The sequence below is a fragment of the Streptomyces sp. A1136 genome, assembly GCF_004795055.1.
Classification (GTDB): Bacteria; Actinomycetota; Actinomycetes; order Streptomycetales; family Streptomycetaceae; genus Streptomyces.
Genome location: NZ_SSBJ01000024.1, coordinates 54169 through 110424 on the forward strand (window position 1 = coordinate 54169; position 56256 = coordinate 110424).

56 protein-coding genes (2 of these 56 cut by a window edge) are annotated in these 56256 nt (G+C 72.9%); 36 read left to right on the forward strand and 20 right to left on the reverse strand.

The window, feature by feature from the left end:
• Positions 1 to 464, forward strand: partial view of a DinB family protein gene (locus E6R62_RS23155; RefSeq protein WP_136215435.1) — the 3' portion only. 88 nt of this gene lie to the left of the window's left edge; only the last 464 of its 552 coding nucleotides appear in the window; its start codon lies beyond the left edge, outside the window; its stop codon occupies positions 462 to 464.
• Between the two features lie 9 nt (positions 465 to 473).
• Here the strand turns inward: E6R62_RS23155 and E6R62_RS23160 are convergent, their stop codons facing one another.
• Entirely contained in the window at positions 474 to 1046 is a 573-nt protein-coding gene (locus tag E6R62_RS23160) for a TetR/AcrR family transcriptional regulator (RefSeq protein ID WP_136215436.1), read from the reverse strand.
• 142 nt (positions 1047 to 1188) lie between these two features.
• On the opposite strand from E6R62_RS23160, the gene E6R62_RS23165 reads away from it, so the two are divergent.
• Positions 1189 to 1980, forward strand: coding sequence for an SDR family oxidoreductase (locus E6R62_RS23165; RefSeq protein WP_136215437.1), 792 nt, complete (start codon positions 1189 to 1191; stop codon positions 1978 to 1980).
• 330 nt (positions 1981 to 2310) lie between these two features.
• Here E6R62_RS23165 and E6R62_RS23170 read toward each other — a convergent pair whose 3' ends face one another.
• Together E6R62_RS23170 and E6R62_RS23175 are read right to left on the reverse strand one after the other, a co-directional pair.
• Positions 2311 to 2754, reverse strand: coding sequence for an AraC family transcriptional regulator (locus E6R62_RS23170; protein ID WP_306432458.1), 444 nt, complete (start codon positions 2752 to 2754; stop codon positions 2311 to 2313).
• Positions 2755 to 3188: 434 nt separating this feature from the next.
• The gene (locus E6R62_RS23175; RefSeq protein ID WP_136215438.1) at positions 3189 to 3611 is read right to left on the reverse strand and encodes a CBS domain-containing protein; all 423 of its coding nucleotides are present in this window, start codon (positions 3609 to 3611) and stop codon (positions 3189 to 3191) included.
• A 403-nt stretch (positions 3612 to 4014) separates the two neighbouring features.
• On the opposite strand from E6R62_RS23175, the gene E6R62_RS23180 reads away from it, so the two are divergent.
• The 4 genes from E6R62_RS23180 to E6R62_RS23195 are packed head-to-tail and all read left to right on the forward strand — an operon-like array spanning position 4015 to position 8802.
• Entirely contained in the window at positions 4015 to 5229 is a 1215-nt protein-coding gene (locus tag E6R62_RS23180) for a polyprenyl synthetase family protein (RefSeq protein WP_240801830.1), read from the forward strand.
• Positions 5226 to 6755 carry a phytoene desaturase family protein gene (gene crtI, locus E6R62_RS23185; protein WP_136215440.1) on the forward strand — a complete coding sequence of 510 codons (1530 nt, stop codon included), beginning with the start codon at positions 5226 to 5228 and terminating at the stop codon, positions 6753 to 6755. The genes E6R62_RS23180 and crtI overlap by 4 nt, the downstream gene beginning before the upstream one ends.
• On the forward strand, positions 6752 to 7777 hold the full coding sequence (locus E6R62_RS23190) for a phytoene/squalene synthase family protein (RefSeq protein WP_136215441.1): 1026 nt from the start codon (positions 6752 to 6754) through the stop codon (positions 7775 to 7777). The genes crtI and E6R62_RS23190 overlap by 4 nt, the downstream gene beginning before the upstream one ends.
• Positions 7774 to 8802: a DUF5914 domain-containing protein gene (locus E6R62_RS23195; RefSeq protein ID WP_136215442.1), complete on the forward strand. Its 1029-nt coding sequence runs from the start codon at positions 7774 to 7776 to the stop codon at positions 8800 to 8802. The genes E6R62_RS23190 and E6R62_RS23195 overlap by 4 nt, the downstream gene beginning before the upstream one ends.
• Before the next feature lie 2 nt (positions 8803 to 8804).
• Here the strand turns inward: E6R62_RS23195 and E6R62_RS23200 are convergent, their stop codons facing one another.
• The 3 genes from E6R62_RS23200 to E6R62_RS23210 are packed head-to-tail and all read right to left on the reverse strand — an operon-like array spanning position 8805 to position 12375.
• Complete coding sequence (locus tag E6R62_RS23200; protein ID WP_136215443.1) at positions 8805 to 10397, reverse strand: FAD-dependent oxidoreductase; 1593 nt, start codon at positions 10395 to 10397, stop codon at positions 8805 to 8807.
• Positions 10394 to 11134 (reverse strand): class I SAM-dependent methyltransferase, encoded by a 741-nt coding sequence (locus E6R62_RS23205; protein WP_136215444.1) that lies wholly within the window; start codon positions 11132 to 11134, stop codon positions 10394 to 10396. Before E6R62_RS23205 ends, E6R62_RS23200 begins: the two co-directional genes overlap by 4 nt.
• A 50-nt stretch (positions 11135 to 11184) precedes the next feature.
• The gene (locus E6R62_RS23210; protein WP_136215445.1) at positions 11185 to 12375 is read right to left on the reverse strand and encodes a lycopene cyclase family protein; all 1191 of its coding nucleotides are present in this window, start codon (positions 12373 to 12375) and stop codon (positions 11185 to 11187) included.
• A 223-nt stretch (positions 12376 to 12598) separates the two neighbouring features.
• Here E6R62_RS23210 and E6R62_RS23215 point away from each other — a divergent pair, with 223 nt between their 5' ends.
• The gene (locus E6R62_RS23215; RefSeq protein WP_136215446.1) at positions 12599 to 13561 is read left to right on the forward strand and encodes a hypothetical protein; all 963 of its coding nucleotides are present in this window, start codon (positions 12599 to 12601) and stop codon (positions 13559 to 13561) included.
• A gap of 83 nt (positions 13562 to 13644) precedes the next feature.
• Here E6R62_RS23215 and E6R62_RS23220 read toward each other — a convergent pair whose 3' ends face one another.
• Positions 13645 to 14025 carry a YrdB family protein gene (locus tag E6R62_RS23220; protein WP_136215447.1) on the reverse strand — a complete coding sequence of 127 codons (381 nt, stop codon included), beginning with the start codon at positions 14023 to 14025 and terminating at the stop codon, positions 13645 to 13647.
• A gap of 189 nt (positions 14026 to 14214) precedes the next feature.
• Positions 14215 to 14448, reverse strand: a complete 234-nt coding sequence (locus E6R62_RS41030; RefSeq protein ID WP_136215448.1) for a hypothetical protein — start codon at positions 14446 to 14448, stop codon at positions 14215 to 14217.
• 28 nt (positions 14449 to 14476) lie between these two features.
• Between E6R62_RS41030 and E6R62_RS23230 the strand changes: the two genes are divergently transcribed.
• From E6R62_RS23230 to E6R62_RS23285, 12 genes are all read left to right on the forward strand, one after another.
• The gene (locus tag E6R62_RS23230) at positions 14477 to 15025 is read left to right on the forward strand and encodes a carbonic anhydrase (RefSeq protein ID WP_240801831.1); all 549 of its coding nucleotides are present in this window, start codon (positions 14477 to 14479) and stop codon (positions 15023 to 15025) included.
• Between the two features lie 91 nt (positions 15026 to 15116).
• Positions 15117 to 15800: a maleylpyruvate isomerase N-terminal domain-containing protein gene (locus E6R62_RS23235; protein ID WP_136215450.1), complete on the forward strand. Its 684-nt coding sequence runs from the start codon at positions 15117 to 15119 to the stop codon at positions 15798 to 15800.
• Between the two features lie 109 nt (positions 15801 to 15909).
• Positions 15910 to 16209, forward strand: a complete 300-nt coding sequence (locus tag E6R62_RS23240) for a hypothetical protein (RefSeq protein WP_136215451.1) — start codon at positions 15910 to 15912, stop codon at positions 16207 to 16209.
• A 174-nt stretch (positions 16210 to 16383) separates the two neighbouring features.
• Positions 16384 to 17868, forward strand: coding sequence for an aldehyde dehydrogenase family protein (locus E6R62_RS23245; RefSeq protein WP_136215452.1), 1485 nt, complete (start codon positions 16384 to 16386; stop codon positions 17866 to 17868).
• A 16-nt stretch (positions 17869 to 17884) separates the two neighbouring features.
• Entirely contained in the window at positions 17885 to 19489 is a 1605-nt protein-coding gene (locus tag E6R62_RS23250; protein WP_136215453.1) for a GMC family oxidoreductase, read from the forward strand.
• Positions 19486 to 20577, forward strand: a complete 1092-nt coding sequence (locus E6R62_RS23255) for a glycine betaine/L-proline ABC transporter ATP-binding protein (protein WP_136215454.1) — start codon at positions 19486 to 19488, stop codon at positions 20575 to 20577. Before E6R62_RS23250 ends, E6R62_RS23255 begins: the two co-directional genes overlap by 4 nt.
• Before the next feature lie 52 nt (positions 20578 to 20629).
• The gene (locus tag E6R62_RS23260) at positions 20630 to 22699 is read left to right on the forward strand and encodes an ABC transporter permease subunit (RefSeq protein WP_136215455.1); all 2070 of its coding nucleotides are present in this window, start codon (positions 20630 to 20632) and stop codon (positions 22697 to 22699) included.
• A 1-nt stretch (position 22700) separates the two neighbouring features.
• Positions 22701 to 23693, forward strand: a complete 993-nt coding sequence (locus E6R62_RS23265) for an ABC transporter substrate-binding protein (protein ID WP_136215456.1) — start codon at positions 22701 to 22703, stop codon at positions 23691 to 23693.
• A 265-nt stretch (positions 23694 to 23958) separates the two neighbouring features.
• Positions 23959 to 24246, forward strand: a complete 288-nt coding sequence (locus tag E6R62_RS42055; RefSeq protein WP_306432460.1) for a hypothetical protein — start codon at positions 23959 to 23961, stop codon at positions 24244 to 24246.
• Positions 24246 to 25235, forward strand: a complete 990-nt coding sequence (locus tag E6R62_RS23275) for a magnesium and cobalt transport protein CorA (RefSeq protein WP_240801832.1) — start codon at positions 24246 to 24248, stop codon at positions 25233 to 25235. The genes E6R62_RS42055 and E6R62_RS23275 overlap by 1 nt, the downstream gene beginning before the upstream one ends.
• A gap of 86 nt (positions 25236 to 25321) precedes the next feature.
• Positions 25322 to 25723 (forward strand): SgcJ/EcaC family oxidoreductase, encoded by a 402-nt coding sequence (locus E6R62_RS23280; protein ID WP_136215458.1) that lies wholly within the window; start codon positions 25322 to 25324, stop codon positions 25721 to 25723.
• A 158-nt stretch (positions 25724 to 25881) separates the two neighbouring features.
• Positions 25882 to 27207: a hypothetical protein gene (locus tag E6R62_RS23285; protein ID WP_240801833.1), complete on the forward strand. Its 1326-nt coding sequence runs from the start codon at positions 25882 to 25884 to the stop codon at positions 27205 to 27207.
• Positions 27208 to 27261: 54 nt separating this feature from the next.
• Here E6R62_RS23285 and E6R62_RS23290 read toward each other — a convergent pair whose 3' ends face one another.
• Positions 27262 to 29106 (reverse strand): transglycosylase domain-containing protein, encoded by a 1845-nt coding sequence (locus E6R62_RS23290; RefSeq protein WP_240801834.1) that lies wholly within the window; start codon positions 29104 to 29106, stop codon positions 27262 to 27264.
• Between the two features lie 573 nt (positions 29107 to 29679).
• Between E6R62_RS23290 and E6R62_RS23295 the strand changes: the two genes are divergently transcribed.
• From E6R62_RS23295 to E6R62_RS23305, 3 genes are all read left to right on the forward strand, one after another.
• Positions 29680 to 30819, forward strand: a complete 1140-nt coding sequence (locus E6R62_RS23295; RefSeq protein WP_136215460.1) for an amidase domain-containing protein — start codon at positions 29680 to 29682, stop codon at positions 30817 to 30819.
• 122 nt (positions 30820 to 30941) lie between these two features.
• On the forward strand, positions 30942 to 31940 hold the full coding sequence (locus tag E6R62_RS23300; RefSeq protein WP_206308818.1) for a glutathione S-transferase family protein: 999 nt from the start codon (positions 30942 to 30944) through the stop codon (positions 31938 to 31940).
• Between the two features lie 80 nt (positions 31941 to 32020).
• Complete coding sequence (locus E6R62_RS23305) at positions 32021 to 33274, forward strand: MFS transporter (protein WP_136215498.1); 1254 nt, start codon at positions 32021 to 32023, stop codon at positions 33272 to 33274.
• Positions 33275 to 33340: 66 nt separating this feature from the next.
• Here the strand turns inward: E6R62_RS23305 and E6R62_RS23310 are convergent, their stop codons facing one another.
• A complete protein-coding gene (locus E6R62_RS23310) occupies positions 33341 to 33757 on the reverse strand; it encodes a cytidine deaminase (protein ID WP_136215461.1) in 417 nt (138 codons plus the stop codon).
• Positions 33758 to 34332: 575 nt separating this feature from the next.
• Between E6R62_RS23310 and E6R62_RS23315 the strand changes: the two genes are divergently transcribed.
• Both E6R62_RS23315 and E6R62_RS23320 read left to right on the forward strand, forming a co-directional pair.
• Positions 34333 to 35637 carry a ferric reductase-like transmembrane domain-containing protein gene (locus tag E6R62_RS23315; RefSeq protein WP_136215462.1) on the forward strand — a complete coding sequence of 435 codons (1305 nt, stop codon included), beginning with the start codon at positions 34333 to 34335 and terminating at the stop codon, positions 35635 to 35637.
• Positions 35638 to 35653: 16 nt separating this feature from the next.
• Positions 35654 to 35932, forward strand: coding sequence for a hypothetical protein (locus E6R62_RS23320; RefSeq protein WP_136215463.1), 279 nt, complete (start codon positions 35654 to 35656; stop codon positions 35930 to 35932).
• 114 nt (positions 35933 to 36046) lie between these two features.
• On the opposite strand, the gene E6R62_RS23325 is transcribed toward E6R62_RS23320, so the two are convergent.
• Positions 36047 to 36553 (reverse strand): carboxymuconolactone decarboxylase family protein, encoded by a 507-nt coding sequence (locus tag E6R62_RS23325; RefSeq protein WP_206308819.1) that lies wholly within the window; start codon positions 36551 to 36553, stop codon positions 36047 to 36049.
• A gap of 413 nt (positions 36554 to 36966) precedes the next feature.
• Between E6R62_RS23325 and E6R62_RS23330 the strand changes: the two genes are divergently transcribed.
• From E6R62_RS23330 to E6R62_RS23350, 6 genes are all read left to right on the forward strand, one after another.
• On the forward strand, positions 36967 to 37386 hold the full coding sequence (locus tag E6R62_RS23330; RefSeq protein ID WP_240801835.1) for a subtilase-type protease inhibitor: 420 nt from the start codon (positions 36967 to 36969) through the stop codon (positions 37384 to 37386).
• 154 nt (positions 37387 to 37540) lie between these two features.
• On the forward strand, positions 37541 to 38497 hold the full coding sequence (locus tag E6R62_RS23335; protein ID WP_136215464.1) for a GlxA family transcriptional regulator: 957 nt from the start codon (positions 37541 to 37543) through the stop codon (positions 38495 to 38497).
• Positions 38498 to 38640: 143 nt separating this feature from the next.
• On the forward strand, positions 38641 to 39639 hold the full coding sequence (gene gap, locus E6R62_RS23340; protein ID WP_136215465.1) for a type I glyceraldehyde-3-phosphate dehydrogenase: 999 nt from the start codon (positions 38641 to 38643) through the stop codon (positions 39637 to 39639).
• A 100-nt stretch (positions 39640 to 39739) separates the two neighbouring features.
• On the forward strand, positions 39740 to 40192 hold the full coding sequence (locus E6R62_RS41040) for a hypothetical protein (RefSeq protein ID WP_240801836.1): 453 nt from the start codon (positions 39740 to 39742) through the stop codon (positions 40190 to 40192).
• Positions 40189 to 40389, forward strand: a complete 201-nt coding sequence (locus E6R62_RS42205; RefSeq protein ID WP_368773870.1) for a hypothetical protein — start codon at positions 40189 to 40191, stop codon at positions 40387 to 40389. Before E6R62_RS41040 ends, E6R62_RS42205 begins: the two co-directional genes overlap by 4 nt.
• Positions 40329 to 40643 (forward strand): hypothetical protein, encoded by a 315-nt coding sequence (locus E6R62_RS23350; protein ID WP_206308821.1) that lies wholly within the window; start codon positions 40329 to 40331, stop codon positions 40641 to 40643. Before E6R62_RS42205 ends, E6R62_RS23350 begins: the two co-directional genes overlap by 61 nt.
• Before the next feature lie 97 nt (positions 40644 to 40740).
• On the opposite strand, the gene E6R62_RS23355 is transcribed toward E6R62_RS23350, so the two are convergent.
• From E6R62_RS23355 to E6R62_RS23365, 3 genes are all read right to left on the reverse strand, one after another.
• Positions 40741 to 41193, reverse strand: coding sequence for a hypothetical protein (locus E6R62_RS23355; RefSeq protein WP_136215466.1), 453 nt, complete (start codon positions 41191 to 41193; stop codon positions 40741 to 40743).
• Between the two features lie 142 nt (positions 41194 to 41335).
• Entirely contained in the window at positions 41336 to 41728 is a 393-nt protein-coding gene (locus E6R62_RS23360; RefSeq protein ID WP_136215467.1) for a hypothetical protein, read from the reverse strand.
• A gap of 230 nt (positions 41729 to 41958) precedes the next feature.
• Positions 41959 to 42810, reverse strand: coding sequence for an MOSC domain-containing protein (locus tag E6R62_RS23365; RefSeq protein ID WP_136215468.1), 852 nt, complete (start codon positions 42808 to 42810; stop codon positions 41959 to 41961).
• A gap of 282 nt (positions 42811 to 43092) precedes the next feature.
• On the opposite strand from E6R62_RS23365, the gene katG reads away from it, so the two are divergent.
• Both katG and thpR read left to right on the forward strand, forming a co-directional pair.
• The gene (gene katG, locus E6R62_RS23370; protein WP_136215469.1) at positions 43093 to 45312 is read left to right on the forward strand and encodes a catalase/peroxidase HPI; all 2220 of its coding nucleotides are present in this window, start codon (positions 43093 to 43095) and stop codon (positions 45310 to 45312) included.
• A 110-nt stretch (positions 45313 to 45422) separates the two neighbouring features.
• A complete protein-coding gene (gene thpR, locus E6R62_RS23375; protein WP_136215470.1) occupies positions 45423 to 46007 on the forward strand; it encodes an RNA 2',3'-cyclic phosphodiesterase in 585 nt (194 codons plus the stop codon).
• 58 nt (positions 46008 to 46065) lie between these two features.
• Here the strand turns inward: thpR and E6R62_RS23380 are convergent, their stop codons facing one another.
• Together E6R62_RS23380 and E6R62_RS23385 are read right to left on the reverse strand one after the other, a co-directional pair.
• Complete coding sequence (locus tag E6R62_RS23380; protein WP_136215471.1) at positions 46066 to 46701, reverse strand: hypothetical protein; 636 nt, start codon at positions 46699 to 46701, stop codon at positions 46066 to 46068.
• Between the two features lie 114 nt (positions 46702 to 46815).
• On the reverse strand, positions 46816 to 48018 hold the full coding sequence (locus E6R62_RS23385) for an erythromycin esterase family protein (protein WP_136215472.1): 1203 nt from the start codon (positions 48016 to 48018) through the stop codon (positions 46816 to 46818).
• On the opposite strand from E6R62_RS23385, the gene E6R62_RS23390 reads away from it, so the two are divergent.
• Complete coding sequence (locus E6R62_RS23390) at positions 48017 to 48838, forward strand: TioE family transcriptional regulator (RefSeq protein ID WP_136215473.1); 822 nt, start codon at positions 48017 to 48019, stop codon at positions 48836 to 48838. The genes E6R62_RS23385 and E6R62_RS23390 overlap by 2 nt on opposite strands.
• A gap of 67 nt (positions 48839 to 48905) precedes the next feature.
• Here the strand turns inward: E6R62_RS23390 and E6R62_RS23395 are convergent, their stop codons facing one another.
• Positions 48906 to 49946, reverse strand: coding sequence for a hypothetical protein (locus E6R62_RS23395; protein ID WP_136215474.1), 1041 nt, complete (start codon positions 49944 to 49946; stop codon positions 48906 to 48908).
• Positions 49947 to 50124: 178 nt separating this feature from the next.
• Here E6R62_RS23395 and E6R62_RS23400 point away from each other — a divergent pair, with 178 nt between their 5' ends.
• Positions 50125 to 50913, forward strand: a complete 789-nt coding sequence (locus tag E6R62_RS23400; protein ID WP_136215475.1) for an ATP nucleotide 3'-pyrophosphokinase — start codon at positions 50125 to 50127, stop codon at positions 50911 to 50913.
• A 36-nt stretch (positions 50914 to 50949) separates the two neighbouring features.
• On the opposite strand, the gene E6R62_RS23405 is transcribed toward E6R62_RS23400, so the two are convergent.
• Together E6R62_RS23405 and E6R62_RS41045 are read right to left on the reverse strand one after the other, a co-directional pair.
• Complete coding sequence (locus E6R62_RS23405; protein ID WP_240801837.1) at positions 50950 to 51798, reverse strand: aminoglycoside phosphotransferase family protein; 849 nt, start codon at positions 51796 to 51798, stop codon at positions 50950 to 50952.
• The gene (locus E6R62_RS41045) at positions 51695 to 52189 is read right to left on the reverse strand and encodes a ricin-type beta-trefoil lectin domain protein (RefSeq protein WP_136215477.1); all 495 of its coding nucleotides are present in this window, start codon (positions 52187 to 52189) and stop codon (positions 51695 to 51697) included. The genes E6R62_RS23405 and E6R62_RS41045 overlap by 104 nt, the downstream gene beginning before the upstream one ends.
• 582 nt (positions 52190 to 52771) lie before the next feature.
• Here E6R62_RS41045 and E6R62_RS23415 point away from each other — a divergent pair.
• Together E6R62_RS23415 and E6R62_RS23420 are read left to right on the forward strand one after the other, a co-directional pair.
• Positions 52772 to 53440, forward strand: coding sequence for a DUF4142 domain-containing protein (locus E6R62_RS23415; protein ID WP_136215478.1), 669 nt, complete (start codon positions 52772 to 52774; stop codon positions 53438 to 53440).
• A gap of 225 nt (positions 53441 to 53665) precedes the next feature.
• Positions 53666 to 54055, forward strand: coding sequence for a class F sortase (locus E6R62_RS23420; RefSeq protein WP_136215479.1), 390 nt, complete (start codon positions 53666 to 53668; stop codon positions 54053 to 54055).
• On the opposite strand, the gene E6R62_RS23425 is transcribed toward E6R62_RS23420, so the two are convergent.
• Positions 54050 to 56256 carry the 3' portion of a prolyl oligopeptidase family serine peptidase gene (locus tag E6R62_RS23425; protein ID WP_136215480.1) on the reverse strand. 127 nt of this gene lie beyond the right edge of the window, so 2207 of the gene's 2334 nt are visible here — the last part of the coding sequence; its start codon lies beyond the right edge, outside the window — the gene reads right to left on this strand; its stop codon occupies positions 54050 to 54052. The genes E6R62_RS23420 and E6R62_RS23425 overlap by 6 nt on opposite strands.

Genomic DNA, 56256 nt, shown 5'->3' on the forward strand with positions numbered 1-56256 from the left:
GCATGCTGCTGGGCTTCCTCGCGGACCAGCGCGCGACGTTGCAGTTGAAGTGTGCGGGCCTCGGTGCGGAGGTATCCCGATGCTCCGTCGAACCGTCCACGCTCTCCCTGCTCGGCCTCGTCCGGCACCTCGCCGATGTGGAGCGCCGATGGTTTCGTCGGGTACTGGCCGAACAGGACGCCCCCGCGCTGTTCTCCTCCCCCCACCAGCCCGACGGGGACTTCGACCACGCGTCGTCGACTCCCGCCGACATCGCGACGGCTTGGCAGGCGTGGCGGGACGAGGTGGCCTTCGCCGACGACTACGTCCGCCACGCGCCGCACCTGGACGTCCAGGGTCAGGACACCTGGCGCGGAACGGTGTCCCTGCGTTGGGTGCTCATCCACATGGTCGAGGAGTACGCCCGGCACAACGGACATGCCGACCTGCTCCGCGAGCGGATCGACGGAGCACGCGGGATGTAGGGGGCGTGTTCACGGGGCCTGCGTCGGGGTGAACTTCGTGAGGATCAGCAGGGTGTCGACGAGGTCCTCGGCCGGGGCGCCGGTGGCCAGGCGGCGCAGTTGCTGTCCGAAGACCAGGGCGACGGCCACGCCGGCCAGACGCTCGGGGTCGGGCACTCCGAGTCGGCCGAGGATGCGGGCGGCCAGCAGGTCGTACGCGGCGAAACACTCGGCGGCGGCGGCGCGCAGCCGTGCGTCCCTACCGGCCTGGACGTACAACTCGAAGGGCGCGATGTGCCGGCTGTCGAAGGCGTTGCCGCCCGCGACCTGCGCCACCACCTCGGCCGCCTGCCCGATGTCGAAGCTTTCGTCGGTGCAGGCGTCGGCGAGCGTCGTGAAGTGCCGGGTCTCCTCGGCCACGAAGTGCAGCAGGCTCTCGCGGAGCAGCTCGTGCTGGGTGGTGAAGTGGTAGGTGACGGAGCCGAGGGAGACCCCGGCCTGCTTCGCGATCCGACGGTTGGTGACGGCGGCGATGCCGTCCTGCCCGATGATCCGCAATACGGCGTCGATGATGCTCTGGCGGGTGTCGGAAGCATGGGGCATGTCGGCATTCTGCCCCACCGGCCGATGTGAGTGCCCTTGCGGGGGCGGCCGGTTGGGGCGCCCGGGGTGTGGACAGTGGGCGGGGCGATCCCTACTGTTCGTTCGAACGAACAGTAGAGGGTCGCCGCACGGGAGAGTCGTCGTGGACATATCCGGATCGAACGTTCTGCTCACCGGGGCCACCGGGGGGATAGGTTCCGCCCTGGTCGGACGTCTGACGGCGGAGGGGGCCCGGCTGACCGTCACCGGGCGGCGGGAGGAAGCCCTCAAGGCCGCCGCGGACGCCTGGGGCGCGCGTACCGTGGTCGCCGATCTGGCCGTCCGGTCCGATGTCGTGCGGCTCTCCGAGAGTTGCTCCGACGCGGACGTCCTCGTCGCCAACGCCGCCCTCCCCGCCAGCGGCGACCTCCTGGACTACACCGAGGAGCAGCTCGACCGCGCCCTGGACGTCAACCTCCGTGCTCCCATGCAGTTGTCCAGGCTGCTCGCGGCGCCGATGGTGGCCCGCGGTCGGGGCCACATCGTGCTGGTCGGTTCCATCTCCGGGAAGGCGGCGACCAAGTCGACCTCCCTGTACAACGCGACGAAGTTCGGCCTGCGTGGCTTCGCCCTCGCCCTGCGTCAAGAGCTCCGGGGTACGGGAGTGGGGGTGTCGCTGGTCCAGCCCGGCTTCGTCCGCGACGCGGGGATGTTCGCGGCCACCGGTGCCGACACGCCGAACGGCATCAGGACCGTGACACCCGGCCAGGTCGCCGACGGCGTCGTACGGGCGGTCCGCGGCGACCGCTGCGAGGTCAACGTGGCGCCCCTCGAACTGCGGTTGCTGAGCGCGATCGCCGGGCAGTTCCCCGGCTTCGCCGAACGGGTCCAGGCCCGGGCGGACGTCGACGGCTCCGTGCGACAGATCGTCGACGCGCAGCGCTCACAGCGGTAGTCGCCGCCGGTCCCGCGCCGTCGTGCGGGACCGGATCACGGCCCTGCGTGACGACGCCCCGCACGTGACGGCGGTCAGCGCCGGCCAGGTCGGCGAACCCGTGCGTCGAAGCGGCTGCCCGGGTCGGTCGTCGGGTCCGGCCCGGGCAGGTCCGCCGCGGCGGACCTGCCGCCGGCGCGGTCCTCGGTCTCCGCGCGGGTCACCGCCTTCCCGACGCCTGCGGTTGCGCCGGCTGAGCGCCCCCACCGCGCCCATCAAGGCGCCCGGGAGCGCGCCGGCCACGAGGACCCGCAGCAGGTCTTCCCTCGAAGACTCCCCTCCGCGTCAGGTTCACCGTCGCCCGGGCCACCCGCGAGGCGTCGCACGAACCCAGGTGCCTGATCCACCATGAGCGGGGAGACCATCGACGCGCGGACCGACCGACTTTGGACGAATCCGACCCGGACGCTCACGGGGCGACGGCTCGCCCACGACCCGGGCCGCGACCATCCGGCCGGGGGTGGAGCCGGCCGGGGCGCGGAACTCGCGGTTGAGATGGGCCTGGTCGTAGAAGCCGCAGACGGCGGTTGCCTCCGTGGGCTGCGCGCGCTCGCGGGTGGGCAGTCCCACGGCCCGGTGGAAGCGCAGTACGCGGGCGGTCGTCTTGGGCGCCAGACCTGTCTGTTCGGTGAATCGGCGGACCAAGCAGCCCTGGCCCCGACCCACTTCGCTCGCGATCCGGCTCACCGGGAGCGCCCCGCCGGCGTGGGACGGCAGCCGCCGGGCGTGGGCCACCTCGGGCGCCGGACGGGGCCGCGCCGGAGTCGGGCCGACAGGGCGAGGTCAAGCAGGTCGAACCGGGTGCCCCCGGCCGCGGTGTCGGTCGGTTGCCCCACCAGCGCTTCGGCCTGCGGCCCGAGGAACGACCAACCGGCCGTCCTCCAGTCCGGCGGCCGGCGAACCGGTCACCTGGTGGTCCGTGGTCTGCTCACCCCGCCGGCCGGACGTGGGCGAAGGGGCCGCCCAGGCTGTCGCGACGACGACGCGCCCGGTGGGGACCACCCGCACCCGGCAGGGCCAGGCCGCCGCCTCCCGGCAGCCACCGTAGTGACCCTCGGCATGCCGTTCCCCCCTCCCGCGCCGACGCACCGGCATCCTGGAGAAGGCCCGGGCGGACCGAGGGGCTCGGGCTCCCGGCGCCAGGGCTCGGGTGCGGGGGCTAGGGACCCTCAGGTGTCCGGATCGGCGGCGGCGATGGCCGCGAGGGCCGATCCCGGGTCGCGTTCCACCGCGAGGTCACCCAGGGTGACGACCCCGACGAGTTCCCCGTCCCCGGTCTGCACGGGCAGGCGCCGCAAGGCGTGGCGACGCATGAGGTCATTGGCCTCGTCGACGCCGTCGTCGGGCTTGATGGTGATCGGTTCGGTGCTACAGATGTCCCGCACCGTCGTCCGGGCGGGGTCCCGGTTCTCGGCCATGGCGCGTATGACGAGGTCCCGGTCGGTCAGGATGCCGCGCAACCGACCCTCGTCGACGACCAGGACATCCCCGATGTCGGCGTCCCGCATCACGCGCGCGGCCTCCGCCAGTGAGGTCAGCTTGTCGACGGTCACCGGCTTTCCCGTCATCACCTCGTGGACTCGTCGGGTCATGGCTCCTCCCGCTGCTGCAAGCGGTTCCTGCCGGGCGCCTACCCTCGCCGGTCGGGCGCTACGCCCCCGACCCCTCCCCCACCCCGTCGGCCCCCGGCGGCCCCTCCGACCTGCTCCGGTCCTGCCGGCGGCGGAGTCCCGGCCCGGTCCGGGCCTGCCCGCGTGGGGCGGGGCGGCGGTGTACGCGTGCCCGTGGTCGCCGGACGTACGGCGAGGGACTACGGGCTGTCTCCTGTTGGGCCGTCCGGGCGGAAGCGCCGTCCGGCGACCGTCCGGCGGGGAAGGACACAGGTGGATCACGGCCGCACGGACGAACAGGAATCCGGGCGGCCACGTGCATCCGACGGCGTATCGGCCGCCGAACCAACGAGAGCGCAGCCGCCCACCCGACGGAGGACCGCAATTGATTCCGAAGGCCGTTCTCGAACACGCACCCGCCTCGGCGCGCGCCGGGTCGGCGGGCCCTGCCCGCGACCGGGTGGACGCGGACGTGCCCGCAGCGGTGCGAAGGGAACTCGAAACCGTCCTGGACGCCCTGCTGGCCCGGGCCCGGTCGCTCGATCCGGTCTTCGCCTCCGACGTGGCCGAGCGTCTCGCCGCCTTCACCCTGCGCGGCGGGCGCCGCAACCGGTCGAGGTTCCTGTGGTGGGCCGCCCGTGCCTGTGGGGCCGGCGAGGACCTGACCCCCGCGCTGCTGCGGGTCGCCGCGGCCCTCGAACTCATACAGGCGTGCGCCCTCGTCCACGACGACGTGATGGACCGCTCCGCGCTCCGCCGGGGCGGCCCGTCCTTCCACACGCAGCTCGAAGCGCGGTACGCGGACAGGTGCGAGACTCCCGGCGCCTTCGGTGCGTCCGCCGCCGTCCTCGCCGGTGATCTGGCCCTCGCGTGGGCCGACGACCTCGTGGCCGCCGCCGACCTGCCCCGTGGGACACGGGACTCCGTGCTGGAGATATGGCGGCTCATGCGGACCGAGATGGTGGCCGGGCAGTACCTGGACCTGTACACACAGGCCACGGGTACCCGTTCCGCCACGCTGGCCCTGCGCACCGCCTGCCTCAAGACGGCCCGCTACACGGTGGAGCGGCCGATGGCCCTGGGTGCCGCGATGGCCGGGGCGGAGGCCGCCACCGCGGCGGCGCTGGGCGCGGCGGGGCGCTGCGCCGGGGTCGCCTTCCAACTCCGCGACGACCTGCTCGGTGTGTTCGGCGATCCGGAGGTCACGGGGAAACCGGCGGGCGACGACATCCGGGCCGGGAAGAACACCTATCTGGCGGCGCTGGCGCTCTCCCTGGCCGCCGCCGGGCCGGACGCGCGCACGGCGCGCCTCCTCGACCGGTCCCTTGGTGACCGTTTCCTCACCGAGGACGGGCTGGCCGAGGTCAGGGAGGTCCTTCGGGCCACCGGTGCGGTCGCCCGCGTGGAACGGCGCGTCCGGAGACTGGCCGCGACCGCCGAGCGCCACCTGTCCCGGGCGGAGCTGCGCGGCCCGGGACAGGTGGCGCTGGTACGGCTCCTGCGCGAGGTGGCTTCCCCGCTTCCCGCCCGGGAGGAGGGCCACCACCTCCTCGCGTCGCCCCCGACGGCGGCGGTTCGGCGCGCGGGAGGCGGCCGATGAGGACCGTCACGGGACGCACGGACCACGTGGTCGTCGTCGGGGCCGGTCTGGCGGGCCTCGCCGCCGCCCTGCACCTGCTGGGCGCGGGGCGTCGGGTCACCCTGGTGGAACGCGCCGCGGTGCCGGGGGGCAGGGCGGGACGCCTGGAGAAGGGCGGCTTCCGCTTCGATACGGGACCGACCGTGCTGACCATGCCCCACCTGCTGGAAGAGGCCTTCGCGGCCGTCGGCGACAGCGTGGCCGAACGGCTGGAACTCACGCCCCTGCACCCCGCCTACCGGGCTTCCTTCGCGGACGGCAGCACGCTGGACGTCCACACCGGCGCGGAGGCGATGGAAGCGGAGATCGAACGGTTCGCCGGGAGCCGCGAGGCGTTGGGGTACCGGCGGCTGCGCCGCTGGCTCCAGGACCTCTACCGCGCCCAGATGCGGCGGTTCATCGACACGAACTTCGATTCGCCCCGGCAACTGCTCCACCCCGACCTGGCCCGGCTGGCGGCGCTCGGCGGCTTCGGCCGCCTCGATCCCGCCATCGGACGCTTCGTCAAGGACGAGCGACTGCGCCGGGTCTTCTCCTTCCAGGCCCTGTACGCGGGCGTCCCGCCTGCCCGCGCCCTGGCCGCCTACGCGGTCATCGCCTACATGGACACCATCGCCGGTGTCTACTTCCCCACGGGGGGCATGCACGCCCTGCCACGGGCCATGGCCGAGTCCGCCGCCGACGCGGGCGCCACCCTGTTGTACGGGCAGGACGTGACACGGCTGGAGCGACGCGGCGAGAGGATCACCGCGGTCGTCACCGACCGGCAGCGCATCGCCTGCGACGCGGTCGTCCTCACCCCCGACCTGCCGGTGGTCTACGGGCTCCTCGGCGGGGCCCCGCGACGCCCTCTGCGGTTGCGGCACTCCCCCTCGGCCGTGGTCCTGCACCTGGGCACCGACCGCACCTGGTCCCGGCTCGCCCATCATTCGATCTTCTTCGGGTCGAAGTGGAAGGAAACCTTCCACGAGGTGACACGGTCGGGACGACTCATGAGCGACCCCTCCCTCCTGATCACCCGGCCCACCGTCACCGACCCGTCCCTGGCGCCGGCCGGGCGGCACAGCCACTACGTCCTGGCGCCGTGCCCGAACACCGACATCGGCCCCTCGGCCGAAAGGTGGGCCGTGCTCGGACCGCACTACCGGCGGGAACTCCTCGACGTACTCGAACGCCGCGGCCTCACCGGTCTGGAGGCCTCCGTCGAAGAGGAAGCCCTGGTCACGCCGGCCGACTGGACGGCGCAAGGCCACGCCGCGGGCACTCCCTTCTCCGCGGCGCACACCTTCGCCCAGACCGGTCCCTTCCGCCCGCGCAACCTCGTGCGGGGCACGTCGAACGCCGTCCTCGCCGGCTGCGGTACGACACCGGGCGTCGGCGTGCCCACGGTCCTGATCTCGGGCAAGCTCGCCGCCGCGCGCATCACGGGCACGGGGGCGCGCCCACTCCCGCGGGCCCGATCCACCGAGAACGGAGCACCGGCGTGACGCGACGCGAACTCGACGCGGCCGGCATCACCGAACCGGCCCTGCGCGCCGCGTACACCGCCTGCCGCCGCCTCAACGCCCGGCACGGCAAGACGTACTTCCTCGCCACGCGCCTGCTGCCCGCCGACCGGCGCCCGGCCGTCCACGCCCTCTACGGCTTCGCACGCTGGGCGGACGACATCGTCGACGACCTCGGCGACGCCACGGAGGAGCAGCGCTCGCGGCTCCTGGGCGACCTCACCGCCTCCCTCGCGACGGCCTTGACCGGCGGCCGTACCGAGGACCCCGTCGTGCGGGCCTTGGCGGACACGGCCGTGCGCTACCGCATCCCGACCGTCCACTTCACCGACTTCCTGGCCTCCATGCGCAGCGACCTCAGCGTCACCGACTATCCGACGATGCGGCACCTGCGCGAGTACATGCACGGCTCGGCCGCCGTGATCGGCCTGCAGATGCTGCCCGTCCTCGGCGCGGTCGGTCCCCCGGAGGAGGCCGCGCCGTACGCCGCCGCTCTCGGCGAGGCCTTCCAGTTGACCAACTTCATCCGGGACGTGGGCGAGGACCTCGACCGCGGGCGCGTCTACCTGCCGTCGGACCTCCTCGGCGCGCACGGCGTGGACCGCGACCTGCTGCTGTGGAGCCGCGGGACGGGGCGCGGCGATCCGCGCATCACCAAGGCGCTCAAGGCCGCCGCCGCGCACACCAGGGGCGTGTACGCGCGGGCGGAGCCCGGCATCGGACTGCTGCAGCCCGCGAGCCGACCCTGCGTCCGTACCGCGTTCGTGTTGTACGGGGACATCCTCGACGCCGTCGCCCGCGACGGGTACACCTCGGTCCACCGGCGCTCGACGGTGCCCCGGCGCCGGCGCGCGGTGATCGCCGGACAGGGCCTGGTACGCGCCGCCGCCGCCCGCCGACGCCTCTCCGGCGCGCCACCGCGGCGGACGCCGGCCCGACCCGCGCCGACGCCCCCGCCGGCGCCGGGGGGCGCGGCGCGGAACGTGACGGAGGGGGCACGGTGACCACGAGACGCACCCGCCGCGGCCGTTACCCCCTCAGCCTCCGCCGGGCGCCCGTCCCCTGGGAGCGGCAGGAACCCACCTGGCGCGCCGCCGCTCCCCGGGCCATCGGCGCGTCGCTGGAGCGTGCGCTCGCCCGGCCGTCGGGCAACTGGTACGTGCTGGGCGCCTCCTGTGACATCGGGCCCGAGGAGCCGCACGGATTCACCGTGGCCGGCGAGGAGATCGTCGCGTGGCGCGACGGGCGCGGCCGCCTGGTGGCCGGCTCCGGGATCTGCCCCCACCTGGGGGCCCCGCTGGCGCAGGCCCGGGTCCACTGCGGAACGCTCGTGTGCCACTGGCACGGAATGGCCCTGGACGGCGGCCCCTCGGCGGGCTGGACCGCCTACCCGGCCCACGACGACGGCGTCCTGTGCTGGGTCCGGCTCGACGCCCACGGGCGGGAGGAGCCGTTGCCGCTGCCCGTCGTGGCCCGGCGCCCCGACCTCGGCCACGCGGTGGCCTGCGTCTACGAGGCCACCGGGATCTGCGAGCCCGAGGACATCGTCGCCAACCGCCTCGATCCCTGGCACGGCGCCTGGTTCCACCCCTATTCCTTCGTCGACCTGCGCGTCCTGGAAACCCGGGGCCCGTCTTCGACGTCGTCATCGTCGTCGTCAGGGGACGAAGCCCTGGTCGTCCGGGTGTCCTTCCGCCTGACCGACCGGATCGTCATTCCCGTCACCGCCGAGTTCACCGCCCCCGAGCCCCGGACCGTCGTCATGCACATCACCGAGGGCGAAGGCCGGGGCTCCGTGGTGGAGACCCACGCGACGCCCCTGGGGGCGGGCCGGGACGGCCGGCCCCGGACCAGGGTGACGGAGGCCGTTGTCGCCGCCTCCGAGCGTCCCGGCTTCGCCGTCGCCCGGGCCGGCGCGGCCCTGCTGCGGCCGCTCATGCGCCGGACGGCGGCTCGGCTGTGGAAGGACGACCTGGCCTACGCCGAACGCCGGTGGCACCTGCGCAGCTCCGGCCGGTTCCCCGGCTGACGTCAGGCGGGGGAGCGCGCGCCGACCCGCTCGTCCTGTCCCGGGGTGCGGCCCAGCCGCGCCAGCGTCCGCAGCGGCGCGGACCGCCCCCGTCGCGGCACCGTCCACAGCGTCTCGCCCCGTACCCCCCACTGCTCCAGCAGCGCGTTGGCGGCGAGGAACCCGCTGGTGGCCGCCCGCTCCATCAGCGCGACGGGCAGCCCCGTACGGACCATGTCGCCGGCCACCAACAACCGCGGATCGGGAGTGCGCACCCCGGGACGGGAGGCGTAGCCGCCGATCTCGAACAGCGGGCAGTCGTCGCGCCATTCGTGCCGTACGTCGACCGTCCCGGCCTCCCGGGTCTCGCCGTACACCGAGTGCAGCTGCTCCACCAGCCGTGCCTCGACCGCCGAACGCTCCCGGGCCGGGTCCACGGCGTAGGCGTGCAGCTCCACCACCGAGCCGCCGGTCCGCAGCGTCCACCGGTGGGCCTCCCCCTCCCAGCGGTCGAGGACGCTGACGTTGTCCAGGTCCCCGTATCCGCTCGTCCCGAGGAAGCCCGGCCGCTCGGGCCGGACCGGACGGTCAAGCCACAGCCGTGAGACGAGGAACGGCGCGGCGGTGCGGAGCCCGGCGATGTCCTCGCGCCACCTCGCGTCGCCCAGGTCCTCCGAGGCCGCCACGACCCGACGCAGGCCCTGGACGTCCATGGCGAGGACCACGGCGTCGAAGCGTTCGTCCCGGCCGGCCACCCGTACCTCGAAGCCGGCGGCCCCCGCCGGGCGGACCTCCTCCACGGCCGTCGCCGTACGCACCTCGGCCCCCAGCGCGGTGAGGTGACGGCCCAGCGGCTCCCACAGGGCCTGCGGAAACGGCTCGCGCGGCACGTCGAAGAGCAGGCCCTCGGCGGACCCGAGGAAGTAGATGTGGAACATCAACACCAGCTCGGCGGCCGACAGTCGGTGCGGGTCGGCGAAGAAACTCCGGGAGAACACCTCGAACGCGAGGTGGTGCGCGGCGTCCGGGAACCGGATGGCGGCCAGGAACTCCGCGGCGCTGACCCCGTCGAGCCCGCGGTAGACCTCGGGCACCGCCACGTCCAGCAGCGGCAGCGCGGCCCGCGCGTCCATCCTCGTCAGATCCCGCCAGCCGAAGGACGGGCTGCGGGCGACGAACCCCAGCGCGCTGAGCGGAGGGGTGCGGGGTACGCGGGCGAAGCCGTCCTCGCCACCGCCGCTGTGACGCAGGGGGTAGTCGGGCAGTCCCACGAGACCGTGCAGGCCCGGATCGGTCCGCCTCAGCAGCGCGCGCAGGTTGTAGTACTGGCGGAAGAAGGCGTGGAACCCACGGCTCATCGTGGCGGGCGAACCGTCGCGAAGACGGACCGGCCACCCGGCCAGTCGCCCTCCGAGTCCCGGCTCCCGCTCGAACACGGTCACCGCCACCCCGCGTTCCGCCAACGGCACCGCCGTGGCCAACCCCGCGATGCCGCCGCCGACCACCGCGACGCGGGGCACGTGCCCGTCGATCCGCTCCCGGCCCGGGCGTCCGGGCATTTCGTGGGCCCGCCGGTCCTTTCCGGGGAAGCGGGACTCCCGGCCCTTGGACGTCATGCCACCGGCCCTTCGCGCCTCGGGGCCCGCGCCACGAACGTGTGGGTGATGCCCGCCTGCCATCCGGCGAGCGGCAGGGCCCGAACGTCGACGAAGCCCGCCCGGCGCATCCGGTCCGCGAACCGCGGGGCCGTGTCGAAGTCGATGACGCTGCGCCACAAGTGGGCGTACAGCGCCGCGTTTCCCGTCGCCCGGCCGAGCGGCATCACCACGCCCCGACACACGGCGCTCCAGACGGCCCGGTGCACCGCCCGGCCGCTCAGCGCGTACTCGTGCACGGCGATGCGCCCGCCCGGCGCCATGGCGGCGAGGACTTCCGCCAGCGCACCGTCGGTGTCGGTGACGTTGCGGAAGAGGTAGGCGGCGAAGACGGCGTCGAAAGGGCCGTCCGCCGCGGCGTCGCCCAAACGGTCCGCCGGCGCCTGGATGAAGGAGACGTTGGCAGGCCACCGCTTCGTCGCGGCCCGCTCCAGCATTCCCGCCGACGCGTCGACGGCCGTGATCCCGCACCGCCGGGCGCCGGCGGCGAGCAGCGCGGCGGTCGAGGCGCCCGTTCCGCAACCCAGATCGAGCAACCGGCTGCCGGGTGGCAGCGACCGGACGCCGAGGCGGCGGGCCGAGCGGCGCAGTTGGCTGTGGTAGCCGGGATGGGCACCGACCAGGAGGTCGTAGGTCGACGCGGCGTGGTCGAAGGCCGCGGACAGGTCGTCGTCGCGCAGGACGGGGAGGGTGTGCATGGCGTGCGGGGTTCCTTCCATGGGACGGCCGCGCAAGCGTCCTCGGCGGTTCACGGGCGCGTCCGTCGTCGCAGCAGGGGCAGTTCCAGCAGGGTCAGGAGCATGGGTGTGATCGGGGTGCGCAGGCCGAGCAGGAAGTCCTCCCGCCAACTCGTCGTTCCGTCCAGGAACCTCAGCAGACGGTCGGCCGGCACGGTCCGGAAAAGGTCGGTGAAGAAGCGGGCCCCGTCCATCCGTCCCGTCGTGAGGGCCCGCAGCAGCACCGCGTCCATGGCCAGCGGACGGGCGCCGTAGGGAGCGGGGGCGATCGGGTCGTGACCGCGGCGCAGCGCCGAGTCGATGGCGCGGGTCTGGCGTTGGATCGCGGCGAAGGTGTAGCCCGTCGAGGGCCGGGTCGCACCGCCGGCCGCACCGATGGGCACGACCGAGCGGCCCCGCCTGCGCGGGAAGCGGGAGTCGGTCATGGGGATGACGCCCGATTCGGTGCCGGTGACCGTGAAGGCGCCGAGGCCCAGGACATCGCGGCAGTAGTCCCGCAGTTCCCTGTCGTAGGCCGCTTCGGGCAGCACGCTCGGCGAGAACCGGGTGTACTCCACGAGGGCTTCGCACCGGCTGAACGGCAGCACGTAGGCGAAGGCGAGGCCCGACGGGGGTTGCGCGGTCCGGAAGTCCATCAGATGGGCGTAGGACGGATCGAAGGCCGGGGTCGGGGTCCGCACGAACCACCCCTTGAAGTGCTGGAGCAGCGCGGTGCGGGACGGGGGCAGGGGTCGCGTGGGGCGCGAGTCGAACACCCACCGCGCGCGAATCGTGCGCGGACGCCCGTCCGCGTCGTGCCCGAGCGCCTCCGCCCCGCCCGGGCGGTCGCGCACCGACGCGACATCGACCTGGAGGCGCTCGCAGCCCCGCTCTTCCAGCGTCCGGCGGGCGGCCTCCTCGAACCGGGCGGAGCGCAGCATCTTGTACCGCCACGCCCCGAGTCGCGAGTCGGCGGGGCGGCCGTCGGCGCCGGTCACCCTGAGCCGGTCCCAGCGGCCGGTGAGCAGCGGGTCGTGCTCGCCCGGCCCCTCCTCCCAGAAGCACCAGGTCCGGTCCGGTACGCGCAGGGGACCGGGGCAGGCCTCCAGGACGACCACCGAGGGTGGTGGCGTGGCCCACGCTCCGGGGGCGCTCAGCCGCATGGCGAGGCTCAACCCGGCGGCGCCCGCCCCGATGATCACCACATCCGGGTCCTCGTCCACGCGTCCCGACCCTCTCGCTCCGCCCACACCGACCGCTGCCCCCGCTTCCCTTCCCCCCGTCCGGCCGTCGTGGATGCACCGGCTCGCCCATGTGGCCGCGTCGTCGCCCGTGCTGCCCGTGGCTCGGGTATCACCGTGAAGGGTGGACCACGGGAGGACGGATGCGCCGGTGCGCCACGAACATGACGTGCGGGCGGCGTGAACTGGAAGGCGGCTGGTGTACGTGGGACGACGGGATCGCCGGGATCACCATCCCGGACTGGAGACGGCGAGGGCGGCGATCGGTGCGCTGCCCCCTCGGTGGACGGCGGCGTCGGAGCGGGCGGCGGGCGGCCTGTGGAGGCTGCCGAGGGCGGCCGATGCCGTGGAGCACGCCCTGGGACAGGGAGGGGAGGCACTGCGCGAGCGCGGCTGGGTGATGGTGCGCGCCCGGGTGGCGGAGGAGATCGACTCGGGGCGTGACTGGACTCGGGAGGCCGCCGTGTGGCTCGCGCGGGGCGAGGCGTCATGGCGGGAGTCGGCCCGGGTGACGGGTGACCTCGCCTGGCGGGCGCGGGCGGAGGGATTCAGCGCCCTGCTGTTCCTGGACGCGGCCTACGTGAGGTCCCTGGATCCGGGCACCGCGTTCGGGCGCGCCCTGTGGCACGCGTACCTGACGACACTGCGGTACGACTTCCGCTGCGTCGCCATCGAGGAGTTCTTCGCCGGGCTGCCCTCCGACCGAGGCTCGCAGGACCCGTACACCGACGCCCTGCGCGCCTTCGCCCTGCTCGGGCGCTCACGGACGGAGGGGCTGGAGCTGATGGAGGCGGTGGTGGCCCGGGCGGGCGGCGAGGACAAGGTGGTGCACGCGTTGCTGCACGGCCTGTGGCTCGGGGAGAACCTCCCCCGACAGGCGTCGCTGATGCTGGGGCTGTTGGAGACCTCCGCCTTCTCGGACGGCCTGCTGGGGCCGGAGGCACTGTTCCGCAAGGCGGGGGCGCTGCGCAGGCTGAAGCAATACGAGCCCGCCCTCGCCGCCGTGCAGAGCGCGATCGACTGTCTCGATCCCGGCGAGGTCGTCGTGCACGCCGACTGCGTCCGCGAACGGTCCTTGATCCTGGCGGAACGGAGCCTGCACGCCGTCGCGGGCGTCCCGGCCGAGCCCGACGGCGGTGAGCGGCTCGCTCCCCGACCGCGTCCCTGAACCGACCGCTCGAAGAGGAGGACAGCTCACCGGCCGTGGGACTGGCGCAGGGTGCGTACGGCGAGGACGGCCGCGCCGCGGGGTCAGCCGCGCCGGCGCAGGGTTTCGGCGACCGCGGTGTTGGCGACGACCACGACGGCCCACACGAGCGCGAGGGTGTGGTGGTCGAGGGCGTACAGGGCGACGGCGCTCCCGCCCAGTACCAGTGCCTTGACCGTCAGGACTCCGGCCAGGGGCACGGCGAAGCGGGCCTTCGGCGCGGCGAACAGCCCCCAGAGCACGACGGCCACGGCCACGGTCCCGGCCGCGAGCAGCACTCCGGTCAGACCTCCACCGCCGAACCGGTAACCCCACCAGGCGAGGATCGCCAGGGCGACCAACTCCACGAGGAAGGCGAGCCCTTCGTTGGCCGTGAACCAAGGCCGGCCGCCGTACGCGGGCAGGGCCGGTTTCCGCTCGGGCATGATCGCTCCCCCGGTGACTCTCGGATCGGCAGGATAGGTGACGCGAGGTCGTCCCGGTACGACACGGACGTGCCCGATCCGACCGGCCCCTGCTTCCGGTCGACGTGCCGGCTCCGGCTCCCGGGTGGGTCGACGCGTGTGGGCCGTCGGGGGCGAAGTCGCCCGCGCCCGCGTGCGCCTACCGCCGGGTCACCGGCCGGGCGCTGAACAATCGCCGTGGTCGACACACGGCTGTGCCGCGGCACCGAGGGGAACGGAACGATCGATGGACACTTCGGGACGGCCGGATCGCAGGACCGTGCTGGCCGGCGCGTTCGCGAGCGTCACGGTCGGGCTTGCCGGGTGCACGACGAAGAGCGTCGCCACGCCGGCGACCGGCCCTTCGTCGACGCCGCGGCCGACCACGCCCGCCGCGGCGTTCACCCGGCTGATGGAAGGAAACGAGCGCTGGGTGAGCGGAGACTTGCAGCACCCCGACCGCGATCCGGACCGGCGTCAGCTCGTGGCGCAGTCACAGGAGCCCTTCGCGTCGGTCCTCGCCTGCATCGACTCCCGCGTGCCGCCCGAACTCCTCTTCGACACCGGGCTGGGCGACCTGTACGTGATGCGCACCGGCGGGGAGGCGATCGGCCCGGTGGTCACCGGTTCCGTCGAGTACGGGCCGATGACCAGCGGCACTCCGCTGATCGTGGTCCTGGGACATCAACGGTGCGGGGCGGTGGAGGCGGCGTACAAGTCGCTGCGGGACGGCAAGCCGCTGCCCGGCAACCTACAGGCGATCGTCAAGGCCCTGCAACCGGCGTACGAGCAGGCGGTGAGGCAAGGCGGCGCGGACCCGGTCGAGACCATGGCCCGGGACCAGGTCACGCTGACCGCGTCCGCCCTGCGCTCCAACCGAGACCTCGCGCCGCTGGTGGCCAAGGGCGCCCTCGCCGTGGTGGGCGCCTACTACTCGCTCGACACGGGAAAGGTGGAGGTCCTGTCCGGCGAGCCCCGGTAGGGCGCCTGACGGCTCTCCCCGGGCGTACGGCGGCCGACAGGTGTGGGGGCCCTCTTGCCCGGGCACGGGCGACCGACCTACGCTCGCCGACATGCCGCAGGAGAGGGAAGTCACCGAGCCGGCCGAGGTGTTGCGCGCGTCGTACGGAGCCTTCGCGGCCGTCGTCCGGTCGATCACGGACGAGCGGTCGTGGCTGCCGACCGGCTGTGTCGGCTGGTCGGTACGCGACCTCGTCTTCCACTGCCTGAGCGACGCGCAGCGTGGTCTGGTGGCGCTGCACACGCCCGCCGAGGGGATGCCGGACCGGGACGCCGTCACCTACTGGGCGGACTGGCGCCCGGGGACCGTGGGCGCGGCGAACGGCCGGCGGTACAACCGCGTCGTCGCCAGCATGTTCCTGCACGTCGAGCAATTGTGCGAGTTGTACGCGGAGACCGCGGCCGCGGTGGTGTACGCCGCGGCCGGCGCCGCGATCGACCGGCCGGTCGCGACCCAGGGCCACGTCCTGCGCGCCGGGGACCTGATCCGCACGCTGGCCGTCGAGGCGACGATCCACCATCTCGATCTCGTCGTGTCCCTCCCCGACGCACCAGGGCCCTCGACCGGAGGGCTCGGTGAGGTGCGCCGCACCCTGGACGGGCTGCTCGGCCGCCCCGTGCCGGTGGCCTGGGACGACACGCGATACGCGCGTGCGGCGACCGGGCGCGCGCCGCTGACCGACGCGGACCGGGACCGTTTGGGTCCGGACGCCGCCCGGTTCCCCTTGTTCGGATAGAGCGGCCACTCGGCCGTATACGGGCGAACCGCCGCGCGTGGTAGGCGAATCGGGCGACCGTCGGGATAGTGGACAGCGGCCGAGGACCCTTCCCTCAACGGAGGCGTGGATGAAGCGCGTTGTGTCCCTGATCGTATCGACGGCTCTCGGGGCGGCTTTGACGATCGCCGGCGCCGGCCCGGCGTCCGCGGACCCCTATGACTGCCGCACCTGGTACAGCTCCGGCACCACCGCGGCCGGTACCTGCACCAACGGCACCGGCGAATTCCGTGTATACACCAAATGCGTCAGGACCCTGGCGAAGGACTACTACGTATACGACCCGACGTGGAACCGCGTGGGTACCACCAGTACGGCCACCTGCTACAGCGGGGGACGGGCGACCGGCGCGGGCATCCAGGTCCACTGACCCGACGGCCGGGCCGTCCGGAGCGCATGGAGCGGACGGGCCCCCGCGTCACGGAGGGTGACTCCCGTCACTTGAGGGACGGATGGGACATGTCTTCCGGGGCACCGGGCACGCGCGGTGGTTCCAGTTCACCGCGGGCCCGCCGCGGTGCCGGAACCGGAGGTACAGCGCGCCGTGTCGGAGCAACAGACCATTCACACAGCCGGGACGTGGCGGTCCGCGGTCGCAGGAGCCACCAGGGAGGTCCTGGATCCGGCGGACGCCACCGTACTCGCCGTGGTCGCCGAGGGTGACACCGCCGACACGGACGCGGCCGTCGGCGCCGCCCGGGCCGCCTTCGACGACGGACCGTGGCCGGGTACCCCGGTCGCCGAGCGCGCGGCGCTGTTGCGCCGCACCGCCGACCTGCTCCGGCGCGACCGTGAACGGATCGCCCTCCTGGAGAGCCGGGACGCGGGCAAGACCCTCGAAGAGGGCCGCGTGGACGTGGACTGTGTCACCGACGCGTTCCGCTACTTCGCGGACCTCGTGATCGGGGAGGGCGCCGGCCGGGTCGTGGACGCCGGATCGTCCGACATCCACAGCGTCGTCGTCCACGAACCGGTCGGGGTGTGCGCCCTGATCACGCCGTGGAACTACCCCCTGCTCCAGGCGAGCTGGAAGATCGCACCGGCCCTGGCCGCCGGCAACACCTTCGTCGTCAAGCCGAGCGAGCTGACCCCGCTGACCACGGTGGCCCTGATCGAGCTGCTGGTCGAGGCGGGCCTGCCCGCCGGGGTCGCCAACCTGGTCACCGGAGCGGGCGATCCGGTGGGCGCGCGCCTCGCCGCCCACCCCGACGTCGACCTGATCTCCTTCACCGGCGGTCTCACCAGCGGCACGAAGGTCATGCGGGCCGCGGCCGACACCGTCAAGAAGGTCGCGCTCGAACTGGGCGGCAAGAACCCCAACGTGGTGTTCGCCGACGCCTGCGCCACGGACGAAGGCTTCGACACCGCCGTCGACCAGGCCCTCAACGCCGCCTTCATCCACAGCGGCCAGGTCTGCTCGGCCGGCTCCCGGCTGATCGTCGAGGAGTCGCTGCGCGAGCGGTTCGTCACCGAACTCGCCCGCCGGGCGGAGAAGATCCGCCTCGGCCGCGGCACGGACCCCGGGGTCGAGTGCGGCCCGCTGGTCTCGGCCGCCCAGCTCGAACGGACACAGTCGTACGTCGCCTCCGCGCTCGCCGAGGGCGCGGTGCTGCGCGCCGGCGGCGAACGACCCGAGGGCCCGGGGTACTTCTACCGCCCGACCGTCCTGGACCGCTGCGACCGGCGCATGCGCGTCGTGCGCGAAGAGGTCTTCGGGCCGGTCCTGACCGTGGAGACGTTCCGTACCGAGGACGAGGCGGTCGCCCTCGCCAACGACACCGAGTACGGCCTCGCCGGTGGCGTCTGGACGGCGGACCAGGGCCGCGCCCGCAGGGTGGCCGGGCGGTTGCGCCACGGCACCGTGTGGATCAACGACTTCCACCCCTATCTGCCGCAGGCGGAGTGGGGCGGCTTCGGCAAGTCCGGCATCGGGCGCGAGCTCGGCCCGTCGGGACTGGCCGAGTACCGCGAGACCAAGCACGTGTACCAGAACCTCGCCCCGCGCCCCGTGCGCTGGTTCGCGGGCTGACGGGGGCAGGAGAGACATGACCGGCACCACGCACCACCATGACCGTCACGAGCACCGGAACGAACACGCGGGCGATCTCGCGAACCGGCACGTGGACGAGCACGAGTACGACTACGTCATTGTCGGCGGGGGCACCGCCGGCTCCGTGATCGCCTCCCGGCTCACGGAGGACCCTAGCGTCACCGTCGCCGTCATCGAGGGCGGTCCGAGCGACGTCGACCGCCCCGACGTCCTCACCCTGCGCCGCTGGATGGGCCTGCTCGGCGGGGAACTCGACTACGACTACCCCACCACCGAGCAGCCGCGCGGCAACTCGCACATCAGGCACAGTCGGGCCCGCGTGCTGGGCGGCTGTTCCTCGCACAACACCCTCATCGCCTTCAAGCCGCTGCCGTCCGACTGGGACGAGTGGGCCGAAGCCGGCGCCGACGGGTGGCACGCGGCCGCCATGGACCCGTACTTCGACCGGCTCCTCAACAACATCGTGCCGGTCGGCGAGGCGGACCGAAACGCCATCGCCCGCGATTTCGTGGACGCCGCACAGGACGCGCTGGGCGTGCCGCGGATCGAGGGCTTCAACCGTAAGCCGTTCCACGAGGGCGTGGGTTTCTTCGACCTCGCCTACCACCCCGAGGACAACAAGCGCTCGTCGGCGTCGGTGGCCTACCTGCACCCCGTCATGGGCGACCGGCCGAACCTGCGGCTGCTGCTGGAGACCTGGGCGTACCGGTTGGAGTTGGACGGGACCAGGGCGCGCGGCGTCCACGTCCGCGCCAAGGACGGCGGCCGGTCGCTGATCACCGCCCGGCGTGAGGTGCTGGTGTGCGCGGGCGCGGTCGACACCCCCCGGCTGCTGTTGCACTCCGGCATCGGTCCGCGCCGTGACCTGGAGGCGCTCGGCATTCCCGTCGTCCACGACCTGCCGGGTGTCGGCGAGAACCTGCTCGACCACCCCGAATCGGTGATCGTCTGGGAGACCGACGGCCCCATCCCCGAGAACTCGGCGATGGACAGCGACGCGGGGCTGTTCCTCCGGCGGGACCCGGACTCCCCCGGGCCCGACCTGATGTTCCACTTCTACCAGATCCCCTTCACCGACAACCCGGAGCGGCTCGGGTACGAACGCCCGGCGCACGGCGTGTCGTTGACCCCCAACATCCCCAAGCCGCGCAGCCGGGGCCGGCTCTACCTCACCAGCGCGGACCCCGAGGTGAAACCCGCCCTGGACTTCCGTTACTTCACGGACGACGAGGACTACGACGCCCGCACCCTGGTGGACGGGATCAAGGTGGCGCGCGAGATAGCCGCGACCGAGCCGCTCGCGGGCTGGCTGCGCCGTGAGGTCTGCCCGGGACCCGAGATCACCGAGGACGAGGCCCTGAGCGAGTACGCCCGTTCGGTGGCGCACACCGTCTACCACCCCGCCGGCACCTGCAAGATGGGCGCCGCCGACGACGAACAGGCTGTTGTGGAACCCGACTTGAAGGTGCGCGGCCTCGACGGCCTGCGCATCGCGGACGCCTCCGTCTTCCCGACGATGCCGGCCGTCAACCCGATGATCGGAGTACTCATGGTGGGCGAGAAGGCCGCCGATCTGCTGCGGGGCGGTGAGGTCCGATGAGCGCTCCCTCGACCGTCGCCGCCGTGCCCGGCGCCGACTCCCCCGTCTTCTCGGTCGACGGGCTGTGGAAGGTCTTCGGGCCCCGGCGCAAGGCCGTCCGGGTCCCGGGCTCGGAGTACGCCGCGCTGCCGGCGGCCGAGCTCCGCGAGCGGACAGGCTGCACCGCCGCCGTCCGCGACGTCACCTTCGACGTCCGCAAGGGCGAGGTGTTCGTCGTCATGGGCCTGTCCGGCTCCGGCAAGTCCACCCTGGTGCGCTGCCTGACCCGGCTGATCGAACCGACCGCGGGGTCGCTCTCCATTGACGGCGAGGACGTCCTCGCCATGGACGCCGGCCGGCTGCGCGAACTGCGCCGGCACCGCGCCGCCATGGTCTTCCAGCACTTCGGCCTGCTGCCGCACCGCACCGTGCTCGACAACGTTGCCTACGGTCTGGAGATCCAGGGCGTGAGCCGCGTCGACCGGCGGGCCAAGGCCGCCGAGATGGTCGCCAAGGTGGGCCTCGAAGGCCTTGAGGAACGCCGGCCCGGTCAACTGTCCGGCGGCCAACAGCAGCGCGTCGGCCTGGCCCGCGCCCTGGCCGCCGACCCGGAGGTCCTCCTGTTCGACGAGCCGTTCAGCGCACTCGACCCGCTGATCCGCCGGGAGATGCAGGACGAGGTGGCGAGGCTCCACCACGACGAGGGCCGCACCATGGTCTTCATCACCCACGACCTGACGGAGGCGCTGCGGCTCGGCGACCGGATCGCGCTGATGCGCGACGGCCGGATCGTGCAGTTGGGCACACCCGAGGAGATCGTGGGCTCGCCCGCCGACGACTACGTACGGGACTTCGTGCGCGACGTACCGCGCGAACAGGTGATCACCGTTCGCAGCGCGATGCGCCCCGCGGTGGCCGACGAGGCCGACCACGGCCCCGCGCTCGCCCCCGCGGCCACCGTCGTGGAGGCCATCGAGGCCGTCGCCCGCAGCGGCGGGCCGGCGAGGGTCGTCGACCGCGGTCGCTGTCTCGGCGTCGTCGACGACGCCGGGCTGCTCGCCGTGGTGGCGGGTCTCCCGACGCCCGACGGCCGGGGGGTGGCCGCATGACGCCCCGTGCCCGTCACGCCGCCCTCGTCCCCGACGACGGGCGGTGGTGCCGATGACCGGGACCACCACACCCGTGCGCGAGCAGGGACCGCCCGGCCCGACCCTCGCACCCGCGGGGCCCACGGGGCCCGGCGGAAACAGACGGCCCGAACGCAGGCCCCCCGCCGTCGCCTCCCCCGGCGCCCGTCTGCGGGCCCTGCTCCAGCGCCACGGCGCCGGCCGCCGGGTCCTGCCCCTCGCCGTCGTCGCCCTGGTCCTGGCGCCCCTGGCGATCCTCCTCCCCGGAGCCGCGGGCTGGCCCGGCTCGCTGGCCGTCGACCTGTCCGGGCCGCTCGGCCGGGCCGGTGACTGGATCATCGACAACCGGGACCACCATCCGCTCTTCCTCTACTTCTTCGGACACGTCAGCAACGCCGTGGTGGTGTCGGTCCGCGCGGTCTACGTCGTGCTGCTCGCCGCCGGCTGGACCGGCGTCACCGCCCTGGCGGGCCTGGTGGCCCTGCGCCTCGCGGGCGTCCGGCTGGCCCTGACCTGCGTCGCCGCCTTCGCCGCGTGCGGGCTGCTCGGCATGTGGGTGCCGACCATGCAGACCCTGGCCCTGATGGTCGTGGCCGTCGCCGCGTCCGTCGTGTTCGGCGCCCTGCTCGGCCTCGCCGCCGGGATGTCGGACCGGGCCGACCGCGCGCTGCGCCCCGTACTCGACACCATGCAGGTACTGCCCGCCTTCGCGTACCTGCTGCCGATGGTGCTGGTCTTCGGCATCGGCGTGCCCGCCGCGGTCCTGGCGACCGTGGTGTACGCGGCCCCGCCGATGGCGCGGCTCACCGCGCTGGGGCTGCGCGAGGCCGACGCAGGAGTGCTGGAAGCCGCCGCCTCGCTCGGCGCCACGGGACGACAGCGCCTCCTCACGGCCCGCGTCCCGCTGGCCCGACGACAGCTCATGCTGGGTGTCAACCAGGCCGTCATGATGGCGCTGTCGATGGCCGTCATCGCGTCAGTGATCGGCGCCGGCGGCCTCGGCGACCGCGTCTACCAGGCACTCGCCTCCGTCGATGTCGGTGCGGCGCTCGCCGCCGGCATCCCCATCGTGCTGCTCGCGGTGGTCCTCGACCGGACCGCGGACGCGGCGGGCGACCGGATGGGCGCGGCCCAGGTCCCGACCGCGGAGCGGCATCCGCTGCGACGCGTGTTCGCGGGTTGGTACGGGTGGTCGCTGACGCTCCTCGCGGCGGTCGCCGTCGCCGTCGTGGGCCGCATGGCGGGCTCCTCCCTGTGGCCCGCGTCCTGGACCGTGCCGATCGCGGAGCCCGTGAACAGCGCGGTCGCCTGGATGACCGACCACCTCTACTCCGGAGTGCCGGTGGTCGGCGGCACCGCCGACTGGGCCGCCCGCTTCACCGGCTGGGTCCTCGACCCCCTGCGCTCGGGCCTGCAGGCCACTCCCTGGTGGCTGCTCCTGGCGCTGGTCGGCGCCCTCGGACTCCTCGTCGGCACCTGGCGTACGGCGCTGACCGCCGTCCTCGCCTTGGCCGCCATCGGGGTCCTCGGTGTGTGGGAGCCGTCCCTGGACACCCTCTCCCAGGTGCTGGCCGCCGTCGCCGTGACCCTCGTACTCGGTTTCGCCGTCGCCGTCGGCGCCGCCCGCAGTGCCCGGGCGGAGCGCCTGCTGCGTCCGGTGCTCGACGTGTGCCAGACGATGCCCCAGTTCGTCTACCTCATCCCGGTGGTCGCGCTGTTCGGGGTCGGGCGCGCGCCGGCCGCGGCCGCCGCAGTCGTCTACGCGCTGCCCGCCGTGGTGCGCATCACCACCGAGGGCCTGCGCGGGGTGGACCCGGCGGCCCTCGAATCGGCCCGCTCGCTCGGCGCGACGGGCACCCAGCAACTGCGCCACGTCCAACTCCCGCTGGCGCGGCCCGCGTTGCTGCTCGCCGTCAACCAGGCGGTGGTACTGGTCCTCGCCGTCGTCATCATCGGCGGCCTGGTCGGCGGTGGCGCGCTGGGTTACGACGTCGTGCTCGGCCTGGCCCAGGGCGACCTGGCCACCGGCCTGGTCGCGGGCGCCGCGATCGTCTGCCTGGGCCTGGTTCTCGACCGCGTCACCCAGCCCGCGAAGGAGGCCTGACATGCGGATCTCCCCCCACCACCGCCGAGGACCGGTCCCCGGCCGGCGCGCGGTCGCCGCGCTCGCGGCCGCCGCGTCCCTCGTCGCGCTCACCGCCTGCGGGGCGGCCGACATGACCCGCCAGACCTCCCCGTACGCCGCCGCGCGGGGCGCGAAGACGGTGACGCTCTCCGTCCAGTCGTGGGTCGGCGCACAGGCGAACACCGCCGTCGCCGCCTATCTGCTCGAACACGAACTGGGCTACCGCGTCGACACCGTCCAGGTGGACGAGGTGCCCGCGTGGGACGCGCTCAGCCAGGGCAGGGTCGACGCCATCCTGGAGGACTGGGGACACCCGGAGCAGGAGAAGCGGTACGTCGAGGGCAAGAAGACCATCACGCCGGGCGGCGATCTGGGCGTGACCGGCCACATCGGCTGGTTCGTCCCGACGTACTTCGCCAAGGAGCACCCGGACGTCACCGACTGGAAGAACCTGGGCAAGTACGCCGACCAGTTGCGCACCGCCGAGAGTCGCGGCAAGGGTCAGCTGATGGACGGCTCGCCCTCGTACGTCACGAACGACAAGGCGCTGGTGAAGAACCTCGGCCTCGACTTCGAGGTCGTCTTCGCCGGGTCCGAGGCGGCGCAGATCACCCAGATCAGGCAGTTCGCCAAGGAGCACAAGCCGTTCCTGACCTACTGGTACGAGCCGCAGTGGCTGTTCGAGCGGGTTCCCATGACCGAGGTGAAGCTGCCCGAGCACCGGGAGGGCTGCGACGCCGATCCCGAGAAGGTGGACTGCGCCTATCCGCGGACACCGCTGCGGAAGTACCTGAACACGCGCTTCGCGGAGAACGGCGGAAAGGCGGCCTCGTTCCTGAAGAGGTTCCACTGGAGCGTCGCGGACCAGAACGAGGTGTCGTTGATGATCGCCGAAGAGAAGCTCACCCCGGAGCAGGCCGCCCGGAAGTGGGTGGAGCGCCACGAGGCGGTGTGGAAGCCGTGGACGCGGTGATCCACCCGCCGCTCTGACACGTGCCGCTCCCCTGGGGACCGAGGCCGTCGCGACCCCCGCGGGTGCGACGGCCTCGGCGCCGTTCCCGCCCGGGGCTGTCGCCTCGCGACGCCTGCCGCGTCGCGCGGGTACATCGGACTCACGCCGGTTCGCGGCGCCCGAGGCCGCCGCCTTTCAAGGTGGGGCGACCGGTGAACGACCGTGGGAAGGCCGCGAGCAGGTCACCGATCGGCTCGCCGCGGCCCTGACCGGCCCCGACGCCCGGCTGCGGGCCGAGCTCGTCGCCGGTCAGCTGTTGGGCCTCGGCGCCACCTTGAGCCTGCACCGACCGGACGGCGCGAGTTCGCACGCGAGCGCCGAACGGCTGGCCGACCTCTACGCCCCCCGGGCTCCAGCGGCTCATCGACGGCGCCTGACGCCGCCCGGCCGGGGCGCCCGTCCGCTCGCCGGCCGCGATCGTCACCGCCGGGAAAACACCTCCCGGCCCACGGCGACCAGCCGAGGGCGCATGAAATCGGCGCGCCGAAGCATGCGGGTGGGATGGAATGCGTGATGTACGAGGAACGCACCGGCCGGTCGGAGACCGTCGAGTGCGGCCTGGAGGAAGAGACCTGCCGGCTGGTCCTGAAGCGGCTGCGCGAGTTGGCTGACGGCGAGTTCGGATGGGTGCGCCTGGTCGATCCGGCCGAGTCCGAGTTGGTGCGCCTGGCAGAGGAGCTGGGCCTGCACCCCCTCGCGGTCGAGGACGCGGTGCAGGCGCGGCAGCGCCCCAAGCGCGAGCGCTTCGGCGATGTGCTGGCCGTCGCGCTGAAGACGCTGTGGTACCTCGACGCGGACGCCGCGGTGGAGACCGGGCAGCTGATGGTCTTCGTCGGCCCTCGGTACGTGCTGACCGTGCGCCACGGTCCGGTCGATCCGGCCGCCGAAGCGGCCCGCCGGCTGGCGGCCGACCCCGGCATGCTGCGTTTCGGCCCGCTGTCCGTCCTGCACGCCGTCCTCGACGTGGTGGTGGATGCCTACGGCGACGCCGCGGACAAGGTGCGGGCCGCGCTCACCGGACTGGAGGACTGCGTCTTCTCCACCTCCCGCGTCGACCACACCGAGGCGATCTACTCCCTCAAGCGGGAGGTGCGGGAGTTCCGCGACGCGGTGGCGCCCCTCGTCCCCGTCCTCCAAGGGCTGCTCGCCGGCCCGGGCGAGGGCGGCCAGGGCCACCCGCCGAAGATGCTGCCCTACTTCCGCGACGTGGCGGACCACCTGGGCCGTACCGACACCGAGGTCCGCTCCCTGGACGAGCTGCTGACCTCGGTCCTGGACGCCCAACAGGCGCGGGTGGGCACCTGGCAGAACGACGACATGCGCCGGATCTCGGCCTGGGCGGCGATCTTCGCGATCCCTACGATGGTCGCCGGTGTCTACGGGATGAATTTCCAGCACATGCCCGAGCTGGGCTGGAGCTACGGCTACCCGCTCGCCCTCGGCCTCATGGCACTGGGGTCCGGACTCCTCTACCGCGCCTTCCGCCGCAACGGCTGGCTCTGATCCCCGCTCGGCGGGCCCGGCGGATCGTGTCCGGGCGATCCTCGGTCCCGCGGGCCCTTGACCTCGACTCGACTTGAGGTCCGAGGATGATCCACATGACCGACGACACCGCGGACATCAAGGCCATCGAAGAGGTCGTGGCCACCGTCGCGCGCACCCAGCGCTCCAAGGACGTGGAGGGTTTCCTCGCGCTCTTCCACCCCGACGCCCTGTGGACGACCGCCCACGGCAGGGTCCTCGTGGGTTTCGACGCGATCGCCGAGTTCACCCGCGCCGTGCTGCCCGCCGCGAGCCGGGACGGCGCGGTCACCTACGAGGCCGTGCACATCCGCTTCCTCCGGCCCGACGTGGCGGCCGTGAAGGTGCGCCAGGTCTACCGGTCGGCGGAAGGCGATACGGAGGGCGCCCCGCTCTACGTCATGACCAAGCAGGGCGACGGGCGGTGGTTGCTGCACGCGTGCCAGAACACCCGGGTGCACGCCGGGTAGCGGGCGGCCGGGCGATCCGCGCGCGGCGGGGAGCTGTGGGTTGGCTGTGAAGCGACGGTCGGGGAGGGACTGGGTGCGGGAGGAGTGCCGACAAGTTCTATATTCGTATGAACCATCCACACGCGGCCCTGCTGCGGTGAGCAGGGGGGACGATAGCGATGGCCGACACCGACACCGACGCCGCTGCCCACAGCCGGACGGAGTCCCGGAACAGCCGCAAAGAGCGCAGGAAGGCACAGACCCGCAAGCGCCTGGGCATAGGTGTGGCCGTGCTCGCCCTGGGCGGGGCCGCGGCCACCGCGTACGCCTTCACCACGGGCTCCCCGGGATCGGCCCGCGGTGACGCCAAGCTCGCGGCGCCGGGCGCCGCGGCCAACGGCGCCGCCGCCGCGAAGGGGTCGGAGCAGGACTGGGACGGCAAGGTCAAGGTCCTCGGAGACGGTTCCACCTCCTACACCGGCCCGCAGCCGGGGCAGCTCAAGCCCGAGCGGCTGGGGCCCGGCGAGAAGCCGCCGCAGTTCGTGGTGTTCTCCTGGGACGGCGCGCTGGAAGGCGACGACCACCTCTTCTCGCACTTCCGCCAGGTGGCCCGCGAGAACAAGGCCCACATGACCTTCTTCCTCACCGGCATCTACCTCCTGCCGGAGAGCAAGAAGTCGCTCTACCACCCGCCCCAGCACAATCCCGGCGCGTCCGCCATCTCGTACCCGACCGTCCCGCACGTGAAGGACACTCTCGGCCAACTGCGCGCCGCCTGGAGCGACGGCGACGAGATCGGGTCGCACTTCAACGGTCACTTCTGCGGGCCCAAGGGCGGTGGGGACTGGAGCCCCGTCGAGTGGAAGAGCGAGATCGACCAGACGTACTCCTTCGTGAAGAACTGGAAGACCAACACGGGCTTCACGAAGGAGGCGCCGCTGCCCTTCGATCCGGACCGGGAGGTGGTCGGCGGGCGCGCGCCCTGCCTGGAGGGCCAGAAGAACCTGCTGACCGCGATCAAGCCGTACGGCTGGCGCTACGACGCGAGTTCCTCGGGGGACTTCCAGCTGTGGCCGTCCAAGCTGGACGGGATATGGAACTTCCCCCTCCAGCTCGTGCCCCTCCAGGGCAAGGAGGTGCAGGTCCTCTCCATGGACTTCAACTTCCTCTACAACCAGTCCGGGGACAGCACCCAGGGCGACCCGACGAAGTTCGCGGCGTGGCAGGCACAGACCCGCAGCTCGTACCTGAACGGCTTCAACCGCGTCTACAACGGCAGCCGGGCGCCGATGTTCATCGGGAACCACTTCGAGGACTGGAACGGCGGCATCTACATGAAGGCCGTCGAGGACGTGATGAGGGACGTCTGCCCGCGCCAGGAGGTGCGCTGCGTCTCGTTCAAGGAGCTGTCGGACTGGCTCGACGTCCAGGACCCCAAGGTCCTGGCCCAGCTGCGGATGCTCGACCCGGCGCAGTCGCCGGACTGGTCCGCGCTGATCAAATAGACCCGGGCCCGCCGCCGGCGGTGCCCGGACCGCCTGGTGGCCTGGGCCCGCCCCCTACTTCACGGCCTTGATGTAGTCGGACCACAGGCGCAGCGCCCGATCGCTGCCGGGCGTGTTCTGCGGATCACCGCCGAGGCCCGTCAGCGGCAGCGGGATCAGGTCGGTCAGCGCCATCCGGTACACCACGACCGCCGTGGACTCGTGCTCGGTGGTGCCGACGAACCAGCCCGCGGTGTTCGCGGCGGTCGTGCCGGTCTTGGCCGCCGCTCCGGGGTGCGCCTTGGCCACCGCCTTCGCCGACCCCTCGGTGACGGCGGAACGCAGGGCGTCCGTCACCGCGCGGGCCGTCTCCGGCTTCACGGCCCGGACCGGCTTCGGCGCGTCCAGCGGCACCGCGGCGCCGTTGCGGCTGACCGAGCGCACCGAGTAGGGGTCGGTGTGCATGCCGCCCGCGGCGAACGTCTCGTAGGCGCCGGCCATGCGGATCGCGCTGGGGGTCGAGTTCTCGCCGAGCGAGAACGTGGGTACCCGCGGTCCGAGGCTCGATCCGAGCAGGCCGACGCGCTCGGCGAACGCGTCCACCCGGTCGAGGCCGACGTCGAGGCCGAGCTGCATCATCGGGGTGTTGACCGAGTTGGCGACGGCCTGGCGCAGGGTCACCTGACCCCAGTTGCGACCCCCGTCGTTGCGCCCCTTCACCACCTTGCCGCTGCGGTCCCAGTACGGGCCCTCGGGCGTCTGGACGGTCACCTGGTCGTTGCCGTCGTAGGGGGTGGAAGGGGAGACGGGCGTGCGGGCCTTGCCGCGCGTGCGCTGCACCCCTTCCTCCAGGGCGGCGGCGTAGACGAACGGTGTGAACGCCGTGCCGACCGGGATCGTCGTCGCGTTCGACTCGTTGAAGCCCTGCTTGAGGTAGTCGGGGCCGCCGTACACGGCGAGCAGCCGCCCGTCCGGGGCGACGCTGGCCGCGCCGATCTTGGCGTGTTTGTCGGTGTCGGGGCGCTTTTCGGCGTCGAATCCCTTCTGCGCCTCCTGGACGGCGGCGGTCAGGGCCGTCATCCGGGCCTTGTCGAAGGTCGTGTAGATCTGATAGCCGCCGAGGTCGAACTCCGCGTCCGGGATGTGGCCGGTCTTGACCGCGTAGGACTTCGCCAGATCGACCAGGTAGCCGGTCTGCGCGCCGGGGGTGCCCGGCTGGGACGCGGCCGTGGGCTCGGGGAACTTCGTGTAGCCAGCGCGCTCGGCGCGCGAGATCTGCCCGGTGTCCACCATGCGGTCCAGGATCCAGGACCACCGCTCGACGGCCCGCGCGTGGTTCTCCTTGCCGAGCGCGGGGTCGTACAGCCCGGCGCCCTTGAGGAGGGAGGCCAGGAAGGCGCCCTCGCTGGCGTTCAGCTGGGAGACGTCCTTCCCGTAGTAGGCCTGGGACGCGCGCTGGATGCCGTACGTGCCCCGCCCGAACCAGCTGGTGTTGAGGTAGTCCTCCAGGATCTGCTTCTTGCCCGTCTGGTTGTCCAGCTTCAGGGCGAGCAGGATCTCGGTGAACTTCCGGGAGAGGGTGCGGTCCTGGCTGAGGTAGGCGTTCTTCACGTACTGCTGCGTGATGGTGGAGCCGCCCTGGGTCTCGCCGCCCGTCACGGCGGCGCGCAGGGCGCGCAGGACTCCGGACGGCGAGACTCCGGGGTCCGAGTAGAAGCTCGCGTTCTCGGCCGCGAGCACGGCGCCCTGCACCTTGGGCGGAACCTTGTCCAGCGGCATCTCCTGCCGGCTGACCCAGCCGGTGCGGGCCATCGTGGAGCCGTCCGCCCAGTAGTAGACGTTGTCCTGTTGCCGGGCGAAGGAATTGAGGTCGTCGGGTATGTCCGTGGTGGCGTAGGCGAGTGCGACGAAGCCCGTCATGGCGATGAACGCGTACAGGCCGGCGCCCAGCCACTGGCGCCACGAGGGCGCCCATCGGCGCCATCCGGTGCGGCCCGGCCTGGGGTAGTCGGGCCGAAGGCGTCGCAGCCCTGTACGCGCGGCGGCGACGGCCGGGGCGAGGGCGCCGAGCCGGCCGGCGCCGGCGCGCGCGAGGACGCCCAGCCTCCCGGCCCGCGCGCGGGGTCGGCGGCGCGTACCGGCCGCGCCCCGGCGGCCGGACGCGGTCCCGCCCGTGCCTTCCGGCGCCGCCCGCCTGCCCCGCGACCGACCACTTGCGGCCGAATCCTGCCTGCCCACTCCGAATGCCCCCTGTGCCGTGCTTTCCCACACACCCTAGATGCCCTTGCTGTGAGACCGGCAGGTGGTGTCCGAATCCGACAACTACTCTCCGCGGGGCTCCGTTCCCGGCGTGAAGCGGAGGCAGGGCCGCCGCCCGGGCGCGGCGACCGCACCCGGGGCCGCCGGCTAAGCGGAACGCGACGAAACCGTCGCCCAGTTGTGCGAAGATGCCGTCCCCCGGTTCGTGCGTACCGGGTGACAAGGGGAAACACAGTGATACCTAAGAGGTTCAGGCCCGCCGCCATCGCGGCCCTGACCGTGGCCCTGGCGTCCGGCAGCATGCTCGCCTACTCGGCGAACGCGGGCACCGGCCCCGAGGCGGCCGACCGAGCCACCGCCGATACCTTCGCCCGCATAGCCGACGATGTGCTGTCCCAGCGCAACCAGGCTCTGGTCGAGGATCAGCCGGGGCACCGCAATACCCGCCAAACCTCCGCGAAAACGCGGTTGTCGGCGCAGGTGAAGAAAGACGAGGACGCGACGATCTCTTCGTTGCGGTCCCGCAAGACACGGCTCGCGGAGCTCGGCGAGGCCTACACGGGCGCCGACAGCAGCGTCCACGTCGACCAGGCCACGGTCACCGGTGGGAAGGCGACCGTCCAGGTCACCGAGCAGACCACGCTCGTCTACAAGAAGCTGCGTGGTGACGAACCCCCCACCACCGACTTCCGGACGCGCTACGAGCTCACCCTCACCAGCAAGCGGGGCGGCGCCTGGGAAGTGACCTCGATCAAGTCCCAGGACAGCGGCCCCGTCGCGATCAACGTGCCCGTGGCGACCGAGGCCAAGATCGTCAAGGACGACGGCAACCAGTACCCGGACGGCACGCCCGCGTCCACCAAGTACCCCGCCCCGGCCAAGCCCAAGGCCAAGACCGGGGGTGCGTACGACTACGCGGCCATGGCCAAGTACGCGGAGAAGTACTGGAGCAACTACAACCCGGCTTACCGGAAGTTCACCGGCGCGGGGGGCGACTGCACCAACTTCATCAGCCAGGCCCTGAAGGCGGGCGGCTGGAAGGCCGTGCCCGGCTCCTCGTCGGACTACCGGAACTGGTGGTACGACGGCGCCCACCAGTCCGACTCCTTCGTCGGGGCCAACGAGTGGGCGTGGTTCACGCTGTCCAACCAGCGGGCCGCCAACCTGGCCGACGTCTACCAGGCGGACGTCGGCGACATCGTGCAGGTGGACTTCAACAGGGACGGGTCCAAGGACCACTCCATGATGGTGACGTACCGCAGCAGCGCGGGAATGCCCTACCTCACCTACCACTCCACCAACACGTACCGGAAGTCCCTCGCGAGCATCATCGCGTCCTACCCGAACGCGATCTACTACGCGTACCGCACCTGACGGGTGCTTCCCGGTCCTCCCGTCGCGCGACCGCGCGGCGGGAGGGCCGGTCCCCAAGAGTCCCGCTTGAGGGACGATCCAGCCGGGGTGTCCGTGATCGCGGTCCCGGGTAGGGCCCCGAAATGAGCTCTGTGAACCCCGCCAAGGGGTACTCCCGCGACAGTCGTTACATCACCACCCGGATCACCGCGGACGGACGCGACGGTTTCCCGGTGGAGCCCGGTCGTTACCGTCTCGTGGTCAGCCGCGCCTGTCCCTGGGCGCACCGCGCGATCATCGTTCGGCGCCTCCTGGGGCTGGAGAAGGCCCTGCCCATGGCCGTCGCCGGGCCGACGCACGACAAGCGCAGTTGGACCTTCGACCTCGACCCGGGGGGCCGCGACCCGGTACTGGGCATCGAGCGGCTCCAGGAGGCGTACTTCGCGCGTGATCCCGACTACGACCGGGGCATCACCGTGCCCGCGATCGTGGACGTGGCGAGCGGCCGGGTGGTCACCAACGACTTCGACCAGATGACCATCGACATGTCGCTGGAGTGGGCGGCCTACCACCGTGCCGGGGCGCCGGCGCTGTACCCGGCCGAGCTGCGGCCGGAGATCGACGCGGTCAACGAAGAGATCTACGCGGACGTGAACAACGGTGTCTACCGGGTCGGCTTCGCCGGGTCGCAGGAGGCGCACGCCACGGCCTACGAGCGTCTCTTCGCCCGCCTCGACCGGCTCTCCGAGCGGCTGGAGCACTCCCGCTACCTGGTCGGCGAGACGATCACCGAAGCGGACGTGCGGCTGTTCACCTCACTCGTGCGCTTCGACGCCGTCTACCACGGCCACTTCAAGTGCAACCGGCAGAAGCTCTCGGAGATGCCGGTGCTGTGGGCGTACGCCCGCGACCTGTTCCAGACCCCAGGCTTCGGGGACACGGTCGACTTCGATCACATCAAGAAGCACTTCTACATCGTCCACAGCCACATCAACCCGTCCGGGATCGTCCCCGTCGGCCCCGACCCGTCGGGTTGGTTCGCCCCGCACGACCGGGCGGAACTGGGCGGCCGCCCGTTCGGTGACGGTACGCCGCCGGAGCCCGTCACCGCCGCGGAGGCCGTCCCGGCCCATCACCCGTGACCGGCGGGTAGGCTGCTCGCTTCGATCGCACCGGTCGACCTCACGGTCGTCCGGTGTGCGGGAGCGGGGGTGTGGCGATCATGTTGGGCAGGAGGTCGTTGGGACGGCGGTTCCGGTGGCTCTGGACGGCGTACGCGGTGAGTACGGTCGGTACGTGGCTGGCGTTCGACGCCTTCCCCTTGATCGCGATCCGGGTACTGCACGCGGGGACGACCGAGGTGTCGGTACTGGCCGCTTCGGGACTGGCCGTGGCCGCGGCCGTCGCGGTACCGCTCGGCCCGTGGGTCGAGTTCCGTCGCAAGCGACCGGTCATGGTGACCATGGACCTGATCCGGTGCGCGGCGTTGCTGAGCGTGCCCGCCGCGTTCGCGCTCGGCCGGCTCGGCTTCGCCCAACTCGTGGTCGTGTCGGTCGTCGTCGGGGCGGCCGACATCGCCTTCACGGCGGCCGGCGGCGCGTGCCTGAAGGCATTGGTGCGACCGGAGGACCGCCTCGTCGCGAACGGGCGGTTCGAGTCCACGACGTGGACGGCGACCGTGCTCGGGCCGCCCCTCGGCGGGGCCGCCATCGGGCTGTTCGGTCCCGTGATGACTGTCACGGCCAACGCGGTGAGCTACCTCCTGTCGGCGGTGGCGATCCGCGCGATCGGCGGACGGGAGCCGCGGCCCGCGCGACCCGAGGCGTCGCCGCGGCTGCGCGCCGGCGACCTGCTCGACGGGTGGCGCCACATCCTGGCCGACGCCGTGCTGCGGCCGCTGTTCTTCAACACGGTGCTGGTCAGCGGCCTGATCATGGCGACCATGCCGCTGCTGGCCGTCCTGATGCTCGGCACCCTCGGATTCACACCCTGGCAGTACGGCCTCGCCTTCGCGGTGCCCTGCGTCGGCGGACTGATCGGCTCGCGCCTGGCGTCCCCGCTCGTCAACCGGTTCGGGCGGCGCGGGGTCTTGCTCACCACCGGGGCACTGCGGGCGTGCTGGTCCCTCGGCCTGGCCTTCATCGGCCCCGGCACGGCCGGGCTGGTGCTCGTCATGGTCGTGGAGTTCGGACTGATCACCTGCATGGGGATCTTCAACCCGGTGTTCGCCACCTACCGGCTCGACCGGACTCCCACGGACCGGGTCGCGCGCACCCTGTCCGCGTGGTCGATCACCAGCAAGGCCTCCATCGCCGCGCTGACCGCCCTGTGGGGCCTGCTGGCCGCCGTCACCGGCCCCCGTACCGCCATCGCGATCGCGGGTCTGCTCATCATGGCGACGCCGTTCCTGCTCCCCCGGCGCGAGGACCGCCCGCCGCGGCTCGCACCGAAACCGTCACACAGCCGTACGTCCTGAGCGGGACCTCTCCCGGGTGGGCCGTGGACCTCTCGCGGGTGCGTCGGCTCAGCCGCGGGCCACGGCTCAGCCGGAGACGTCGAGCTGGTGGTCGGCCCAGACGTAGGTCTCGGGCAGCAGCTCGGTGACGGGGACCGCGCGGAGGCGGTCCCCGTTGCCGACGATCACCTCCAGGGCGGGGAAGTAGTCGAAGAGGACCTGGCGGCACCGGCCGCACGGGGGCACCACCCCCCGGTCGCGGTCGCCCACGGCGACGACGGTGTCCAGCTCGTAGGCGCCCTGGGCGGCTGCCGCGCCGATCAGGACCAGCTCGGCGCACGGGCCGCCCGTGAAGTGGTAGGCGTTCACGGCGGTGATCACGCGGCCGTCACGGGCACGCGCCGCGGCCGCCATCGTGTGCTCGTCGCCCCGGCACCGCGTGCGGGCGACCTCGGCCGCCGCCGCGACGAGTTCATGGTCGACGGGACGGATGGGCGTGGTCATCTTCTCTCCTTCGAAGCCGTGCCGGGGCGCCTGGCGGCCCCCCATGGCGTGGCCCCGGCGCGAGCCGGGCCGAGGACGGGTATATCCCATCGAAGCGGTACCCGCGCACCGAATATCGGGCGCGCCGCCCCGCCCCAGGGCCTCGGCACCGCCGGTCGACGTTAAAGAGTTCGTCAAGCGAGGGGCAGGGCAGCACACTCACGGCGTGTCGAGAGATCCATTGCGCAAACACGCAAAGACGGAAGGGCGATTGCGCCCGGCCGACGGCCCTCGAAGAAGGGAGACGCCCACTCCGCATACCCGGACATTGGGCAGCAAATTTCCCGCGTGATGGAACTCATGTTGTGTGCATCGCCATTGTTCGTCGTGGCCGAATTTGCACATAGTTGCCAGTGCTACGCCTCTGCACGTGGTGTCCGGTGCTGCGCCGGGTCCGCGGGCAGGGACGCGTCGATCACCCACCGACAGCACTGCCACGACTGGAACGGACCTGGCATGACTCGCCGACCCCGCCTGATGCCCGACGCCTGTCGGCAGCCCGAAAGACCGTGTGTCCCCGGCGCGGCGCCTCGCGCATGAGGGCCCCGCACGAGCGGTTGCGCGCCGGCCTGGCGGCCGGGGCGGCCGGGGTCACCCTGTTGTGGGCGGCTCAGGTACGGCCGTCGGCCCGGCCCGACGAGCTGATCGGGGCGGCGGCCCACCTCTCCGGGCTCCTCGCCGGCTACGGAATCCTCGCCATGCTCTTCCTGATGGCGCGCGTACCGGCCGTCGAGCACGGGGTGGGGGCCGACCGCCTCGCCCGCTGGCACGCCTTCGGCGGCCGGTGGGTGCTGCTCCTGTGCGCCGCCCACGGGCTGTTCGCCCTGCTCGTCCACGCCCTGCGCACGGGAACCGACGTACTGACCGCCACCGGAGCCCTGTTCCGCTACCCGGCAGTCGCGGCCGCGTTCGTGGGAGCGGCCCTGTTGGCCGGCGTCGGCCTGTGCTCCGCCCGAGCCGTGCGCCGCAAGGTCTCCCACGAGGCGTGGCGGGGGGTGCACCTGCTCACCTACCTCGCCGCCGCGCTCGGCTTCGTCCACCAGCTCGCCGGCCCCGACGTCGGCGTCACCGCCTTCACCACCTGGTTCTGGGCCCTGCTGCACACCGTCGTCGGCGTGCTGCTCGTCTGGTACCGGGCCGTCGTCCCGGCACGTCAGGCCCTGCGGCACGGATTGCGCGTGGCCACCGTCGAACGGGAGGGCCCCGGCGTGGTCTCCGTGACCATCCGAGGGGGCGAGCTCCGCGAACTCCGGGCGGAGTCGGGCCAGTTCTTCCGGTGGCGCTTCCTTCGCAGAGGCCTGTGGCACACCGCCCTGCCGTTCTCCCTCTCCGCGCCCGTACGCGACGACTGCCTGCGCATCACGGTGAAGGCGCTCGGCAGCCACTCCCGGCGGGTCCGCGGGCTGCGCCCCGGCACGCGAGTCCTCGCGACCGGCCCGTTCGGCGCGCTCACCGAACGGCGCCGCACACGCCCCAAGGTCCTGCTCATCGCCGGCGGCATCGGGATCACCCCGATGCGTGCCCTCTTCGAGTCCCTGCCCGCGGGCCCGGGCGACCTCACCCTGCTCTACCGCGCGGGCGACGCCGATCAACTGGTCCTGCGGGACGAGCTGGAGGCCATCGCGGCCGACCGCCAGGCCGCCCTGCACTACCTGGTCGGGCGCTCCGACGCCGCCTACGATCCGCTGGCCCCCCAGGCCCTGCGCGCACTCGTGCCCGACCTGTCCGACCGGGACGTCTACCTCTGCGGGCCGCCCGGCATGGCCGATGCGACGACCGCGGCGCTGCTCAGGGCGGGCGTCCCCGCTGCCCGCATCCACTCCGAGTGCTTCACCTACTGAGGATCGAGGTCGTCCGATGAACCGGTACGCGGCGTCCCAGGAGCCCTTCGACCACGCGGACACCGCCGAGCCGTCCGGGCCCGGGCGTCCGCGCCCACTGTCGGCCGCGTCGACGGCCCCGCACCGCCGGGCCGGCCGTCCCGCCGCGGCCCGGCACCGCAAGAGCCGGCGGTCCCGGTGGCTCGTCGCCGGGCTCGGCCTGGCCAGCGCGCTGACCGCGACGCTCATCACGCTCACCGTCCAGCCGGCCGCCCCGGCGCCGGGCGCCGGGCCGAGCCCGCAAGCCCGGCGCTGAGACCGAGCCGTCTCCCTACGTCAGGGCCGGCGCCGTACCGCGCTGCCCGCCGCCCCGTTCGCCTGGCCCTGCCCCCGCACGGCCGGCCGTGCGGGGGCAGGGGCGGGGGCGCCGTCAGTTCCAGGGGTCGGTGAACGACCGGCCGGGCACCGGCTTGGCGATGAGCGCCACGGCGATGAAGAAGTTGACCTGACCGATCGCGAACATCAAGGTGGCGAGCGCCTTTGCGTCGTAGTGCTCCGCCGCCCGCGCGTACAGCTCGTCGGAGACCCTCTCGCCGTGCGCCGAGGGTTGGAGCACTGCTTCCACGAGTGCCAGAGCGGCCCGCTCGGCACCGGTGAAGTAGGGCGAGTCCTGCCAGGAGACGACCGACGTGATGCGCTCCTGCGACTCCCCGGCCTTTCGCAGGAATCCCGTGTGCAGGACGGTCAAGTAGGTGCTGCCGACGATCTGGCCGGCGCGCAGTTGGACCAGGCTGATCGTGCGGCGCGGCAGCGACCCGTTTCCGGTGGCCTTGAACAGCGCCGCCGATACCGCCGCCAGCTCGGGCACGAGCTGCCCGGGGTCCTCGGTCATCCGCGGAACCATCGGGACCTCGGCCGTTGTCGAACGTGTCTCCATCATCGTCTCCTCATGATTTCCCAGGTGCTCTCACCGCCTTGACGGACCGCGTCGTACGGACGTGACACCGCGGGGGAATCGAGTGCGTCGGACGCCGTATCCCCTGGAGGACCGACATGATCCGGACAGCCTGGATGGACGTTCGATGAACCGGACGCGACCGACAGCAGGTCAGCGGGCCTCGTTCGACCACCGGAGGGCTCGTCACACTGTGTTGACGGCCGATCGCGGAGGGCACACCGACGCTCTGAGCTGCCTGAACGACCGTTCGGTCGCCGATAATCGAACGCGATGTCTGTAAATCGGTCATCGATGTGCATGCGCCCTTCACACAAGACAGACTCTGGAGCGTCCAGCCCGCAGAACGCAGCCAACTGCTGCTTCTGACCTTCGAATTGAAAGAGAGTCACGTCGTGCGTCACCGCATCGCTGCCGTCTCCGCTGCCGCCCTGCTCACCATGGCCGGCGCCACCGGCATCGCGGAGGCCAAGCCCGCCAGCCTGTACGCCCCGTCCGCCGTGGTCCTCACCATCGGCCAGGGGGACAACGGTGCCACCGTCGTCAGGGCGTCCACCCTGAGCTGCGCCCCGACCGCGCAGGGAACGCACCCCGACCCCAAGGCCGCCTGTACCGCCCTCGCCGCCACCGCCGGCGCCTTCGACACTCTCCTTGCCGCCCCGGACTCGAACCGCGTCTGCCCGATGATCTACGACCCGGTCACCGTCACCGCGGACGGGGTCTGGCAGGGTCGCCGGGTTTCCTGGAAGCACACCTTCTCCAACTCGTGCGCGATGTCCGCGACCTTCAACGGGAACGCCCTCTTCTCCTTCTGACCTCCCTTCCGGCCCCGCGCGGTCTCTCGCGCGTCAGCCCCCGCCCCTGCCCGGGACGGAGGCTGACGCACGCGCGGTGTCCACGGCCGCCGCGCCGCCCCGGTGCGCGGTGGCGGGCGGCTCGCACCACCGAGGCCCCGCGTACCCTCTGTGTGTGTCAGCCTCCCGCCTCCACCGCGTCGCCGTCCTCGTCCTCGAAGGGGCGAAACCCCTGGACGTGGGCATTCCCGCGCAGGTCTTCACGACGCGGGCGAGCATGCCGTACGAGGTGCGGGTGTGCGGCGCGGCGCCCGGCCTGGTGACGGGCGGCGACGGCCTGTCGTACTCCGTCTCCCACGGACTGGACGCGCTGGCGTGGGCGGACATCGTCTTCGTCCCCGGCTACCGGTTCCCGGACCGTGACGACCCGCCGCCGGCCGTCATCGAGGCGCTGACCGCCGCCCACGCCCGGGGGGCGCGGCTCGCCGCCATCTCCACGGGCGCGTTCGCGCTCGCCGCCACGGGGCTGCTGGACGGCAAGCGCGCCACGACCCACTGGCACTACGCGCGGGCGCTGGTGGCGAAGCATCCGCTGGTCCGGCTGGACGAGAACGTGTTGTTCGTCGACGAGGGCAGCGTGCTGACCTCCGCCGGCGCCGCCTCGGGGATCGACCTGTGCCTGCACATCCTGCGCCGCGACCTCGGGGTGGCCGCGTCCAACCACGCGGCCCGGCGCCTGGTAGCGGCCCCGTACCGCAGTGGCGGTCAGGCGCAGTACGTGCCGCGCAGCGTGCCAGAGCCGCTCGGCGAGCGGTTCGCCGCCACCCGCGAGTGGGCGCTGCACCGCCTCGGGGAGCCGCTCACCCTGGAGGCGCTCGCCGAGCACGCGGCGGTGTCGCCCCGCACGTTCTCGCGGCGCTTCGCCCAGGACACCGGGTACACGCCGATGCAGTGGGTGATGCGCGCCCGGCTCGACGTGGCACGTGAGCTGCTCGAACGGTCACAGCGGAGCGTCGAGCAGATCGCCGCCGACGTCGGGCTCGGTACCGGGGCGAATCTGCGGTTGCACTTCCAGCGCATCCTCGGCACCACCCCGAGCGAGTACCGGCGCACCTTCACGCGGGGCGCGTAGCCGCCCGGCAGCCGGGGGCCCGGCGAGATCCTTTTCGCTCGGGCGCTTTTGGCGAGATCCTTGCGAACCGTGGCAATCTCGCCGCTGTCATCGGCTGATGCCGGGGGCGAACCTGGAGGCGAACAGAGAAGGGGACACCGCTCATGACTCGAATCGCCATCAACGGTTTCGGCCGCATCGGACGCAATGTGCTGCGCGCGCTGCTCGAACGTGACAGCGACCTCGAGGTCGTCGCCGTCAACGACCTCACGGAACCCGCGGCCCTCGCACGGCTGCTCGCCTACGACACCACGTCCGGCCGGCTCGGCCGCCCCGTGAGCGTGGACGGGAACGTCCTGGTCGTCGACGGCCACCGCATCACGGTGCTCGCCGAGCGGGAACCGAAGCAGTTGCCGTGGGCCGAGCTCGGTGTCGAGATCGTGCTGGAGGCGACCGGCCGCTTCACCTCGGCCGAGGCGGCCCGCGCCCACCTCGCCGCGGGGGCGAAGAAGGTACTGGTCAGCGCGCCGTCGGACGGCGCCGACGTCACGCTCGCGTACGGGGTCAACCACAAGGCCTACGACCCGGCCCTGCACACGATCGTCTCGAACGCCTCGTGCACGACCAACGCCCTCGCGCCGCTCGCCGCCGTGCTGGACGAACTCGCGGGCATCGAGCACGGCTTCATGACGACGGTGCACGCCTACACGCAGGAGCAGAACCTGCTGGACGGACCGCACCGCGACGCCCGGCGGGCCCGCGCGGCCGCCGTCAACATCGTGCCGACCACGACGGGCGCCGCCAAGGCGATCGGCCTGGTGCTGCCCGGCCTCGACGGCAAACTGTCGGGCGACTCGATCCGCGTGCCGGTCCCGGTGGGCTCGATCGTCGAACTCAACACCACCGTCGCCCGCGACGTGACGCGCGACGAGGTGCTGGCCGCCTATCGCGCCGCCGCGGAGGGACCGCTGGCCGGGGTCCTCGAATACTCCGAGGACCCGCTCGTGTCGTCCGACATCACGGGCAATCCCGCCTCCTCGATCTTCGACTCGGCGCTCACGCGCGTCGACGGCCGCCACGTCAAGGTGGTCGCCTGGTACGACAACGAGTGGGGCTTCTCCAACCGTGTGATCGACACGCTCACCCTCCTCGCCACGCGCTGACCCGCGATGCCGGGGACGCACCCGACCCGGGTGTGTCCCCGGTTCCGCGGCCACGGCGGAGGTAGGGTGGAACGCTTTATCACGTTTCAAACCCTCGGGGTTGCGCCGCGACTTCCTCGGCTGTGATGCAGGCAGGAAAACCTTCCGCGCACCGGACGACACCACGCGCCGCGCCCGCCGCCGCGCCGCGGTCCGGGCCACGGGCACCGTCCTGCTGTTATTGGTGTGCGCCCCGCCCCTCGCGGTCCAACCCTTCGCGGTCCAAGCCCTCGCGGCCCCGGCCGGCGCGATGGCCCCGGTCGCGGCGGTGCGGGCCGCGGAGCCCACACCGCCGCCGTCCGCCGCGTCGTCGGCGCCGAAGCCCGTCGATCCGGCCGCGCTGAGATCAGCGGTGGAGCGGGCGGCGAAGAAGCTCATGGTGCCCGGGGCGGTGGTCCTGCTCCGCACACCGCAGGGAACCTATCGCGTGGCCGTGGGCACGGCCGCGCGGGGCGCGACCCGACCGCCGGCACGGCCGACCACTTCCGGGTCGCCTCCAACACCAAGACCTTGACGTCGGCGCTGGTCATGCCGCTCGCCCAGGACGGCAGACTCCGACTCGGCGACCCGGTGTCCGCCTACCTCCCCTCCGTGCCGGGCGGCGACCGCATCACCCTCGCCGGCGACGGCCACGTCAACCTCTCCCTATCGTGCGCATCCACGGCGACGGTGGGGCCGTCTTCCGTGACGATCCCCGCTGGGCCGAGCTGATCGGCCTGTTCGGGGAGGCCGGCGGGCCCGCGGCGCGGGCGATCGTCGTGGTGCGCGCCCGGCGGATCGCCGATGTGTGCGGCCACGCCGTTCCGCTCATGGAGTACCAGGGTGAACGCACCCTCCACCAAGAGCACTTCCGCCGCAAGACGGACGAGGAGTTCGCAGAGTACTGCGAGAAGAAGGACTTCATCGAGACGAGCCTCGACGGGCTCCCCGCCCTACCTCTGCCTCTTCCTCCGCGCACGGTCTGACACGACGGCCGCCGCGCCTCGGAACGGCCGTGTCGGGGACCGCCCGCGTCGGCGGGCGGTCCCCGACGGGCTCACGCGGCTCGCGCGGCCCTTACGGTCACACGGCGGGCGAGCGGTCACCGGGGGTGTTGCACAGCGCCCAGATCACGAAGACGCCGATGATGATCGAGATGATCGCCCAGAAGGGCGTGTAGGGCAGCCACATGAAGTTGAGGATGATGTCGCATCCCGCCAGCACCACACCGGCGACCCGCGCCCAGAGCATCCTCTTGAGGAGTCCGACGCCGACGATGACGAGGACGATGCCCAGGATGAGGTGGATCCAGCCCCAGGACGTCGTGTTGAACTTGAAGACGTAGTTTCCGAGGCGCGCGTAGACATCGTCGTTCGCGATGCCGGTGATGCCCTTGATGATGGCCAGGACGCCGTCCACGAGGAGGAGGACGCCTGCGAACATGGTGCCGCCGGCGGCCCAGGCCCCACGGGTGGTGTGGGGCTCGTACCCGCGGGACGCGCGTGCGGTGGGATCGGGGGTCGAAGGCTGTGCCACGACAAGCTCCTTCATCGGGCGGTGCGCCGGAACCTGGCGCGGCTATCAGCATCCGGCCGTGGTGGCTTCAGGGCATCCGGGTCGCGTCCATTCGGGTGACGCCCCCAAGGGGCACCGCTCTCGACTCCCCCGGCGGGGCGGCTCACGTCCTGCGGCCGTCAGCCGCCTCCTCCACCGCGCGCAGGACGAGCCGGAGCTCCGCCTCGTCCAGCGCTTCGACGACCTGCCGGAGCCGGACGGCGCACCCGCCGACGAGGGAGGCCGCGACCTCCAGCACCGCGACCTCGCTCCTCGATGCCCGCCGGGACCACCCCAGGGTGAGCATGAGGCGGCCGAGCGCCTCCCAGTCCACCGACCGGTGTGCGCCGGAGCGTTTGATCATGGGTCTGTCGGCGGCGGTCTCCAGCGTGCGGTCCTCCATGAGGCGCCGCAGCCAGGAGCCGTCGTCGTACGCGCCGAGGAGTCGGGTCGCGGCCCTGACCCCCGCGTCGTCCGTTTCCCGCAGCAGGCTCTCCGCGAGCTCGGGACCAGTCATGCTCTCGGCCGTCACCGGCTTCTCCGATACTTCCGGGTTCGCGGGCCGGGACCAGCCCGGATGCCACTCTCCCGGACGGGGCCCCGGTCCGGCGCGCGCCCACGCCGTAGGTCCGCCCGGCCGGCCGATTCCACTGATGGACCGCCGGAGGGACCCGCACAAGTCCGGCGCTCCCCCCGCCGGACAAAGCCGAACCCCCGACGCCGACGCTCTCGGGACACCCCGTCCGCTCAGGCGTCCCCGCCGGCCCGGACGACCGGGTCACCGAGGCGCACCGTGCCGGGCTCCAGGACGTCCAGGTAGACGCCGACGCAGGACAACCTCCCCAGGTCGAACACGGGTATCCGGTGGTCGCGGGCGACGGCCCGCATGAGGGCCGGGTCGGACGGCAGTTCGTCGTGCCCGAGCGCGGGTACCACGCATCGGGGCGTGGGCACCACGACTCGCAAGAGCGCCTCGCCGACGCGCAGGTGCCCACCGGTCCACTCGTCCTCGGGGTATCCGGTCCCGTGGGGCGTATCCACGACGAGGTTGGGGCGGAAGCGACGGGCGTCGACGTCGCCGCCGGGGTGCACCGCTCGCAGCCGTCGCAGGGTCGAGGTCGTGACGAGGTGGATTCTCCCGAAGTCGAGGAACGTCCCCGGCGCGACGCGGCCGGTGGTGACGGTCGCCCCGGTGGCGTCCGTGGAGGCCGTGTCGCGCAGCCTGTCCGGGATACCGCCTTCGTACTCGGGCACGGCCCGCTCCAGGGCCGCGCCGTGCCGGGGCGGGGTCCGCGACAAGGCGACGTCCCGCCCCAAAAGCGCGGACAACGCGGCGTCCAGGTCGGGCCGTCCGGCGGGCAGGACCGTGCCGTCGGGCAGTTCGACCACGACCGTGTCGGTGCCGATCGTCCGGCTGCGGCAGCGCAGGAGGGCCCCCCACTTGCGGGGGTGCTTGGCGCTCCCGACAGCGCCCGTCCCGTCGATCGCCGCGACCACCCGGTCCCCGTGAAGCCCCCTGCCGGAGACCTCCGCCGCCGTCAGTGCCTCTCCGAGCATGGACTTGACCGGATACCGGTACAGCGCCGTCACAGTTCCCATGGGGAGAGTATCCGTCGGGTACGGCCCTCCACCGCGGGGGCGCCTTGAGGAACAGCCGCTGCCCGGCCGTGTCGAGCCGGTGGTGGAGGTCACCGGTGCGTGAGGATGGGTCTCTCGCCGGCCGGTCCAGCCCCCGCGTTGACCGCCGCGGGTCGGGTGAGGCGTTTCCAGCTGGCGGGGCTCCATGGCGCGCGGGTCGCATTGCTCGCGACCGGCAGGGCACCCGACGTCACGAGCAGGCAGCCAGCAGAAGGAAACACCGACACAGGAAGAAGGACGGACGTGTCCGGCAGCGAAAGCGAGAACCCGGTAATCCCCTCCCCGACCCCCGCGCCGAGTCGACCCAGGTCGAACCGGGACTGGTGGCCGAACCAGCTGGACCTTCAAGTTCTCCACCAGCACTCGCCCAGCTCCAATCCGATGGGCGAGGACTTCGACTACGCGCGGGAGTTCGCGACGATCGACCTCGACGCCCTGAAGCGGGACGTCTTCGAGGTGATGACCGCCTCCCAGGACTGGTGGCCGGCAGACTACGGCCACTACGGGCCGCTCTTCATCCGCATGAGCTGGCATTCCGCGGGCACCTACCGCATCGCCGACGGCCGGGGCGGTGGCGGCGCCGGCGCCCAGCGCTTCGCCCCCCTCAACAGTTGGCCGGACAACGCGAGCCTCGACAAGGCCCGCCGCCTGCTGTGGCCGGTCAAGCAGAAGTACGGCCGGAAGATCTCGTGGGCTGACCTGCTGGTCTTCGCCGGCAACTGCGCTATGGAATCAATGGGGTTCGAGACGTTCGGGTTCGGCTTCGGACGCGAGGACGTCTGGGAGCCCGAGGAGATCTTCTGGGGCCCGGAGGACACCTGGCTCGGGGACGAGCGCTACAGCGGCGAGCGGGAACTCTCCGGCCCGCTGGGCGCGGTGCAGATGGGGTTGATCTACGTCAACCCGGAAGGCCCCAACGGCAACCCCGATCCCGTCGCCGCCGCCAGGGACATCCGCGAGACCTTCGGGCGCATGGCCATGAACGACGAGGAGACCGCCGCGCTCATCATCGGCGGCCACACCTTCGGCAAGTGCCACGGCGCGGTCCCCGCCGAGTACATCGGCCCGGAGCCCGAGGGGTGCCCCATCGAGCAGCAGGGCCTCGGCTGGAAGAACACGTACGGCAGCGGCGCCGGCCCCCACTCGCTCACCAGCGGGCTGGAGGGCGCGTGGACGAACGAACCCACGAAGTGGGACAACGGGTACCTGGACAACCTGTTCCGCTACGACTGGGAGCTGACGACCAGCCCCGCCGGTGCGAAGCAGTGGACGCCCAAGGACCCCGCGGCGCAGGGCACGGTGCCCGACGCGCACGATCCGTCGAAGAGGCACGCTCCCATGATGCTGACGACGGACCTGGCGCTGAAGGTGGACCCGGTCTACGGGCCGATCGCGAAGCGTTTCCACGAGAACCCCGACGAGCTCGCGGACGCGTTCGCCAAGGCCTGGTACAAGCTGCTGCACCGCGACATGGGCCCCCTCTCGCGTTACCTCGGCCCCTGGATCCCCGAGCCGCAGTTGTGGCAGGACCCGGTGCCCGAGGTCGACCACGAACCGGTCACGGACGAGGACGTCGCCACCCTCAAGCGCACGATCCTGGACTCCGGACTGTCCGTCTCCCAACTGGTGAGCACCGCGTGGTCCTCGGCGGCGAGCTTCCGGGGCACCGACAAGCGGGGCGGCGCCAACGGGGCGCGTATCCGGCTGGAGCCGCAGAAGTCGTGGGAGATCAACGACTCGCCGGAGATCGGCGAGGTCCTGCGGACGCTCGAACGGATCCGACAGGACTTCAACGACGCGCAGACCGGCGGGGTGCGGGTCTCCCTCGCAGACCTGATCGTCCTGGGCGGCTGCGCGGCCGTGGAGCGGGCCGCGAAGGACGCGGGGTACGACGTCACGGTGCCGTTCGCACCGGGCCGCACGGACGCCTCGCAGGAGCAGACCGACGTGGAGTCGTTCGCCGTGCTCGAACCGAGGGCCGACGGGTTCCGCAACTACCTGCGGGCGGGCGAGAAGCTGTCGCCGGAGACGCTCCTGCTGGACCGCGCCAACCTGCTGAACCTCACCGCTCCCGAGATGACCGTCCTGGTCGGTGGCATGCGGGCGCTGGACACCAATGTCGGGCGGTCGCCCCACGGGGTGTTCACCCGACGGCCGCAGACGCTGACCAACGACTTCTTCGTCAACCTGCTCGACATGGGAACGGAGTGGAAGGCGTCGACCTCGACCGAGAACGTCTTCGAGGGCCGGGACCGCGCCACCGGCGAGCAGAAGTGGACCGCCACCGCCGTCGACCTCGTCTTCGGTTCGCACGCCCAGCTCCGGGCCACCGCGGAGGTCTACGCGTGCCAGGACGGGGAGGAGAAGCTCGTGCGTGACTTCGTGGCGGCGTGGGACAAGGTCATGAACCTCGACCGGTTCGACCTCGCCCGAGCCGAGCGCGCCCGGGTCCAGCCCGCGTGAGTCGGATGTCCGGGCCGGCCGCCCCGCGGCCGGCCCGGACCGCCACGAGGTGAAACCGGCCGGGAGGGCGCTGTCGGCGCCCCGGCCGACCGTGGTGTACCAATTCCTTCGTGAAGGAACAGAAAGCCGTCTCGACCGTCCGCGTGTTCATAGCGCTCGCCCCTCCCGACGACGCCAAGGAAGAACTGGCTCGTGAACTGGGTCCGGCCTACGAGGCGTACCCGCGCATGCGGTGGAACCGCATCGAGGACTGGCACATCACCCTGGCGTTCCTGGGGGAGCTCCCCGTCTCCACCGTTCCCCTCCTGCGGCCGCCCCTCGCGGAGCTCGCGGCCCGCAGCCGGCCCGTGGAACTGGCTCTGCGCGGGGGCGGCCACTTCGACGAGCGCGTGCTGTGGAGCGGACTCGAAGGCGACCTCGACGGGCTGCACCGCCTGACCGGCGAGGTCCGGCGTGTGGTGAGGGAGTGCGGTGTCGCCTTCGAGGAGCGGCCCTTGCGCCCCCACCTGACGTTGGCCCGGTCACGGCGCGACGACCCGTCAAGTGTGGTGAAGGCCGCGGGCGAACTCGCCGGGTTCGCCGGACGGCGGTGGCACGCCGAGCGGCTGCACCTCGTCGGAAGCAACATCGGCCGCGGCCCGGGCCCGATCCACTACCGAGACATCGAGGCGTGGGACCTCCGCGGCGGCCGGTGACCCGGCGCCGCTGAACCGCCGGGCCGACTACCGGACGTGCGCGGGCCGGGTGCCGGGCTCAGGGCGCCGTGCCGGCCGGACCCCGCTCGCCGGACCGTTCGACCGTGGAGACGACGCGCACCACCGCCGGTGCGGCGGGGGCCGACCCGAAGCCGAACCGCACGGGCGGGACGACCGGAGCGAGCGGGCCGAGGTCCACGCCGTCCAGGCTCGCCGCGGCACGGACGATCGGTCGTAGGTCACGGGCCGCGTACCACTGGCGGCAGTCGGGGCGCGAGCTGCCTCGGGTGCGTACGCCGGGCAGCAGGCGGGCGGGCACATCGATCAGGGCCGCCCACGCCGGCCGGCGCGCGAGTGGCGCCGGGACGGCCCCCAGCGCGAGGCCGAGGACCCCCCTGCGGCCCACGGTGAAGCGCAGCGCCAGGGGCCCGGCGGCGACGTCCCATGCGGAGTCCGCCCGGTGCACGCTCACGGGCACGGTGCGGACCTCGTCGAAGTGGTAGACGCCCGCCACGTACTCGGCGGTGCGGTCCGTGGGCGCCAGCAGCAGGCGCTGTCCGTCGGCGCCCTCCAGCATCACGTCGCTGAAGGTCCCGAAGGGCGAGCGGAGCCAGTGGCCGACCACCACCCGGGTGCCGGACCCCGTACCGACGGCGGCGATCCAACCGTCGAACGTCAACCGCTCGTGTCTCACCCGGGTCGTATGCCCGTGTCACCCACGGGGCAAGCACACGACCCGGGCGGGGCCGGCTCCCGGGCACGCGGGAAGCCGGTGCGGCGGTGTCCCCGGGAGGCTCGCCGGCCGGCACTACCGCTGGGGGACGTCCTTGACGAACACGATCCCGTCGCAGGCGGGCAGGTGTGCCGGATCGAACGGGGCGTAGCCGAACCACGGGGACACCCGGTGTGCGGGCGCGGTGTCGCCGAGGGCGGCGGCCAGCCGGCGGGCGTCGACGACGCAGCGGTCCCGCGGGAGCGCGTGGAGGAGCCCTTCGACGGTGTCCGGCGCCGGGGTGCCCACCCCCCGGTGCCGGATCGTGCCGAGGGCCGTCGCCACGAAGGCGTACTCCGCACCGAGCCGGGCGCTCAGGAGCGCACCGGCGCTCCACCACTCCAGCGGCGCCCCGCCCATCCGCATCGCGCTCTTCTCCCGTTGGAGATGGGCGTTGTGGGCGTGGACGAGCACCGGGCCCCGTTCGGCGAGAGCGAGGAGGTTGTCGGCCATCATCAGGTCGCGCAGGCCCACCAGCCGGCTCATGCGGGCCGGTGAGGCGTCGGCCGTCCAGTGGTGGTAGCGCAGCAGGCCGATGGCGGTACGGCCGTAGAGGCGCGCCCGCTCCAACTCCTCCGGGGAGCTCGCCTCGACCAGGTGCGGTGTCTGCGCGTCGAGCAACGCCACCAGGTCGTCGGCGAGCAGCCGCAGCCGACCGGCCTCGACCGACTGTCCCACGGACCGGGCCGGGTCCGTCATCGCGGCGGGATCGGTCCACCGTTCGTCGGCGCCGAGCAGGCTGTCGAGGAACCCGGCGGTGCGGGGAAGCAGTTCCGGGTCCACCCGGGCCGCGAGGAAACCGTGGAGCGCCGTGAGCGCCTGCCGGGGGCTCTCGGCGCCGGTGATCTCCAGCGGGCCGTCGAACCCGGCGAAGCGGAGCCGCTCGGACGCCGGCCGGCCGTCGTTGTGGGCGCGCATCCAGCGTACGAGTTCGCGGTTGGCCGCGGAGGCGCCCCAGCCGTGGCTGAATCCCCGCTCCATGACCTCGTCGAGGGTGCCCGTGCCCGAGGTGACGTAGTCGTCCACGATCAGGCCCCGCAGGCAGTCGCTCTCGATCGTGATCGTCCGGTAGCCCTCCTGCTCGACGAGTTGCCGGAAGAGTTCGTTGCGCAGTTCGAGCAGGGCGTCCTCGCCGTGCGTGGGTTCGCCGAGGGCGAGCAGCCGTGGCCGGTCCGCGAACTGCTTCATGACGGCGGCGGCATCGAGGGTGTGAGTGGTGTCCTGGAGGTCTATTGCCATGCCTTCAACGGTATCGTTGAAGGTTCGGTTGAGACTTTTCCGCGCTACCTTCGGCTCTCTAGGGCGAAACTTTCAAAGGGGTGGTCACCTGCGACCGATCGATCTGGCACGTGGGCACGGTCTGTCCACCCAGGCCGTCAGGAATTACGAGGAGGACGGCATCCTCCCGGCCGCCGATCGCACACCGAACGGCTACCGCTCCTATACGCGGCTGCACGCGCGGGCCCTGGCCGCGTTCCTCGCGCTGGCGCCCGGGCACGGTCATGGGACGGCGGCGTCGATCATGCGGGCCGTGAACCGGGGCGCCCTCGACGGGGCGTTCCGTCTCATCGACGAGAGCCACGCCCGGCTCATGGAGGACCGCCGGACGCTCCACGCCGTGGAGAGCGCCCTGCGCGACCTCACGGCCGGCGCGGCGTCCGGACCCGACGCGACGCTCCCCGGGCCCGGCGCAGCCGGTGGACCCCGTCGCCCCCGCGGCACGTTCATCGGGCCGCTGGCCGAGGAACTGGGTATCCGGCCCGCGACGCTACGGGCGTGGGAACGCGCCGAACTGGTGCGGCCCCGGCGCGATCCGCTCACCGGATACCGCGTCTACGACGAGGCCGACGTCCGGGACGCCCGGCTCGCCCACCAGCTCAGACGGGGTGGCTACCCACTGGGGCGGATCGCCCCGCTGATCGGCCAAGTGCGGGCGGCCGGTGGGCTGAAGCCGCTGGAGGCAGTCCTGCACGACTGGCACAGCCGGCTGTCCGCCCGTGGGCGGTCGATGCTGACGGGAGCCGCGGAGTTGGAGGCGTACCTGCGCGAGCGCGGATGAGGCCGGGCGGCGGATGCCGGGGCCGGCGTCACCCCCGCCGGCGTCGGCCCGGCCGGCCGACGGGGGATCAGCCCGCCGGGGGACCTTCGCCCCCCTCGCCGTCCTGCGCCGTCTCGAAACCCTTCAGCGCGTCCTTCAGCGTGGTGAGGGTCTCCTCCGCCAGATCGCGCAGGAAGGCGGGGCACACCCAGGCGTCCAGGGGCTCGTCCTCGTCGGCCGCCCCGGCTGCCTCGTCCTCCTCGTCCTCCTCGTCCCACCCGTGGTCCTCGGCCATCTCGGCGCGTCCGCCGGGGCTGCGCAGCAGGTAGCCGACACGGGAGGCGTGATCCGGATCATCGGTGTCGGGGTGCTCGTCCGAGTCATGGGCGCACGGACCGTCGGGCAGCGACGCGACGGCTTCCTCCACGCCCTTGACCATGGCCTCCGGTACCGAACGGTCGGTGATCCTCTCCGATGCCGCGTACCAGCAGGTCGCGTTCATCGTCACGAGGAAGCCGGCCAACACCCCGCGGGTCGGCCGGGACGGAAGGCAGCCGGCCTCGTCCGTGAGCACCTCGTGGGGATCGTCGTAGGGGTAGTCGTTCACTATGCCCGAAAGGACATTGATGGAACTGCGGTGGTACTTGGGGGCTCCCGCGGGTACGCGCCGGACGGTGAACGGGGCGATCACGTCCTGCGCGAGGCGGGCCCAGCCCGCCACGTTGCCCGGACACAGCGCCCGCTCGACGTCCAAGTCCGCGGCGGCCGAGGGGAGTTCGCCCAACAGCCCGGTATCGCCGGCCCAGATCTCGTCCTCCAGCGCGTCCATCTCGCTCTCGTACGGATGACGGTCGTGCGAACAGGGCCGCTTCCCCAGCGTGTTCACCGCGGCGCTCAACGCGTCGAGGGCGGCGCGCTCGGCGGTCCGCCCGGGGCGCCAGGCGAGGTATCCCGACATCGCCACGAGAGCGCCCACCCACACGTGGGCCCGGTCCCCGCCCGGGTCGGCGAGGAGCCTGCGCGAGCACTCCAGGACGAGGGGGTCCGCTTCGGCCGCGGGGGACGTGTCGTGGATCTGTCGACAGGCGTCGGCGAGCCGGTCGACGGGGAGGTCGGCGATTTCGATCATGAACGGTACGACGGCCCGGGTCCCCCGTTCGGTTCCCGGCCGTCGGCGGTTCGGCCGGCCGTGCCGCGAACGGCCGCGGCCAAAGATCATCGGGACCGCCCGGAGGAGACACCTCGACCCCGTCCCGTCAGTTGTGCCCGGCGTACCGATGCCCCACGCGAAGGCAGGACCCAGGCGCATGAACATCACCCGTACCCTCACCCGCGCCGCGATCGCGGCCGCGCTGGCGACCGCGCTCGGGAGCGGTGTCACCACGGCCGCCGGCGCCGCCCCGACCACCGGGCACAACTCCCCCACGGCGTCGGCACGACACGCGGACGACGGGGGCTGGACCGGCGAGGACGGGCTCTCGCTGAGCCCGGCCGACAGCCGGCGCGTCGACGCGTACACGGAGAACGCCCGGCGGGCGGAACGCGCCATCAGCCCCCGGGTACGGGCGGTCGCCCGGCTGGCGGGGGCGCAGGTGATCGGCTTCGAGAACCGGCTCAAGTCCCCCGACTCCCTCAAGCGCAAGGTCGCCACCTCGCTGAAGGAACGCCCCGGGCAGAGCGCCGACTCCGTGCTCGCCACGCTCGGCGACGCGGTGCGCTACACGCTCCAGTGGGGAGACGACCGCTACACCGACGGAGTCGCCGAAGCCTCGGAGGCGCTGTCCGCGTGGGGTGACGACAGCACGAAATGGTCCAACACCTGGGGGCGCGCCACGGGGTACAAGGGGCTCAACACCGGCTGGCGGGCAGCGCGTTCCGGACAGCTCTTCGAGGTCCAGTTCCACACCCCGGCCTCCAAGTGGGCCCAGGAAGCCACCCACGAGCTCTACGAGGAGCAGCGCCTTCCGGGTACGGCGCCCGAGCGGAAGCGGGAGCTCCAGGAGCAGCAGGACGCGATCTTCGCGTCGGTTCCCGTCCCGCCGGGCGCCGACCGGCTGACCGCGCCCGTGTCCCCGGCCCTGGTACCGGTGGGCTGACCGGGCGACCCGACCGGCACTCGTGGTCCGGACGCCTCAGACGTCCTCCAGGACCGCCCGGATCACGTGCCGGGCGTTGTGGGCCATGGCGGGGTTGGTCTTGCGGTAGCAGGGCAGCGCGATGAGCGCCTGGGAGAGTGTCCGCCCCCGGCCCCTCGTCCAGGTCGCGTCGTCCACGGCCAGCGCCTCGCGGAAGGTCTTTCGGCCCTCGGGCGGCAGCAGGTTCCACGCGGGAAACAAGTCGCAGGCGGGATCTCCCGTCCCCGTGCACCCGAAGTCGATCACCGCTGCCAGCCTGCCGTCCTCGACCAGGAGGTTGCCCGGCATGAGATCGGCGTGCAGCCATACCGGCGGCCCGTCCCACGAGGGGGCGCGCAGTGCCTCCTCCCATACGGCGGTGACGGCGTCGCAGTCGACACCCTCCTCCGGAATCCCGCGCAGTTCCCGGATCGCGGCCATGGTGTCCGCGTCGAGCGTGGCGAGCGGGCCGCCCCGGTGCGCCTTCGGCCCGGCCGGCAGCCTGATGCCCCGCATCGCCGTCACGAACGCGGCCAGGTCCTCGGCGAGCGACACGGGCTCGTCCAAGGCGCCCTCCTCGGGATGCCGCCCGGCCAGCCACCGGTACACCGACCACGACCACGGGTACCCCTGTGTCGGCTCCCCGACCCCGAGCACCTCCGGGATGCGTGTGGGCAGGTGGGGCGCGAGGCGGGGCAGCCACGCCCGTTCCGTCACCAGATCCTCGACCCCGCCCCGTACCAGCGGCAGCCGCACGACCATGTCATCGCCCAGCCGGTACACGGCGTTGACCGTGCCATCGGAGGGCCATCTCTCGACCGGCAGCCCCGCCCACCGGGGGAACCGTGCGGCGATCAACCGTCGCACGAGGCCGTCGTCGACGGGGTAGCGGCCGGGATGCATCTGACCTGCGCTCATGGCGGTCATCCGACCACCGGCCGCCGACGGGCGTCAAACACCTTTCCGATCCGCGGGATTCGGCTTCGGCAGCGGGCGGGGAGGGGCTTTGACGACAGGCCTGGTTTTGCGTCCAGCGTTGCGACGCCTCTCCGGCGCACGTGGAGGTGACCAGGCCGCTGGTCATGCCCAGGTCGAGGCACCCGCCGCCGTAGTCGCGGAGGCTGCCGCCGGAGCCCGTACGCCACGAGCGCGTGGCGCCCTGCGCGCAGTCGCCGACGAAGACGGCCTGGTTGAGCCCGTTGGAGTAGAGGCACTGACCGCTCTGCTGGTTGACGAGTTCGAAGGTGCCGTCCGACACGCTTCACGGTCCAACGGGCCGTCGCGTCCGAGCAGTCACCGTTGTCCGAGGCGCCGAAGACCTGGGTGATGCACCTGCCGTTGTCGCCGTTGCGGTAGCGGTGGGTGCCGGAGGCGGGGGGTGGGGCGGCAGGGGACGTCGCGCCACCGGCCCCGCCGCCCGGATTGCCCGCGCCACCGCCCGGGGTTCCCGAGCCGTTCTGCGGGCCGGTGCCCGTGCCCGGCCCGGGACCCGGGCCGGGGGCGGTTCCCGTGCCTGGGGCGGTGCCTCCCGCCACGCCGGTCTGGGTGCCGCCCGCCCCACCCTGCCCCGTGCCGGCGGCGTCACCACCTTGCCTGACGCCCGGCTCCGCCGTGCGCCCAGTCGATCGGTAATGGTTGCTCGCGAATTTCGTCCTTTACGGACCGCTGACGGCGCGGCCCGGGCGGTGGACGTGCGGAGCGGCCGTTGCGGTGAATTTGCCGAAGGCGTGGTGGCGGCGGCGTGTCCCTGCGGAAGGGATGGTTCTCGGATGCTACAAGGCGCCAGTTTCCATGCCTGCCGGCGTGTCGACGCGCCGCAGCGCGTAGAGGGAGTACCTCCATGTCGTACCGACTCGTGGCCACGGCCACCCTCATAGCCGCCGGAAGTGTCCTGTCGGTGCCCGCGGTCGCGGCCGCCGCCGATCAGGACACCGCCTTCGTCAAGACGGCACACCAGGGCAACCTCGCGGAGATCGCCGCAGGCAACGACGCGCAGAAACACGCGACGACGGCGTGTGTGAAGGCGGTGGGCTCCGTGCTGGTCCGCGACCATGGCAAACTCGACGCGGATCTGCGGGCATTGGCGGGCAAGCTGAACGTCGAGCTGCCGCCGTCCCCAACCGCCGAGCAGCAGAAGGACCTCGCCACCGTGCAGGCGAAGGCCGGCACCCCCGCCTACGACGCCGGTTGGCTCACCGTCCAGGACGCGGCACACGTCAAGACCCTGGCACTGATCGACAAGGAGATCTCCTCGGGCGGTGACGGCGACCTGGTGGCCGGGGCCCGTGCGGCCCGCCCGGTGGTGGCCGCGCACCTGGAGATGGTTCGCGGGGGCACCTGCCACCACGACAAGGAAGCCTCGATGATCGGCGCCGGCAACGGCGGGCAGTTCGCCGCCCGGGGGAACGGTCTCAACGCCATCGGCGCGGTGGGTCTCACCGGCGGGATCCTCGTGACGGCCGGTGTCACCGTGTGGCTGGCGCGCCGCCGTCCCACCGGATTCCGCTGAGTCCGTGCGCCCTCGTCAGGTCATCGTCGCGGGCGCGGTGACGACCTGCGGTTTCGTCCTGGCGGCCGGCTGCCTCCCGCCGGCCGCCCCGCACCGGGTGGGTGAAGGCGTCCTGCCCGCCGCCGCGAACACCTTCGCGCGCGCCGCGACCGATGCGCGTACGCCCCGGCCTTCGCCGCCCCGTTCCGTCCGGGTCCGCACGGTTTCGCGACCGAGGTGGCGCCCGTGGCCGCCCGCCCGGACGGCAACATGGACCTCCCCCGCCGGGGCTCGCAGGGCGGATGGTTCGCGCTGGGCGCCGCACCCGGCGCGGCGCAGGGCACCGTGCTGGTCGCGGGTCACGTCGACACCGGTGAGGGGCTCGGCGCCTTCGCCGCCCTGCACGCCCTCGCCCCGGGCAGCCGGATCGAGATCACCGGTACCGGCGGACGCCTCTACCGCTACCGCGTCGTCGCACGTCGGACCTATCCCCGGACGCGGTTGCCCGCCGACCTGTTCGGCCCCCGGGGCGGCCACCGGCTCGTGCTGGTCACCTGCGCGGGCGCCTACGACCGCGAAGCCGGTCGCTACGCCGACAACCTGGTCCTGTACGGCGTGCCCGACCCCTCCTCATGAGGCCGGTCGGGCCGACCCCGTCTCGCCGGCCAGGTGCTGCTCCAGCCAGTCCGCGGCCGCCCGCCGGTAGAGGCGGCGGTTGTCCGCGCGGAGGAACTCGTGTCCTTCGTTGCGCAGGGTCAGCAGTTCGGCCGGCACCCCCCGGTCGCGCGCGGCGCGGACGAACTGCTCCGATTCCGTCGGGGGCACGTTCGTGTCGTGTTCGCCGTGGACGGCCAGCACGGGGGCCCGCAGCCGGTCGATGCGGCTCATCGGGGAAAGGGTGCGCAGGAGGTCCCGGTCCCGCTCGGGGTGGCCGTACTTCGCCGCGGCCGACTGGGCGATCCACGGCTCGGTACCGCCGAAGAAGGTGGCGAAGTCCGACATGCCGCAGACGGCGACGCCGGTGCGGAAGAGCTCCGGGTGCCAGACCAGGGAGGCCATGGTGAGGTAGCCGCCGTAGGAGCGGCCCATCACCGCCAGCCGCAGGGGATCGGCGTAGCCGCGGGCGACCACGTGGGCGGCGCAGTCCGCGACGTCGTCGATGGCCGCGAACCTGCCCGCTCCGAGGTCGGCGTCCACGAACGACCGTCCCCAGCCGGAGGAGCCGCGGACGTCGGGCGCGAACACGTCCATGCCCCGGCCTAGGAGTTCGTGGTAGAGCGGGCTGAACACGGGCCGTTCCTGCTCTTCGGGTCCGCCGTGGAGGTGGATCACGCACGGCGCGGGACGGCCCGGGTCGCGTTCCGGAGCACGGTAGTACCAGCCGCCGAGCACCAGCCCGTCGCGGGCCCGGCAGCGCAGGGGCACCGGGCTGACGGGGGGCCGCCCGGGGGGCGCCGCCTCCTCGTCACGTGCCGTCCAGCCGGTGCGCAGCGGGGCGAAGCCGCCCGTGAGGTCCCAGACGCCGGGCCTGCGCCGGGACCCGGACAGGGCGGCGAACAGCCCGCCGCGGCCCACGGGTGCCATGCGGGTCACCACCTCGTGCGGCAGTGCCGACCGGTGTGGCGGTCCCACGCCGTCGTCGGAATCGGACGGCGGCAGGGCGACGCTCTCCAGTTCGCTCGCGCCGTGGACGTTCCAGGCGAGCAGGGCCCATCCGCCGTGGTCGGGAAGGCTCAGCAGGTCCAGCGCCGTGTCCCGTCGCTCGGCGGCCACCGACAGGTCGCGGAGCACACCCCTTTCGTCCAGCCGGGCCCTGAGGAGCGCGGCGAATTCGCGGTCGGCGTCGCTGCGCAGCCACACGACGCGCGAGTCGGCCGAGAGCCTGCCGATCCAGGGGTCGCCGTCGGCGACGGGCAGCCGGAAGGTGGTGCGTCCGGAGGCCCTGTCGAGCAGGAGGGCCTCGCGGCGCCCGCGCGGCCCGCGCCGCAGCAGCGCGAAGCGGCCGTCCGCGCCGATGTCGCAGACGCGCAGGGAGGCGGCGCCCGCCTCGCTGAACAGCAGGGAGGGCGCTTGGGCGCCGTCCGGGTCGAGGAGGTAGGCGGCCAGTCCCCCGCCCGGGGCCGCTCCCCCGTCGGCCGCCGCCGGCGACGCCGCGGCCAGGACGGTGAGGTCCGCCGCGTACGGGGCCGGCGCGACCGGGGACGCCGGCCCGAGCAGCGTCGCGCGGCCGTCGCGTTCGGTCCATGTCGCCCCGGCCGGTCCCTCGGGTGCGGCCGGGCCGGCGTCCTGCGGGAGGTGACCCGCGCCGCTGTGGGCGCCCGGGACGTCGGACGGCTGGGCGACGGTGACGGCCAGCGCCGTCCCGTCCCGGGTCCAGCAGCCCAGGTGGGCCGAGGCGCCGGGTTCGGCGCCCGCGAGGACCCGACGGCCGGTCCCGTCCGGGCGCACCACCAGCACGCGCGTGTGCTCGCCGCCCCCCGGCGCGGAGGTATAGGCGATCCAGCGGCCGTCGGGCGACCAGGACACCTCCGTCACCGGGTCGGGGTCGGCGTCGAGGATGTGCGCTTCGCCGCCGTGGGCCGGGCCGCTCCACAACTGCGGCACGCCGGCGCGGTCGCAGATGTACGCGACGTGGTCGCCGCCGGGATCCGCCGAGGGGTACCAGCAGCCGTGGGCGGTGAGCACCGTCGGCGGGTCCGCCGCGCGGGTGTCGGCCAAGTGGACCGTGGCGGGGGCCTGCCCGGATGCCTGGGCCGGGGCCCGCGTGGGGGCCGGTCCGGGAGCCTGGGACGCGGCCCGGGCGGGGGCCGGTCCGGCCGCCTCGGGTCGGGCCTCGG

Coding starts and splice junctions, on each gene's coding strand:
- E6R62_RS23160 (WP_136215436.1), bottom strand. CDS start 1,046: ATGCCCCATGCTTCCGACACCCGCCAGAGCATCATCGACGCCGTATTG.
- E6R62_RS23175 (WP_136215438.1), bottom strand. CDS start 3,611: ATGACCCGACGAGTCCACGAGGTGATGACGGGAAAGCCGGTGACCGTC.
- crtI (WP_136215440.1), top strand. CDS start 5,226: ATGAGGACCGTCACGGGACGCACGGACCACGTGGTCGTCGTCGGGGCC.
- E6R62_RS23200 (WP_136215443.1), bottom strand. CDS start 10,397: ATGACGTCCAAGGGCCGGGAGTCCCGCTTCCCCGGAAAGGACCGGCGG.
- E6R62_RS23205 (WP_136215444.1), bottom strand. CDS start 11,134: ATGCACACCCTCCCCGTCCTGCGCGACGACGACCTGTCCGCGGCCTTC.
- E6R62_RS23220 (WP_136215447.1), bottom strand. CDS start 14,025: ATGCCCGAGCGGAAACCGGCCCTGCCCGCGTACGGCGGCCGGCCTTGG.
- E6R62_RS23235 (WP_136215450.1), top strand. CDS start 15,117: ATGCCGCAGGAGAGGGAAGTCACCGAGCCGGCCGAGGTGTTGCGCGCG.
- E6R62_RS23240 (WP_136215451.1), top strand. CDS start 15,910: ATGAAGCGCGTTGTGTCCCTGATCGTATCGACGGCTCTCGGGGCGGCT.
- E6R62_RS23250 (WP_136215453.1), top strand. CDS start 17,885: ATGACCGGCACCACGCACCACCATGACCGTCACGAGCACCGGAACGAA.
- E6R62_RS23255 (WP_136215454.1), top strand. CDS start 19,486: ATGAGCGCTCCCTCGACCGTCGCCGCCGTGCCCGGCGCCGACTCCCCC.
- E6R62_RS23260 (WP_136215455.1), top strand. CDS start 20,630: ATGACCGGGACCACCACACCCGTGCGCGAGCAGGGACCGCCCGGCCCG.
- E6R62_RS23265 (WP_136215456.1), top strand. CDS start 22,701: ATGCGGATCTCCCCCCACCACCGCCGAGGACCGGTCCCCGGCCGGCGC.
- E6R62_RS23275 (WP_240801832.1), top strand. CDS start 24,246: ATGTACGAGGAACGCACCGGCCGGTCGGAGACCGTCGAGTGCGGCCTG.
- E6R62_RS23280 (WP_136215458.1), top strand. CDS start 25,322: ATGATCCACATGACCGACGACACCGCGGACATCAAGGCCATCGAAGAG.
- E6R62_RS23285 (WP_240801833.1), top strand. CDS start 25,882: ATGGCCGACACCGACACCGACGCCGCTGCCCACAGCCGGACGGAGTCC.
- E6R62_RS23290 (WP_240801834.1), bottom strand. CDS start 29,106: ATGACGGGCTTCGTCGCACTCGCCTACGCCACCACGGACATACCCGAC.
- E6R62_RS23300 (WP_206308818.1), top strand. CDS start 30,942: ATGAGCTCTGTGAACCCCGCCAAGGGGTACTCCCGCGACAGTCGTTAC.
- E6R62_RS23305 (WP_136215498.1), top strand. CDS start 32,021: ATGTTGGGCAGGAGGTCGTTGGGACGGCGGTTCCGGTGGCTCTGGACG.
- E6R62_RS23310 (WP_136215461.1), bottom strand. CDS start 33,757: ATGACCACGCCCATCCGTCCCGTCGACCATGAACTCGTCGCGGCGGCG.
- E6R62_RS23315 (WP_136215462.1), top strand. CDS start 34,333: ATGAGGGCCCCGCACGAGCGGTTGCGCGCCGGCCTGGCGGCCGGGGCG.
- E6R62_RS23320 (WP_136215463.1), top strand. CDS start 35,654: ATGAACCGGTACGCGGCGTCCCAGGAGCCCTTCGACCACGCGGACACC.
- E6R62_RS23325 (WP_206308819.1), bottom strand. CDS start 36,553: ATGGAGACACGTTCGACAACGGCCGAGGTCCCGATGGTTCCGCGGATG.
- gap (WP_136215465.1), top strand. CDS start 38,641: ATGACTCGAATCGCCATCAACGGTTTCGGCCGCATCGGACGCAATGTG.
- E6R62_RS23360 (WP_136215467.1), bottom strand. CDS start 41,728: ATGACTGGTCCCGAGCTCGCGGAGAGCCTGCTGCGGGAAACGGACGAC.
- E6R62_RS23365 (WP_136215468.1), bottom strand. CDS start 42,810: ATGGGAACTGTGACGGCGCTGTACCGGTATCCGGTCAAGTCCATGCTC.
- E6R62_RS23390 (WP_136215473.1), top strand. CDS start 48,017: ATGCCTTCAACGGTATCGTTGAAGGTTCGGTTGAGACTTTTCCGCGCT.
- E6R62_RS23385 (WP_136215472.1), bottom strand. CDS start 48,018: ATGGCAATAGACCTCCAGGACACCACTCACACCCTCGATGCCGCCGCC.
- E6R62_RS23395 (WP_136215474.1), bottom strand. CDS start 49,946: ATGATCGAAATCGCCGACCTCCCCGTCGACCGGCTCGCCGACGCCTGT.
- E6R62_RS23400 (WP_136215475.1), top strand. CDS start 50,125: ATGAACATCACCCGTACCCTCACCCGCGCCGCGATCGCGGCCGCGCTG.
- E6R62_RS23415 (WP_136215478.1), top strand. CDS start 52,772: ATGTCGTACCGACTCGTGGCCACGGCCACCCTCATAGCCGCCGGAAGT.